Here is a 55,974-nt window from a genome sequence, read left to right on the forward strand (position 1 = left end):
CGACCGGGACGTCACCTGACCGGGCATGGGTGGACATCTCCATGGTCGCGTACCCGTCCGTCACCCTGTTCGTCGATCTGAGCGAGGGAGCCGGCGTCGTCTACGAAACCCATGGTCGGCACGAGCACGGCAGTGTCGTCGTCGGGCTTCTGCCCGGCGACCTCCGGGCGACTGGCCGGGGAGTCGGCGAGCTGGCTGGAGCCTCGGCCCCGAGGTCGCCTACGCCTGGCGGCGGACGCTCACCAGCCGGGGGCAGGTGCGGGTCGACGGCCTGGCAGACGAGGTCGGCTGGAGCCGCAAGCGCCTGTGGTCCCGTTTTGGGTCCCAGCTCGGCATGACACCCAGACGCGCCGCCCGGTTGGTGCGCTTCGACCATGCCTCCCACCTGCTCGCGGCGGGTCACGCCGCCGCCCGCGTTGCCGTCGAGAGCGGCTACGTCGACCAATCCCACCTGCACCGGGAGGTTGCGACGTTCGCCGGGCTCACGCCCACGGCCCTGGCCGCTGCGCCGTGGCTCGCGGTCGACGACGTCGCGTGGCGCGGAAGGTTCGCTGGTCGTGGCCACATCTCGAGAACTTCCGGCTGAGCCAGCGCGATCGTGAGGTGCCAAGCCGTGGCCAGGCCGATATCGACGCCTGGCGCGCCAACGGACGGAACAAACCGTAGCGAGACGAGCACGCACGCAACAGACGAAGAAGATCACAGCCGAGCCGGAGAACACCGGGTCGGGACTGCGTGCCTGCCAGATCACGCCGGCGCCCACGGCGTACGCGGCGCGATCCCGCCAGAGCTCCCTGCCCGACCGGTCCAGCACATAGAACGCCCGTGCCCGGTTGTCAGCCACCACGACGCCCTCCGCGGACACCGCCACGATCTCCGTGATCTGCGCCCCCTGGGACTGCCCCCGCGAACGGCGGCGCACCGCCACGACCGTAACCCTCGCGGCGCCGCGAGGGTTACGGCGCGGTTGCGGGTCGGACCGCCAGGGCGAACCCGTCACCGTCCCGCTCCACCATGCCGCCGGTGGGCGGGGCGAAGTGGCTGCCCAGCAGCAGGGTGCCGGTGCCGGCCAGCGACGAGAGCAGCCGCCGCCGGGTCGCGACCGCCTGGCGGGGATCGACGTCCACGCAGCTCGTGATGTCCGGGTGGCGGAGTTGTACGGGATGGTGGACGCAGTCGCCCGTGATCAGGGCCGTGCCCGCCTGGACGGCGACGTGGCCGGGGGTGTGGCCGGGTGTGGGGACGAGCCGCACACCGGGGGCCGTCTCGACGCCGCCGGCGGGCACGTCCACGAGGTCGAGCAGGCCGGCGTCCCGGACGGGGTGGACCGAGTCGCGGAACATCGCCCGCCTGGGCTCGTCCATGTCCGCCGACGCCCAGTGGTCCCACTCGGTGCGCGAGGTCACGTACCGGGCGTTGGGGAAGGTGGGGGTGCCGTCGGGGAGGGTGTTCCAGCCGACGTGGTCGGTGTGCAGGTGCGTGAGGATCACCAGGTCGATGTCCTCGGGGGTGTAACCGGCGGCGGCGAGGCGGCTCAGGTACGGGGTGTCCAGGTTGTCCCAGGCGGGGTTGGCGCGGCGCTTGCCGTTGCCGATGCCGGTGTCCACCAGGACCCGCAGGCCGGCGGTGGTGAAGACGAAGCTGTGGCTGGACAGGCGCAGCCCGCCGGCGTCGTCGGCGAAGGCGGGGCGCAACCCCGGGGTGGCGGCCACCACGTCAGGAGTGGCCTCAGGCAGCAGCCAGGGGCCGGTCTGCGGGGGCAGCTCGATCTCGTCCACGCGGTGGATGGTCAGCTCGCCCGCCGTCCAGGAGGTCATCGGAGTTTCCCTTCTAAAGCTAAAAGTTTGCGTTAGCGCACACTACCTCCCTATAGTCCATTAACGCGAAATCTTAGCTTTAGGAGTCCGCTGATGACCGACCGACTCACCGCCCAGGAGGCCGCCCGCTGGGCGGACCGCGCCGGGCTGCCGCTGGAGGAGGAGCGCCACGCCGTCGTGGCCGCCACCGCCGACCACATCGCCGCCGTCGTGAGCACGCTGCGCGAGCTGGAGCTCGGCGAGACCGCTCCTGGCGCGTGGCCCGCGGGATGGGAGGCCGCCGATGTCACCCTTTGAGCTGACCCTCGCCGAAGCGGCTGCCGCCATCGGCCGCCGCGAGCTGTCCCCGGTGGAGCTGACCGGCTCCGTGCTGGCCCGGATGGAGGCCGTCGAAGGGCCGCTCCAGGCGTACGCGGCCGTGCTCGCCGAGTCCGCCCGCGCCTCCGCCGCCGAGGCCGAGCGCGAGATCGCCGCCGGCCGGTACCGAGGGCCGCTGCACGGCATCCCGTTCGGGCTGAAGGACCTCATCGACGTGGCCGGCCTGCCGACCGGGGCCGGCTCCCGGGCCAGGGACGGCCACCTCGCCACCGCCGACAGCGGCGTGGCGGCCCGGCTGGCGCGGGCCGGGGCGATCCTGGTGGGCAAGACGCACACGCACGAGTTCGCGTACGGGCTGACGACGCCCCAGACGCGCAACGCCTGGGACGGCGGCCGGATCGCGGGCGGGTCGAGCGGCGGCTCGGCGGTGGCCGTGGCGGCCGGGACCGCGCTGTTCGCGCTGGGCACGGACACGGGAGGCTCCATCCGCGTGCCCGCCGCGCTCAACGGGGTCGTGGGGCTCAAGCCGACGTACGGGCTGGTCTCGCGGCACGGCGTGGTGCCCCTCTCGTGGTCGCTCGACCACGTCGGGCCGATCACCAGGACCGTGGCGGACGCCGCGCTCGTGCTGCCCGCGCTGGCCGGGCACGACCCCAGGGACCCGGCGAGCCGGCCCGCCGCCGCGTTCCGGCCGGCGCCGGGCGGGGACCTGCGGGGTCTGCGCGTGGGGGTGCCGGTCAACCACTACTTCGAGCACGTCGCCCCCGCCGTCGAAGGCGCCGTACGGGCGGCCGTCGGCCGGCTGGCGGATCTCGGGGCCGAGCCGGTCGAGGTGGAGATCCCCTACGCGCGCTATGTCCAGGCCACCCAATGGGGGCTGATGGTGCCCGAGGCCACGGCCTACCATGAGCCGACCCTGCGCACGACGCCCGACCGGTACGCCCCCGACGTGCGCGTGCTCCTGGAAGCCGGCGCGCTGATCCCGGCCGCCGACCACGTGCGGGCCCGGCGGGCGCGCACGCTCATGCGGCAGGCGTGGGCGAGCCTGTTCGAGCGGGTGGACCTGATCGCGGCGCCCGCGGTCCCGATGACCGCCGTCCCGGCCGGGCAGGAGAGCGTGGCCTGGCCCGACGGGACCGTGGAGGCCGTCTCCGACGCCTACGTACGCCTCAGCGCGCCCGCGAACATCACCGGCGTGCCCGCGCTGACCCTCCCCGTCGGCCATGACGAGTCCGGCCTGCCCATCGGCATGCAGCTCATCGGCCGGGCGCTGGCCGAGGCCACGGTGCTGCGGGCCGGGTCGGCGTACGAGTCGGCGTACGGGCGGGCCGGCCTGCCGGCGCCGGCCGCGGCTTGACGCGACTCACCGGCATCGGGACTCATCTAGCATCACTGGCATGAGTCGTAAGACCATGGCCCGCCCGGGAGGACGCAGCGCGCGGGTGCAGGAGGCGGTGCACGCCGCGGTGCGGGAGCTGGAGGCCGAGCAGGGCCGGGCGGCGCTGACCATCCCGGCCATCGCGGCCAGGGCCGGGGTCACGCCCTCGACCGTCTATCGCCGCTGGGGGGATCTGCAGGAGCTGCTGTCGGACGTGGCGGTCGAGCGCCTGCGCCCCGAGGCGCCGCCGGCCGACCACGGCGCCCTGGAAGCCGACCTCACGGCCTGGGCGGAGCACTTCCTCGACGAGATGTCCTCGCCGCCGGGCCGCGCCTACATCCGGGACGCGCTGCTCGGCGATCCGGACGGCACGAACGCGGGGCAGTGCTCCGCCTACGCCGCCGGCCAGGTCGAGATCATCCTCGACCGGGCGCGGCGGCGCGCGGAGCCCGCCCCGGAGGTGGAGACGGTGCTGGACCGCGTGGTAGCGCCGATCATGTACCGGATCCTGTTCCGCCCGGAGGGGCTGCACCCCGGCTACCCCGGCGAGCTGGTGCGCACGGCCCTGGCCACCCGCTGACGCCCGGCGGCGCCCGGCGGCGCCCGCCGCGCGGCTCAGCGGGAGAGCACGGCCACCACGCTCGTGTACGTGCTCACCGGCGCGACCACCACCCACATCGTCACCCACGACGCCTGGTTCGAAAGCGTCGCCGCTCCCGTCCACCTGGTCATCATGGGGATTCTCGCGCCAGCCAACTGGCCCGCCGACTGGCGGGACGTCCTGCGGCCCCCCGCTGCCTTGGAAGGGCTGCAGCGTGGCTTCCGGGGGATCTTCCAGCTCTTCAGTTGGGCGTTCGCGCGCTCACCGGGGCCGCGGAGTCGGGCGTGGGAGCGGTTGGCCTGCTTCTGGGAGGCGGGTTTGTTCTTGCCTTTGTACGGGGTGCGGACCGGGCCTTCGGCTCCCTGGTAGGCCTTGCCGTCCAGGGTGATGATCCCGGCCTGCTCGAAATGCGCGCAGGATGCCCCAGATGCGGGCGGCGCTCAGGTCATGGGTCTTGCCCGGCAGTGCCCCCGAGGTCCACAGGATCGTTCCGTCTGGTGCGGCGATGACCTGGATGTTCATGCCGTGCACGCGATGCTTGCCGGAGAAGTACGGCCGGTCGGCGGCGATCCGGTCGATGGGGATCAGGGTGCCGTCCAGCACCAGGTAGTGCAGGCCGTCGCGCTTGGCTCTGCGCAGTGCCTGGCCGAGCTTGGGCGAGCGCCGCGATGGACCATAGGCGCCGCGACTACCTGTTCAGCTGTCGGCTTCCTTGAGGATCGGCCCGGACGCGGGCATCGGCCGACGCGGTCCGCCGCGCGGTTTCGGGACCGTGAATTGGGGGCGCGGTCCCGCCGCTGGGGTCACCGCTTATCAGCGAGGCGGCCATCCGCAGCAGGTCCGGCCGGCAAGGCGCGCCGCTGGAGCGCGGATGCGCGACGGTGAAGCCGAGACCGAAGGTCAACCGCTCTCTGCGTCGGCCTTCGCGTGGTGAGCGGCGAGGCCCACGGCCGGAAGGATGGCCTGGTCGACGATGTCGGCCAGGTCCGCGTCGCTGGGAGGCGTGCCGTCCAGCAGGCGCTTGGTGACCAGTGCCTCGCCGATGTCGGCGACCACGGGGGTGAGCAACGCGGCGGGGAAGTGTCCGCGATGGGCGTAGTGGTGCAGCACCGTGCTGGTGAACGTGCCTCCCCGCCGGGAGAAGACGTTCTCGAAGAGCGCTTCGGAGACCTGCCCGGCCCCCAGGGGATCGGTGAGGATGGCCGCGACCGCTCGGCCTGCCGGGCTGAGCATCCAGGCGCGCATGAGCTGGAGCGATCGGATCAGGTCGCCGCGCAGGTCGTCGGCTCCTGGGGTGGGTTCCTCGACCGGATGCGCGTGGTAGAGCGCGTCCAGTAGCACCTCGATCGGGTCTGACCAGCGACGGTACAGCGTGGTACGGGCGGTTGCCGCCCGCCTGCCGATGCCTTCCATGGTCAGCCGGCCGACGCCGACCTCGAGTACCTCTTCCAGCACTGCGGCGTGGATGGCGTTGGCCACTTCTTCGGCACTGCGCCGCGTCCGGCCGCTGTGATCTCCCAATCGGCGCCCCTTGATCGACCCCAGGGCCCATCTTACTTGTGGAGGAGGCGGGCGCACCGCGACCGGGCCGGGGTCACCCGGCCGCGGTGGAAGCGGTCAGAACGAGATGACGGCCGTGGCGAAAGCGTCCATGACGACAGGTTCACCGGGTCGCGCCGGCGAGCTCACCGGTTCTCCTGGCCCGCTGCTGACGCCCGTCTGCTCCACCTGGCCGAGATGCGCCTCATCGGCGGTGATCGCGATGGTGATGGGGTCGGCCGTCTTGTTCACGAGCAGGAGTTTGCGATCACCGTCCGCCGTGACGAAACCCTGAGCATGGATGCGGCTGTCGGGATAGCCGAACATCTGGGTAGCCGTGGTGACGAGCGAGTCGCCGGGCGCGAAGTGGCGCAGCAGCAGCTGGAGAGCCCGGTACCGGGCGTTGGGCGCGCCGCTTTCCCAGTCGACGAGCGTCGTGCCGGGAATCATGCCCGGATAGTCCATGAACTCCGCGATGCCGACGAGATCCACTCCGAGTTCGACGAGCCGAGCCCACAGGTAGGACTGCATCGACGCGCTGAGCGCCCAGTACTCCTCCGGGATCGTGGGGGCCGGGTTCATCAGGTCCGGCGGGTATGACCCCAGTTCGTTGATGAAGGTCCGGGTCCCGGGTGCGAGCCGGCGGCGGATGGCGTCGATGTGGCGTACCTGGTCGAGGAACGCCTCGGCCTGGGCGAAGAAGAGCCCGCGCCAGTGCTCGAAGGGTGCGTTGCCGTGTTCGGAGATCGGGTTCACGATCTCAGGGGAGGCGTAGAAGTGGTAGGAGAACGCGTCCAGGGGGATGCCGTCGGCGTGGTTGGCCGCGTTCAGGAAGTGCCAGAAGTATTCCGGCTCGCGGGCGACCGGGCTCAGGGACAACCCGATGAACTTCATCTCCGGGTCGAGAGGACGCAGCCGCTCCACGATGGCGTCGTAGAGCCGCGTGTACAGCTCGGGCGGGATGCGGTGCCCCATGTCGGGCTCGCACAGCACCTCCCAGTACGCGAAGCGGTAGCGGTGGCCCGATTCGTGCCACCGGCCGAGTTCGTCGGTGAAACCGCCCGCGATGTACCAGCTCGCGATCCGGTAGAAGTAGTCGGCGACCTCCCGCAACGTGGGGTCGCGCAGTTCGGTGCCCTGCTCGTAGTCCCAGTGGGTCTCATGGGGATCCTCCGCGACCGGTACCGGCTCGGGAGTGACGAACATCCAGGCGGGGATCGTGGCGAAGTTCGCCACGACCGGCCGGCCCTGGGCCGCGTCCATGAAGTCCTCCACGAACGGGTCGAGCAGCTGGAAGTTCCACGACGTCTCATCGGCGGTGGGCGGAGTCAGGGCGGGCACCGCCAACCGGGGGTGGGAGTACCAGGGCAGGAAGCGCGCGAGGTCGGCGTTGAGATCGCGGAGCGCGTCGAACGCCTTGTCATGGATCTGCGAACCACGGCGCAACGGCGGGGCGGTCCACATGTGCGTGGTCAACGTCGTATGGGACACACCGGTCCTGGCGTTCCAGTCAAGGCGCACCTCGGTGGGCGGTGGCTCCGGAAGTTCGATGGTCATGGGTCTCTCCTTGTGTTCGCTGCGCGGCGGGGCGTACCTCCTGGCCCACTCACGCAAGCTACGCTACTGTAGCTATACGCTCGTAGCTACACATTCGTAGCTAAATCTGGTTTCCAGCGGACTCCTCCGGTCGGACCCGCACGACCGGAGCAACCAGACACCCCCTCTGCGGATTACGCCTGAGCAGCCAAGGAGGGTCTCTTTGATGTGAGAGGTCAACCATGTCCATCGCTCCACCGGCCCCCGTTCACAAGGCCACTCCCCTCACCCGGCGGGCGCTCGCCCCCGACCTCGCGCGTGGGCTGATGCTGCTGCTCATCGCGTTGGCGCATGCGCACATGTACCTGTCCGGCCACGAGGCGGGCTTCCGCGGCTATGCCTTGGACGGCACCGCTGTCGACAAGCTGGTCGCCGGGGCGCAGATTCTCCTCGTGGACGGGCGAGCGCTGCCCATGTTCGCAGCCCTGTTCGGCTACGGCCTGGTCCAGCTCACCAACCGGCAACTCGCCACAGGCAGAAGCTGGCCGCAGGTGCGCACCGTACTGCGTCGCCGGAGTCTGTGGCTGCTGGCATTCGGGTTCTGCCACGCGCTGCTGCTGTTCTTCGGTGACATCCTCGGGGCATATGGGCTGGTCGGGCTCGTGCTCGTCGGCTTCATCCGGCGCGAAGACCGGGCCGTGCTACGGGCCGCGGCGGTTGGATCGGCGCTGCATGTCGTGGTGCTGTTCGGTTTCGGGCTGCTCACCATCTCCGCACCCAAGGGCGACACGCCCGCCGCCATGGCGGATCCGATCGAGGCGATCGTGATGCGGCTCATCGGATGGTCCGGAATGACGCCCACCTACTTCGCCGCCAGCGTGGTGCCGGCCTTCCTGTTCGGAGTCTGGGCGGCCCGGCGCCGCGTACTGGAGGACCCGCTGTCGAACCGGGACCTGCCCTCCCGCGTCGCCGTCGTGGGTACGATGCTGGCCGTCGTCGGCGCGGTTCCGCTGATGCTGATCGACACACGGATCTGGACGCCGTCGGATCTGGTGTCCGTATCCGCGTACGCGCTGCACAGCGTGACCGGCATCGCCGGCGGCCTCGCGTACGCGGCGATCATCGGACTCATCGTCGGCCGGGAGCGGCGCGGCTATCCCGGCCCGCTCGTCAGGGCCCTCGCGGCCTGCGGCCAGTGGTCGCTGACCTGCTACCTGCTCCAGTCGGTGATCTTCGTCGCGGTGTTCGCCCCCTACGCGGGAGGGCTCGGCACGCGCGTCGGCGACGCCGCGGCGTCCGGCATCGCCGTGGTGACCTGGCTGGCCACCGTGGCGCTCGCCGCGCTGCTGGCTTCGGGCGGGCGAAGGGGACCGGCCGAGGCCGCACTGCGACAGCTGACGTACAGGCGAAACTGACCCACGCGAAGGATCCGCGAGCGTTCCTGGACAGGAAATGAGGCCTGTACCGCTTCAAAGTCGCTGCACAGGGCTTCACCTGCGGATCGACCTGCGACGGTGGGATGGGCACGACCGGTGCTTGTGCCTCTTCCATCTCCTGTACTTGATCGCGCTCCGGGTGTTCGGCTGGTCAGGCCAGGTACGCCGCGAGCCAGGCGCCGCCGCCTGGCCCACCAGCGCTGAACGTATCCGAACCGGACCAGCCCGCCCGCGGACGAGAGAAAATCCGGGACCTGGTGGTGCGCCTGGCCGGGGAAACCCCGGCATGTGGATAACGCCGGGCGCATGGTGGACTTGTCCGACTCGCTGCCAGGTCAACAGCTACGGCCCGGGGCTGAGGAACACCGGAACCGGATCGTGCGCAAAGTGTTTGTCCTGGTGATTCCTGGTTTGACCGGTCAGTGATCGTGGCCAGAACCACGAACGGTTCGTGCGATCCAAGGATCAAGCACGGTAAGCACCCGGAACAACGAACCTCGAAAGATCATCTCCAGTGGGAGTAAACGGAGCAGCCAGGCATGGAACTACGTGACATCGAGATCTTCCTGACCCTGGCCGAGGAACTGCACTTCGGCCGCACCGCCACCCGGCTGTGCCTGTCACCCGCCCGCGTCACCCAGGCGATCCAGAAGCAGGAACGGCAGATCGGCGCCCCGCTGTTCGAGCGCACCAACCGCAGCGTACGGCTGACGCCGGTCGGACAGCAGCTCCGCGACGACCTGCGGCCTCTCTACGCCGGGCTCAAGGACAGCATGGAGCGCGCCCGGCTCGCCGGCCAGGGCATCACCGCCACCCTGCGCATCGGCATGCTCCCCGCCAACGCCTACGACCTGCGCCCCTACTGGGACGTCTTCCGCCTCCGCCACCCGCAGTGGAAGCTGCGCGTCCAAAAATCCCAGTTCAGCGACGCCTTCACCACGCTGCGCCGCGGAGACATCGACATCCTGATCGCCTGGCTGCCCATCGACGAACCCGACCTCACCGTGGGACCAGTCCTGTTCGCCGAACCCCGGGTACTGGCCATCGCCACCGACCACGAGCTCACCCAGCGCACGTCGATCTCCCTGGAGATCGCCGCCGACTTCCAGCACCCACACTCCGACACCCAGCCCGACTACTGGTACGACGCCTACATCCCACGCGCAACCCGCCGCGGCCGCACCATCGAGCGCGGCGCCCTGGTGCAAAACACCGAAGAGGCCATCACCCTCGCCGGCATGGCCGAGATCGTCGTACTCTTCCCCGCCCACATGACCCGCTACTGGATACGACCGGACATCACCTACCTACCGGTCACCGACATGGGGCCCCTGCCGTACGCGATGGTGTGGCGCAGCGACACGGACAACGAGCCCATCCGCGCCCTGGCCGAGGTCGTCCACGACCTCGGCCCCCTCACGCTGCAAAGCTGATCGCCCGACAACACGGTGAACCCGAAACGCCTCGCCGCACCGGACGTCATCAGACTCAGCGCCGCCTTGAAGAGTTGCAGCCCATTGCAGCAGATCGACGGCAGAGGGGGCCGGCGAGGCGGGCGCCCCCTGGGCTACTTCCTCGTGGGCACAGTACGCCGCCTGCGAGTTCGGCATCAGCCGGGCACAGGCCTACCGGCTGATCGACATCGCCGCCACCGCCGGGAAGCTGCTGGAGGTGGCCACCACCATGGCCGGCACGTCTCCTGCGGCCGACACCCTGGGCCTGTCCAGACGAGCGTTGCGCGATGTCCGCGGCCGGCTGGACCAGGTCGCGGCGGTGCTGGCACGCCTCATCGGCCAGGCCCGCGCTGCCGGCGAGCTGACGGGGGACGACGTCGCCGAGCTCCTCCGCCGGGCCGTGGCCGAGGTGCGTGCCATGCCTCCGGATCCGCCACCGCTGTTACCGGCGGCGCCGGGTGAGTCCGCCTCCGTTCATGAAGGGTGGAGGATGGTCGAGGAGCTGTATGCGGGTGCGGCCGAGCGTAGATGAACCGGGCGAGCGGGTCGCCGAGCGCCCACATGGCGTTCAGCCGGGTCACGGTGCGCCGGTAGGCGTCCTCTTCGAGGCGGGTGAGCACCACGTCGTCGGTGGGGCCGGCGGCGGCCAGGCGCTCGCGGAGCATGACGGTGTCGCCGGTGTCGGCCAGGTCCAGCAGCCCGGCCAGCTGGGCGGCGCGCTTGACCAGTTCGCCGGCGGGCAGGTCGGCGCGGCCGTCCTCCAGGCCGTCGCGTACGGCCTGGCTCGCGTGCGGGTCGCCGAGCACCCGGGCGGCCGCGGCAAGAATGTCGACGTCGGCCTGGTCGACCTCGGCGATGCGCAGCGGCGCGAACTCGTAGCGGCCGTTGCCGGCCAGCAGGCGGCCGGTGGCGCCGGCCTTGATGGCGAGGTCGCCCTGCGTGGGCGCGATCGCCTCCCCCAGCCGCCGCAGGGCCTCCAGCGCGGCGCGGCCGGCCTCGCGCTCAGGGGCTTCTTCAGAGCCAGGAGGACCGAGGAGCGTTGGCCAGCGAAGACCTGGCGCTCGCTCGGGGAAGCCCCTCGACCCCTGTGGGCCAGTTGGCGGCACGTGAGAAGTCAACGCCGCCGCCGGAGAACTTCGGGCGGGTGAACGAGACCGTGCCGCCGGAGAATAGTGCGCCACCGAACCAGACCGTGCCGCCGGAGAACCCCGCGTCATGGAACTGCGGTAAGAAGGCCGATTCGAGCGCCGCCCAGCGACGGACCGGCCGAGATGCCGAGCCAGCGCATCGACTCCAGGGCGGCGGCGCGGAAGACAACCATCGGTCGGGTCACCCGGGCCACGCGGGACATGGTTGGGTCTGCCGTTGCACCACTCGACCTGGCCGGACGGCGAGGTCGGGGCGGGGGTGGCATGCTGAGGCCTATTCCCTAACGATCTTCAGGGAGTGCGAAAGCCCACCTCTGAGGAGCGCGTTAAGAGTCTCTCCTATTGTTAGATGCCGATCGAACTCTTAGGGAGTTGAACATGCGTGCTGTGCGGATCGACCGCTTTGGCGACCCTGACGTCCTAACCATTGCTGAGGTGCCAGCACCTGGCCTGTTGGAGGGCGAGGTGCTGGTACGCGTCGTTGCCTCTGCCATCAATCCCGTTGATGACAAGACCCGTCAGGGGGCCATCGGGGAGGGAACGCCACCACTGCCGATGACCTTGGGCTGGGAACTGGCGGGCATCGTCGTCGACAACCCGACCAGTGGACTGCCCGTGGGTGAACGGGTCTTCGGGATGTCTCACCAGCTTGGAACCGGACGAGGAACCTGGGCCGATCTCGTGGCCATGCCCGCCGGCTCGCTTGCCGCCGCCCCCTCGAGGATCAGTCTGGTGGAGGCGGCGACACTGCCGTTGCCTGGGCTCACCGCCTCGCAGACGCTGGACTGGCTGAACATCCGCGCAGGAGAACGCCTTTTGGTGGCAGGAGCGGTCGGCGCGGTAGGAGGCCTTGCCGTACAACTGGCCCGAGCGCGCGGCGCCCGGGTAGACGCGCTGGTTTCCAGACCAGCCCAGATCGAGGTAGCCAAGGAGTTGGGGGCCGAATGGGCCACCACGGAGCGCGCCACGCTCCCCGTAGCCGCCTATGACGCCGTCTTCGACACCTTCGGCGCCTTTGTCACCGAAGCCGTGGCCGATGAAGGCCGCTACGCCTCCATCGCCACGCAAGCCGGACCCGTGCCGGATCTGTCCCACCGAGCGGTCCGCACCACGGTCAACCAGGTGCGCGAGGACGGCGCAGGGCTCGCCGAACTGGCCAAGATTGTAGATGCGGGCCAGGTCAAGGTACGAGTTGACTCCGAATACAGCCTGGAAAACGTGCAAGAAGCGCACGAGCACTTCCTACGGGGCCAGATGACAGGAAAGATCGCCCTCATTCTCTGAAAGCCAGCCGGACGACCCAGAGCAACCGAACCGTTACAAGATCCCGGCGAGCGCTGACTCCGCCCACGTCATTGTCTGGAGAGCTGCCGGTTGACGCGGGCGAGGAGATCGTCGATCGGCTCGCAGGCGGTGCATCGCCACAGGCGCACGGTGCCGTCGCCGTGCGCGGTCAGCAGGAGTCTTCCGTCGCCGGGGAAGCCGGAGAACTGGATGCTTTCCACGGTGGCGGCGAAGCCTCCCACGGTAATGGGAGGGGCGGCCGCGTCGGTACGCCAGATGCGGACAGTCCCATCGTGGCCGGTCCCCGCCACCCATCGCCCGTCCGGGCTGAAGGCGACGGACCAGACCATGCTCTGGTGGCCGCGTAGCACCAGGGGTTCTCCCTGGCCTGAGGTGGGCCAGATCCTGACGGTGCCGTCAGTGCCCGCGCTGGCCAGGCGCCGCCCGTCCGGACTGAAGGCGACCGCCCACACGAGGCCCTGGTGGCCGCGCAGGACCAGGGGCGGCAGGTCGCGGTGAGGGTCCCAGATCCGTACGGTGCCGTCCTGCCCGCCGGTCGCGACCTGGCGGCCGTCCGGGCTGAAGGCGGCATAGCGGATCTGGTTGGAGTCGGCCCACCGGATCAGCGGGGACTTGGCACCGGTGACGTCCCAGACACGCAGCGTGCCGTCATGGCCGGCGCTGGCCAGCCACCGGCCGTCCGGGCTGAACGCGGCGATCCACGCCGGGCCCTTGTGGCCCCGCAGCACCACGGGCTTCGCCCCACCGTCGGCGTCGGTGACCTGAATGGTGCCATCTCTCCCGGTGCTGGCCACGCGGCGCCCGTCTGGGCTCACCGCCAGGCCCGCGACCTCTGCCTCGTGCCGGGTCAGCACGCGTCGCCTGCCGGTGGGCCGGTCCCAGCTCAGTACGGTGCCGTCCACATCCCCGCTGAACACCCGCCGGCCGTCGAGGGCGGACACCGCGACCCACGCCGCCCCCTTGTGGCCGCGCAACACCGATGCCTGGCCCATGCCTCGCGGGTCCCAGATCCGGAGGGTGCCGTCGTCGCCCGCGGTCACCAGCCTGGTTCCGTCGGCGCTGAACGCCGCGCCCCACACGACCCGGTCGTGTCCGCGCAGGACGAGCGGATCCCCGGCTCCCGTGGGCGACCAGACACGGATCGTGGAGTCGTCGCTCGTGGTGGCCAGCCAGTGCCCGTCGTGGCTGAAGGCCACCCCCTCGACCGAGCCTTGATGCCCGTGCAGCACGACGGGTGGCGCGTCTCCGGTGGTCTGCCACACGCGGGCCGTGCCATCGATGCTCACGCTGGCGAGCAGTCGCCCGTCCGGGCTGAACGCCACGGTCTTGATCGCCGCCGTGTGTCCGCGCAGGACCCGGGGTTCGCCGCGTCCCTTCAGGGGCCACAGGCGTATGGTCGCGTCGTGGCCGGCGCTGGCCAGCGTCCGTCCGTCCAGGCTGAACGCCACGGTCGTGCTCTCCCCCTTGTGGCCGCGCAGGACCTGTGGGGTGCCGGTGCCGTCGGTGTCCCAGAGGCGAATCGTGCCGTCCTTACCGGCGCTGGCCAGACGTCGCCCGTCGGGACTGAACGCCACGTTCCACACCGCACCGTCGTGCCCGGTGAGGGCGATGCGCTGGGTATCGCCGGACAGATCCCAGATCCGGATCGTCGCATCGGTCCCCGGGACTGCCAGACGCCGCCCGTCCGGGCTGAATTTCGGACTTAACGCCTCTCCGCGATGCCCGCGCAGCACGATCGGCGGCTCGGGGGACACCCTGCCCGAGAGCCACGGCCACACGCGGACGAGGCCGTCGGCCGAACTGGCGGCCAGGCTAGTGCCGTCCGGGCTGAACGCCACCCCCAACGCTCGTCCCAGCCCAGGGACTGTCGCCAGGAGGTGATCTTCGACGATGCCCTGCCGCAGAACCGACTCGGCTTCGACCGTCGGCCACAGCCCGTACGCCCGTCTCGCCAGAGCCAGCCCGCGCCCGGGGTTCAACTCCAGTTCGGCGCGTGCCTCGGCCGCGAGCTGGCGAGAGAGCGCCACGTCGCGCTGCTCGCGGGCTTCACCGGCCTGGAACACGGCGACAGCGGCCAGCACGCTGACCACAACGGTCGTAGCCACGAGCACGGTCAGTGCCAGGCGGGCGCGCCGGCGTCGGCCCGCGGACTCGGCCGCCTCGCGACGATGGCCCGCGTCGAGGAAATCGCGTTCGAGGTTATTGAGCGCTTCCGCCGGGTGGTCGTGCCAGTGCGACAGGCGCTTGCCGCGATACAGGAACGCCTCGTCCCGGCCGTGCTGGTCCCAGTCGGTGGCGGCCTCGGCCAGGCGCCGGTGGGCGTGCAAGCGCTCGCGATCCTCCTCCAGCCAGCCACGTAATCGGGGCCAGCCCCGGATCAACGCCTCGTGCGCGATGGTCACGGTGTTCTCCTCGGCCACGACCAGCCGCGCGGCGATCAACGTGTCCAGCACTTTGGCAGTTCGCCGGCCCTGCCTGCTCGCTTCGAGTTCGGCGCGGGACGCACGCCTGCGGGTGTCCTCGGTCCCGTCCCCCGGCATGGTCAGCCTAAGGAAGACTCCCTTGGCGATGTCTTGTTCAGCCGCGTCGAGCTCGTCGTGGACGCGCTCGGCGGTCTGCGAGACCGCGCCGCGCAGCCCTCCCGCCGAGCGGAACGCGGCCGTGGTGAGCGACGCTCCCGTACGGTGCCGCCAGGTCTCCAGTAGGGCGTGCGAGACCAACGACAGCGCACCCGTCTGTCCACGTGCTTCGTCCACGACCAGATCCACCAGCTCCGCATCGGCCTTCACCCCCGCCTGCCGGGCCGGTCCGCTGATGGCGGCGCGCAGTTCGTCCTCCTCCATCGGCCCGATCAACACCTGGTTGTCCTGCAATGCCGACACAAGGGCGGGGTAGCGGGCGCAATGCCCGTAGAAGTCGGCGCGCACACCGAGCACGACCCGCACCTGCGGTTCGCGAGCGGCGGCCAAGAGCGCCGCCACGAAGCCGCCGCGCTCTCGCTCGTCATGACAGAGGGTGAACGTCTCCTCGAACTGATCAACGACGATCGCCAGGCGGGTTCCGTCTGCTGCGCCGCTCAGCGTCTGGGCGCACAGCGTGCGGATGGCCTCCGGTGAGGCGGCGAGCTCCTCATGGAACGGGCCGGCCGCGATGCCTTGCGCGTTGGCCAGGTGGATGGACAGCTGCCGGAGCGGCCGCTCGCCGGGGGTGAGCAGAACAGCCAGCCATGCGCTGCCGTTCCCCTCTGCTTCGGCTCCCGCGAGAGCCGGCAACAGGCCCGCCCGCAGCACTGATGACTTCCCGGCTCCCGAGGGGCCGAACAACGCAAGGAAAGACGAGCCGGCCAGGCGTTCGCGTAGGTGTCGTATCAGCCGTTCGCGCCCGAAGAACAGGGCCGCATCCTCCGGCCCGAACGGGGCCAACCCCAGATAAGGGGCGGTGCTTTCTTCGGGGACGGAATCGTCCGGAGCGAGTGCGCGGATCAAGGCATGCCATCGACCTTCCCACTCGTCGCGATCGCCGTCGCACGCCTCCACGTACGCGAGTGTGACCGCCAGACTCGGGACGACCACTCCACCGGCCGCCTCCGACAGGGCCGTAACCGAGAAATGCGCACGCCTCGAAAGCTGCCGATAGCTGGGCCCACCGGCCTTGACTCTCAGTTGCCTGAGCTCGAACGCGAACCGATGAAGTGGATCGTTCTCCGGATCCAGCACACGTTCAGGACGTCCCATCGCTCTCATCCCCAGTGACAGTGAAAGGTCAACGTCATCACAAACTGTGATCAAGAAATCGCGTGCCGCAAGACAAGCTTGACCAGCATGCTGACGCCTGTGCTGCGGCTCGTCAAATGATGAAAACCTGCGCGGTTCTGGACAACCCTCAGGATTGTTCCCGCCCCAGGTCACACCCCTCGGCCGGGCTGCTGGTTGTTTGTCAAGCAGGTCCATCCTCGCTGGACAACCAAGGGGTCCGCTACAACAGAAATCGAAGCCAGAGCAGCGGGCCAGAACCACTACGGATCCGGCTGATCCTCGGGGCTCGAAGCTTCACAACAGGGGCATGCCAGTGCAAGACCTCAACGGGCGAACGCCGGATGGGTGAAGACCACCACGCCCGCGGTGCTCGATGTGATCAGGCACCAGACCCGGAATCCAAGAAGGGGAAGTGGATCAATGCGTATTCGTCACGCTCTGACCGTCATGGCGTTGGGAACCATGGTCGTCGGCGGTCTGGCCGCACCAGCTGCTGTAGCTCCTCCGCAGGCTTTGGCAGCGTCGTCAGGAGCTCAAGCCTGCGGGTCGCGAGTGACCTACCACTACTTCGCGTCCGACGGCAGCCCGGCACAAAAGTCGTACAACTGCCCGCAATACTACTCGCTCAATTCCGATGGAATCGGGGTCCAGCCCCTTGCCTGGTCGGGATACGTCCATTTCAAAGGCGGCGGCAGAACATACTTCTGCGACTTTGTATGGAAGGGTCTCGGCGGCGTTCGCGTCTCCGGTATCACGCTGTCCGCAACGCGTATACCCGAGTGCGGCGGCTGATCAGAGTTCTCGGAGTCCTTGGATCCGCGTTGCCCGCCCGGCAAAATCAACCCCGCCGGGCGGGTTTACGCTGCTAACGCGATGACTGGAGTTGCCGCAAAAGATGAGGCAGCATGAACCGCCCCGATGCTCCTCTGTGCTGGTAGGTCGTTGTTCGTTGTCTTCTGGCTGGTTAGGGCCTTGAACAGTTCGCGGGCGATGTAGCGTTTGAGACAGCGGATGATCTCTTTCTTGGACTTGCCTTCGGTGGTGCGGCGGGTGACGTACGCGCGGGTGCGCGGGCACCAGGCCATGCGGGCGAGTGCGATGAGATAGAGGGCACGGTTGGCTTGCCTTTACCTTTCGTAGTGCCGGGGCCACGGCGTGGACTGGTGGGAGCCCGAGCCTGGCGCAGCCGATGGCGATGATGCGGTGGCTGGTGGACAAGCCGACGGTTATGGCGGGGTTATGTGGGTGGTCGCATGATCGTGAAGTCACTGGGCCCCCGGGTCTCATCGCTGACCACGAAGGATCGCATGAAGACCCACATCTTGCTCGCAGCCGTTTCATCCTTGATCATCAGCCTGCTTCCGGAAGACGTCGCTAGTGACGCTGCTCCCTCGCAGACGATCATCTGGGCGCCGTGCCCCGAGGACACGACCGCCGAATGCGGCACGCTGAAGGTGCCCATCGACTGGGACACCCCCGGCGGCGCTACCGTCGGCCTGGCGGTGGCCCGGCGCAAGGCCGCCATCCCGGCTGCCCGGGTCGGCTCTCTGGTCGTCAACCCCGGCGGGCCGGGCGGCTCCGGTGTCGACTTCGTGGTGCACGGCAGCAGTTACTTCAGCGCCGAGCTTCGCGGCCGTTTCGACATCGTCGGGTTCGACCCGCGCGGGGTAGGACGCAGCCACCCCGTGATGTGCTCTGCGACACTGGTGCGGCAACGTCCACACCCGCTCATCAAGAACCAGGCGGACATGGACGCCTGGATGTCGTTCAACCAGCGGCTGCGACAGGACTGCCGAGCACGCACCGGATCGCTGTACGACCATGTGAGCTCGCTGGACGTCGCGCGTGACGTGGAGGCTCTCCGTGCGGCGCTGGGCGACGACCAGCTCACCTACTACGGCGTCTCGCACGGCACCCTGATCGGCCAGGCATACGCCGAGCGCTTCCCCCACAAGGTCAGGGCGATCGCGCTCGACTCGAACTTCGACCACAGCGTGAACACCGCGAGCTACTTGAACACCGCGGCCACGCACGCGGCGGGGGCGTTCGACCAGTTCGTCACCTGGTGTGAGGCAACGGCGTCGTGCGCGCTGAACGGCAAGGACATCCGGGCGTTCTGGAAGGGGCTTCTTGAGCGGGCCGACCGCGGGGAACTGCACGAGCCGGGCACGCCGGACGTACCCATGGACGCCTACACGCTGGTGGACACAGCGTTCGCCGGACTCTACAACCCCAACTGGGCGGAACTCGCCCAGATGCTGGTGGCCATCGACACCGGCAGCCCGAACCCGGCGATGAGCGCCGCGAAGGACGAGGAGGTGAGGGTCAGTACGCCGGTGTTCTGCCAGGATTTCCACCTGCCGGTCGCCGACTACCCGACATACGCCTCGCTCCTGCGCCGGCAGGCGCCGCAGGCCAGGGACATGAGGTACAGCCCGCCCGCGCTGGGCCGGATCGCCGGCTGCCTGGGCCAGCCCACGCCCATTCCCAACCCGCAGCACCGCCTGCGGGTGGACGCCACCCCGCCCATCCTGCTGGCCTCCTCGCTGAACGACCCCGCCACCGGCTACCAGTGGACGCTCAGCACGGCCGAGCAGATCGGTGCCGAGGCCCGCGTGCTCACCTACGAAGGCTCGGGGCACAGCGTGTACGGCCGGAGCGAGTGCACCGTCGGCGCGATCGACCGGTACCTGATCTCGCAGTCGGTCCCGGCCGACGGGGTCCGCTGCCCGGAGGTGCGGCCCTCGATCACGCCCCGATGAGCGGCCGCCGGCTGAGCTCATGAGCGTCTGCTGTGTCTGTCTTATAGAGAGCATCGGCAGTTCGGCACGGCGGCCCCGGTTGGCCTACTCGCCTTCATGGCTCACTGGCCTTCAAGCGGCTGACCAACTCGAGTGCTTGAGAACCCCAGATGACATCGGGAGCCCTGCAGCTCTCCAGTGAGGAGCTCCAGGCCGATGCCGGCGGCGCGTAGCTGCTGCCAGCCAGGGTGGCCAGGTCGAGGCCCGCGGCCGAGCCCGCATGTGCTCGTACACCACGAGTGTGACCGCCGCCCCCTCCGCGCGCAGTTCCGGGCCAGCGGGACGGTCTTGTCGAGTTCGGGACGGGTGGTGACGCGGGCGTAGTCGATCCGTACGTGCCCGGCAGGCTCGGCACCGGCCGTGGCCGGCGGGGCAGCTGGGCACAAGCCGTGCCCGGCATGCGGAGGGTAACCTGAGCAGCAGCCGAACGGCCAGTCACGTTCCCTTCACCTTCTTCAGCCGGGTGGTACTTCACTGTCCTCTGCACAGTCGCCTGAAAGCCCAGGACAGCCGTGCAGACGACTTCGCAAACTGACAGCGGTCCTGCGGACGCCGCCCGGCCGCACTCACCGGTTGTCCGGGCGGGATGCCAGAGGCTCTCGGACGGGCCGAAGAACCCGGACCGTGAGGTTCTCGAACGTGCCGATGGAGTCAGTCGGCGTGGCGCTTGATGACGATGTGGTTGCCGATGTCGAGGTCATGGGTGGGTGGATGGGCCGACCGTCACGCGGGTGAACTCAGCGGTAGCGGGCGATCATGGGGCCGAAGTTCCTGCCATAGGCGAGGCCGACCGCGTAGACCGTCCTCGTGCCGGGCACCGCGCTCACCGCGGAGACGTCGACCTCGCGCCTGCGGTTCGGCCCCGCCATCGGCGGTAGCTCGGTCCGGCTGCCGTCGGGTGCGACCCGGATGGTCCCGCTCAAGCCGCCTTCGTCGGCGTCCCAGTCGACCAGGATGATCCCGTTCGCGCCGTCGGAGCCGGACGCGCTGACCTCGGCCGAGCCCGGCACCCGCGACCACGTCTTGCCGTCCCAGTGCATGGTGATCGTGCTGCTCCTGCTGCCGTCCTCGTAGTCGAACACCGTGCGGGTGCCGATCGCCCACACGTTGCCGGGACCGTGGGTGACGACCTGGGTGAGCCTGATCGAGGGGATGCTGCCGTCCGGACGGCCCTGGCTGTTGATTTCCTCGCTCGGCGTGCGGTCCTCGGGCGCGGGGACCAGCTGCCATGACCGGCCGTCCCAGCGCATGGTGGCCGCCTGAGAGTCGGAGCCGCCCTGCGCGGCCGGACGGCCGGTGCTGCCGACCGCCCACACCTGGTCGGGTGCCGCGGCCGACACCGACGCCGCCCAGGCGGGCAGGCGCATGACCGTCCAGGCTCGCCCGTCCCAGTGCGCGGCGTGATCGCCGGCCACCAGCCACACGTCGTCGGGCGCGAGGGCGGTGGCGTCGGCCCGCTCGCCCGGGTCGAGATTCAGGTCCGGCAGCCGGACACCGCTCCAGCGCTCGCCGTCCCAGTGGTGCGCGGTCAGGGCGGCGGTGGGGGCGAAGATCCAGGCGTCGCGCGGCCCGGTCGTCACCAGCGCGGGAAACCTCTCGTCGTCTTTGGAGTCCCACGTCACCTCGGGTGCGGGGTGCTCGCGCCAACGCCGGCCGTCGAAGTGCAGGAGCAGCAGCCGGCCGGTGCCTTCGTGCGGGCTGCCGAGCGCCCACACGTCGCGCGGACCGCTGGCTGCGACCGCTTTCAGCCGGGTTCCGCGCTGGTCGCCGACGTGCTCGAGCTGCCAGCCCCGGCCCCGGGCCGTACGGACTGGAGAGGGTTTGGGGGTTGCCGCGGTGACGCTCGGGGAGGCGGCGGTCGGCGCGGGCGCACCTCGGGACGGCGGCGCGGCGGCGCACCCCGCGCCCAGGACGGCAGCCGCGCATAACGCGGCCAGGCGCTTGGCACTCAACGCACGAGAGGCTTGAGACGGGCGGTGACCTTGTTCAGTGGCTCCCCACGACGCCGGCGTGGTGGCCCCTGCGACGATCTTCAGGTCTGACACCTTGCAACCCCTCCATGTCCATGGCATGTGCGATCTCCGGCAGTGCATGGAGCGTCACCCGCGAGGACCTGCCCAAGAGCGTCGCGCGCCCTGGAGGCGCGTGCCCGCATCCGCTGGCTGCGCGCCGTGGAGGCGCATCTGTTGCCCTGGGGCCGGTGCATCGCGCTGATCCGGTACTGTGCCGGCGCTCGCATCAGCGAGGTCGTCCGCCTGGACGTCGGCGACGTCCAGATGTCGGCCTGCGAGGGCCGCCTGGGCCTGTACGGCAAGGACGGCAAGCTCCGCGAGGTGCACATCCACCCCAAGCTCCGCACCGAGTTGCAGCTCTACCTGGATGAACGCCCCACTTGGCCCCAGGCCGGAGACAACCGGGCCCTGTTCCTCAAGGCCAAGGGCGGACGGCTGACCGCCCGGGCCGCCGGCGGCATCATCGCCGAGATCGCCCAGACGGCCGGGCCGGACGATCCCACCACCGCGCACGTCCTGCGCCACACACTCGCCACCACGCTGGTCCGCGGCCAGACCAACCTGGTCCTGGTCGCCGAGATCCTCTGCCACGCCCGCGTGGAGACCACCCGCTGGTACAGCTTGCCATCCGGCAAAGACAAGGAAGACGCCCTCAAACTGATCACGGTTGACCGCTGACTGCATTTCAGCCTCCGGAACGGGTGTCAAGATCAGCTCATGGCCGGTTTACCGTATCTCGGCCGGACCCGGCGCATCGGCCGGCGCCAGGATGACCGCTTTGCTTGCCGCGAACGGCTCCAGCCGCCCGCCGTACCTTCACCACATCGAGACCCGGAACTGCCTCCCCCATCATGATCCCTATCAGCCCCGCTGAACCCTGCGAGTGGCGAATGGCCAACGCGCCGGATCAGCCCTTCTGAGAAGTCAGAAGCGCAGCAGGTGGCCGGTCAGGTCGTACAGGCGGTGGGCGGCGGCTGGGTCGAGCGAGGGCAGCGACGGTCGCCGACGCCGAGTACGGCGTGCCCGCCGGCGCTCCCTACGACCGGATCATCGTCACCGTGGAAGCCCCGGAGCAGGTCGGCCCCGGTGACGCGGGCGGGCACGGCCACACGACAGGGCCAAGCAGGAGCGGCCGTCCAGCCAGGACAGGAACTCCGCATCGGTGCCGTCGACCAGCCGGTCGTGGGTGAAGTCGGCCTGCCCGGTTGCCATCCGGACAACCCCGACTCCCGATCAACTTCTTCCGGCTCGACGAACGCCTCCGCGACCTCGGCATGCGGCCGGTGAGGAAGGAGAGCACGCCGAAGGGCTGCCGGGTCGCTCCTGGCCGCGTGGCCACCGGACTCGATGCCCTTGGCAGTGACGTGCCCTCGGGGCGGCGCGGCCCTGCCCCGCGGCGATCAGCCAGGGCGCGGAAGACTCAGGCCCAGATCCACGAGCATGCGCGCGTGTTCGGCCCGACCGGGTGGTTGAAGAAGATCAGGTGATAGTACAGCGGAGCGATCACCGCCGGCCCGGCAGTGGCAGCGGCTGGATGCCGAGCTCAAGCGTGGGCCGCTGGCCTGGGGCTATGTCGAGGATCAGTGCTGGACGCTGGGCCGGGTCAAGACGCTGATCGGGCTGCTGTTCCACATCGGCTACACCATCGAGGGGGTTGCGCTCGACCTTCTCCTGCACGCTCACCGGCCGGTCCACCTGGTGGCCCACCGAGGGCTGAGCGTTCGCTACGTCACGCGATCACCTGGTACCCGAACTGCACGAGCAGCCCGCTGGCGCCGGAGCTGCCGAGGACGCGTACCTGGAGGCGCTTGGCGGCCGAGGTGCCGTCCACCACGTACGGCGCGGTGAGGGTCGTGGTCTGGAAGGTGGTGGTGGCGGCCATCGCCGGTCCTCCGGCGCTGTCGCCGTCGACATCCAGGCGCACCTGGCAGGCCCCCGCGCCGAGCTTTCTGGCGATCCGGACGATGCGGAGCCGCTGGCCGTCGGCGTAAAGCAGGTTGGACAGGTCGTGCAGGCCGTCGGTGACGGCGCCGTCGATGCGCGCAGTCAGCCAGCCGTCGATCTGCTGGACGCCCTTGTTGCCGGTGGCGCGGGTCTGCGCGGTCTGCGCGCCGGTCAGGGCGTACGCGCCGGCGTGGTTGCCGTTGAGGTCGTTGCCGCTGATGAGCACGTCGGGTGAGGCGCTGACAATGCCGTAGTCCTGCCGGTTGACGCCGTCACCGACGAAGCCGCCGATGGCGTTGCCGGTGACCACCACGCGGGTGGCCTGCGCGCGGATGTTGATGCCGGCGCCGTGCCGGTAGACCTGGCCGCTGCCCGGGTATGTGCCGGGTCCGGCGCCCTTGAGGTCGAAGGCCGTCTCGCTGACCACCTGGATCGTCCACGCGCCGGCCAAGCCGGTGATCCCGGTGACGGTGACGCGGTCGTCGCTCTCCCAGCCGTGCGGGGTGGAGGTGGTGACGCGGACGCCGCCAGAGCCGTTTCCGGCCACGGCGCTGATCTGCCGGGCGAAGTCGGGGTGCGCCATCCGGCCGTTGTTGCCGATCAGGCAGCCGCTCACGGTGGTCCGGGCGGAGGCGACGTCGATGCCGTTGCGGCCCGCGCCGCGGATGACGCAGCCGGTGAAGGTGACTCCGCCGACGAATTCGGGGCCGACCCGGACGTTGTCGAGTTCACCGTCGGCGGAGATGTAGGTGTTGGCGAACTGGGCCTGTGCCCCCGCTTCCAGCAGGACGGGCACGCCGTGGCCGTTCTCGAAGCCACCGCCCTCGAAGTAGACGAATTTCGGCAGCGCTTTGGTGCCGGTGGTATTGCGCATCCAGAGCCCGTGCCGCCCGAACAGGATGGCGGTCGCGATGAACTTGATCGATCCGCCGAGCCCGTCGATGACCACGTTGTCGGTGACCTTGTTGCCGCTGCCGGCGGCGATGCCGCACTGCACGAACTCGACCGGGTCGGCGCGCTGGTCGTCGGCGACGCCGTTGAGCAGGATGACCTGGTCGCCGGTGAAGGTGTTCCAGACGCAGTTCTGGAACCTGACCGTGTTGCAGGCCCGCAACACGAGCCCGTTGTGGCCGTCGCGGAAGCGGGCGTTGGTGAAGGCCAGCATGTAGTTGCCGTCCTCCTTGGCCGCCCCCGCCCGCTCGGTGCGGATCATTGCGCCGCCGGTCAGGTTGAGGCCGCGGATCTGCAGGTTGCGGAAGCCGCCGCCGTGCACGCCGGTCAGCAGGAAGCCGTCGGCGGTCCCGGTCTCGAGCAGGATCTGGGTGCCTTGGTCCAGGCTGTCGGTGTGGCCGGCGCCGTCGAAGGTGATGGGCACGCGCTTGACCGAGATCGTCTTCTTGAGGAGCACCTTGCCGGGGCCGAGCTCGATGGTGCCGCCGGTGGGCAGGGCGTTGACAGCGTTCTGCAGGCGCTGGGTGTCGTCGTCGGTTCCGGTGCCGCGCCAGCCGTACCAGGCGAGATCCACGGTTGTGGCGACGGGCCGCTTCCACCGGCCGGTGGCCACGCCGGCGACGGCGAAGACGGTGCCGGCGTCGTCGGGCTCGGTGCTCGTTTCGTCCCAGTACAGGTCGCCGCCGCCGCGGCCAGGGGTGGCCGTCACGCCGGGTTCGGCCTGGTAGTAACCGAGCAGGTAGATTTGCTCCCCCGGCTGGCCGGGGGTCTTGCGCAGGTCCGTGACACCGGCGATCTGCCGGACCTCGCGCTTGGCCGCCTGCGCGGGGGTGGCGCTCAGCGCCATGGCGGCCGCGCCGCCCGCGCCTAACGCGGACAGGATCCGACGGCGGTCTTCGTTGATCTTCATGTGTCAGCCTTTCACCGCGCCGATGAGGATGCCCTTGGCAAAGTGTTTCTGGAGGAACGGGTAGACGATCGCGATGGGGACCAGGCTCAGCACCAGGATCGCCATCTGCATGGACTGGGGAGGGGGTAGGAAGCTGCCCGACAGGTCCGCCGCGTCGACGCTGAGCGCGCTGTTGTCGACCACGTACGTGCGCAGGACCAGTTGCAGTGGCCACTTCTCGGTGTCGTTGAGGTAGAGCATGGCGTTGAAGAACGCGTTCCAGTACGCGACCGCGCTGAAGAGTCCGACGACGGCGATGACCGCCTTCGACAGCGGCAGCACGACCCGGAGCAGGATGCGCAGCTCGCCGGCGCCGTCGATGCGGGCGGCGTCGATCAGCTCACCCGGGATCTCCTGGAAGAAGGCTCGCATGATGATGATCTGGAACCCGCCGGCCAGCCCGGGCAGGATGAGCGACCAGTAGGAGTCCAGCAATCCGAGCTGCTTGATCGTCAGATACATCGGGATCATGCCGGGCGCGAACAGCAGCGTGAACAGCACGGTCAGCAGGATCGGGCGGTGCAGCAGCGAGCCCGGCCGGCTCAGCGAGTACGCCAGCAGCGTGATGCACGTCAGCGACAGCAGCGTCCCGACGACCGTGACGCCGACGGACACCAGCAGCGCCCGGGTGACGACCCCGCCGGCCAGGATGGCCCGGTAGGCGTCGAGGTTGGGCCGCTCCGGCCACAGGACGTAGCCGCCGGTGGCGGTGACCTGCGCCTGGTCGGCCAGGCTGGTGGACAGGACCGCGAGGAACGGCAGGATCACCAGGGCGCAGCAGGCGGCCACGACCACGCCCTTGAGGGTACGAACGATCATTTGGTGTAGAGCCCTCTCTCGCCCAGCAGGTGCGCGACCTTGTTGGCGCCGAGCACGAGCACCAGCCCGACCAGGCCCTTGACCAGGCCGACCGCGGCGGCCACGCCCCAGCTGCCGCCGACGACACCGTAGGTGTAGACGTAGGTGTCCAGCACCTCCGACACCTCGGTGCCGACCATGCCCTGCTGCAGGATGATCTGCTCAAACCCGACGGTGAGCACGTCGCCGAGCTTGAGGATGAGCATCAGCACGATCACCCCGCGGATGCCGGGCAGGGTCACGTGCCAGAGCTGGCGGGTCTTGGAGGCGCCGTCCATGGCGCTGGCCTCGTACAGCTCGGGATCGACGCGGGAGAGCGCGGCCAGGAAGATGATGGTGCCCCAGCCGGCGTCCTTCCAGATCACCTGCGAGGTGATCAGGGCCAGGAACAGGTCGGGGTTGCCCAGGAGCGGCAGCGTGGCCAGGTCGTGCCCGCGCAGGAACGTGTTCAGCAGGCCCGCGTTGCCCAGCATGTGCTGGAAGATCGCGACGACGACCACCCAGGACATGAAGTGCGGCAGGTAGAGGATCGACTGGGCCAGCCGCTTGAGACGCGCCCCGGCCAGGGAGTTGAGCAGCAGCGCCAGCGCGATCGGCACGGGGAAGACGAAGACGATCTGCACGAGTGAGATGACGATCGTGTTGACCAGTGCGTTGAGGAAGGCCGGGTCACCGTTGAAGATCACCCGGAAGTTCTCGAAGCCGGCCCACGGCGCCTCCCAGATGCCCAGGAAGGGCTGGTAGTCCTTGAAGGCGATCACGTTGCCGAGCATCGGCACGTAGTGGAACAGCAGGATCACCAGCAGGCCCGGGACGCCGAGCAGGAGCAGCAGTCCGTCCCTGCGCAGCCGGGAGGCCTTCGGGGTGGCGCGCCGCGGCGGGGCGGCCGGGCGGGCCGGCGGGGATTTCACGTCGAGCGCCATCGCTCAGTCGCCCTTGGCCAGCGCGGTCTCGTAGTCGCGGCGGATCTGGTCGCCGCCCTGGGCGCGCCACTGCTTGACGACCTCGTCCCAGTGGCTGACGGGCTTGCGGCCGGAGACGATGTCCAGCTCGGCCTGGTCGATGATCTTGGTGAGGGTGCCGTTCTTGTTGACGGCGGTCTCGGAGTAGAGGGCGGCGGCCGGGTTGCGCACGATCGTGGGCACGACCCGCTCCTGGTAGGCGCGTTGTGCGTCCACCCGTTCGCGGGGGCGGGGGCCGAGCACGTGGGGGGCGTCGGCGATGTACTCCAGGGGGAGTTTGACCTCGGCCTTGCCGAGGCTGGTCGGCTCGGGCGTGCCGTCCTTCATCGTGTAGTGGGTGCCCTCGACGCCGAACTTGCGGAACATGTACTCGCTGGTGCCGAGCGGCGCGCTCAGCCAGTCGCAGATGCGCAGCAGCTTGGCCAGCCGGTCGCGGCCGGCCTTCTTGAACGCGGTGATGGCGAAGCTCGCCTGCCCCGCGCGGGCCGGGCCCGGCGAGACCACCGCGCCGACGTCCACCTTGTAGGTGTCGGCGAGGATGTCCCAGGCGGCGTAGCCGTCGGAGTTGAGCGCGATGGTGCCGTTGCCGAACAGCTCGCGCAGGTTGAGGCTGCCGCCGATGGCGTCGGGGTGGAACAGGCCGGCCTTGACCATCTCGGCGGTCTTGGCGATGGCCTCCTTGCGGCCCTCGGCCTCGTGCTCGGAGGTGAATCGGCCGCCCTGCTCGAGCCAGGTGTTTGGGACACCGAGCATCGTGCCGACGAACGTGATGACGCCCTTGGCGCTGCCGAAGGCCCACCGGTTCTTGGCCGGGTCGGTCAGGCCCTTGGCCAGGGCGAGGAAGTCGTCGTAGCTCTTGGCCTCGCCGCTCAGGCCGCGTTCGGCGATGAGGTCGGAGCGGGCGAACATGATCGTGCCGACGATGGCGCGCGGGATGGGGATGGCGTAGACGCCGCCCTGGTAGGCGGTGGCCAGCCAGGAGTCGCGCGGGATGCCGGCGAGGAACGGGTAGGTCTTGACGGCATCGCCGGAGACCAGGTCGCTGAGGTCGGCGCACAGGCGGGTGAGGATCTGCGAGCGGCCGGCCAGGGTGGCCGACAGCATGAGGATGTCGGGCAGGTCGCCGCTGGCGATGACGGTGGACAGCTTGCTCACATAGGCGGAGGCGGGCACGCCGGGCGCCATGGTGATGTTCAGCGTGGCGCCGAGCCGGGTGTTCAGCTCCTGCCAGAACCGGTTGGCGTCCGGGCCGGGTGGCACCGGGTTGAACATGTTGGTCAGCACCTTGACCTCGCCCAGCCCTTCGCCGGGCTTGTCGGTGAAGGCGGTGACGGGTTCGGCGGGGTAGGAGTAGTAGGCGGCCAGCACGCCCTCGGCGGTGGCCGGCAGGTCGGGTTTGACGAGGCCGGACGGGACGTACGCGGGCATGACCGCCTTGCGGGTCCCGGCCTGCGGGCTCGCCTGGGGTGAGGACGGGCCGCACGCCGTCAGCAGGCCGCCCGAGGCGGCCAGCAGAGCGGTGCTCCCGGTGAGCTGGAGGAAGTGGCGCCTGCTGTGACGCGCGTCAGACATGGCCTTTCCTTTCCTGGAGGAGTCCTAGAGGAGCTTGAGGGTGGTGACGGCCCAGGGGCCGAGGCGGACGGGTCCGTCGAGCTCGCCGAGCTCCGTCTCGTCGGCGCGGCACAGGACGATCCGGCCGGGGTGGCGCAGGCGTACCTCGCCGCCCTGGCCCGACAGGTCCTGGAGCCGGACGAGCAGTCCGGTGCGGTCGCGCGGCTCTGCGACGGTCGCGGCGGCCCAGCCGGGCAGGCCGAGGTCGAGCAGGCTCGCGGCGGGGGCGTCGAGCGGGCGGGGCTCGGTGTCGAACTTGTCGAGCCTGGTCACCTCCGACACCATGGGCGCGGCGCGGACCTCACGGCCCAGCCGGCCGGCGGCCACCGGGTCGAAGGCGGGCAGGGGACGGAAGGCGTAGCGGAGGGTCAGCGTGCCGTCCTGCTCGGGTGGGGTGTTGGTGGGCCAGTAGTTGTTCATGACCCACGAGTAGAGTGCGCCGCTCGCGGGGGCGAAGCGTTCGGGCCAGGCGCCGCGGACGATGTCCCCGGCGGTGAACAGCGGCGCGTCGGCCGAGCTCCACGCCACGGCGCCGGACGGGGAGGCGACGACGACACCGTGCTGGGTGGTGAACCACTCCTGGCAGGCGCCGGGGGCGTGGCCGGCGGCCGGGTCGATCCAGCCCTGCTGGCGGTCGTAGCGGAAGCGGGGCTCCTCGTGCGCGAACGGGAAGGCGACGTAGACCGATTCCTTGGCGGGTTCTCGCTCTTTCTCCAGGCGCACCAGCACGTCCACGCGGTCGTCGGCGTCCCTGAGCAGGATGTCCACCTCGACGTGCGGCAGGCTGGGCGCGCTGCCCACCGCCCGCACGCGCCAGCCGTCGTACGTGCGGCGCAGCCCGACGGGGCGCATGGCCGCCGGGAAGACCTCCGGCTCAGGCGGGTCGGCGTGCGGGAGGCGGCCGTCCAGGGAGGTGCGGGGTGCGGGCGGGTGGTGGTGCGGCTCGCCGCTGTGCCCGGTCACGACACGGGTGGAGGGGCCGTTGCGGACGTAGAGGACCTGGCCGAGGGGCCCGTCGAGCAGCGGGCGGCCGGTGGGCCGGTGGGTGAGGGCGAGCAGCGCGCCGGTCTCGGGGTCGAGCCCGGCCTCCCACCGAGGGGTGAGCAGGCGCGGCGGCACCGGCTGCCAGTCCCCGTCGTGAGAGCGCCGGGTGGCGCGGCGGCCGTCCTCCTCGCCCGGCGCGAGCGCGGCCGGGTCGGGCAGCGGGATCGTGCGGTAGCCGAAGGCGGGCACGTCGGCCACCGTCAGCCGGTAGCGGCGCAGGCCGGCGCAGTCGGACAGCACCTCGGCGGGCAACGGGGGCGGCGCGGTGGACTCGTACTCTACCTCCACGTCTCGCGTCCAGCTCAGCGGGTTGTGTACGAGCAGCGCCGGGCCCTGCGTGGTGACCAGCTCGCCGAGTTGGCTCAGCGCCCGGCGGCCCTCGTCCACGGCGGTGCGCAGGGCGGTGTGCACCTGGTGGCGCTTCCAGCCGAGCTGGTCGCCGACCTGCTCGCCGTGGGGGTGGGCGAGCGCGTGCGACCAGGTCCAGGTGTGCTCGGCGCCGAACAGCGCGCCCTCCCAGGCGGCGTCCAGCGCCGCCCGGTGGGGGCGGTAGGCCGGCTCGGCCCGCGCGACCAGGGCGGCCAGTCCCTCGGTGGCGGGCAGCGCGCTCTGCGCCCGACGGTGCTCGGCGACCACGGTGGCGCCGGTGCCGACGCCGTCCTCCCAGTAGCTGCCGCCGTCACCGCGCCACACCGGCAGCCGGTCGGCCAGGGGACGGACCGCGTCCAGGTAGTCGGCCATCGTGGAGACGATGATGCGGGGGTAGGCGTAGACGGCGTTCCAGCGGGCGGCGAAGCCGGCGTCGCCGTCGGCGAGGTCCTCGTTGTCGGCGTGGGTGCCGATGATCGCCAGGTCGTGCGGCAGGTAGCCGGGGCGTTCGTAGCGGGTCAGCAGGCGGCACAGGGAGTGGGCGCCGCCCTCGACGGTCTGCGGGTCGCCCACCATGAACCGCAACTGCGAGTAGGTGTCGGAGAAGTGCGTGAGCACGCGTGAGCCGTCCACGCCCTCCCACATGACGGGGCTGAGCAGGTGCTGCAGGTCGCTGTCGGCGTTGCCGCCGCGATGGTGGTTCTCGATGCCGACGAAGCCGCCGATGCCGAGCGCGGCCAGGATCGACGGCACGGCCGCGCTGTAGGAGGGCACGTCGGTGAGGTTGGCGTACGTGATGGGCACGCCGTGCTCGTCGCGCAGCCGCGCCGCCAGGTAGGCCGCCCGGTAGATCTCCTCCAGCGAGGCCACCCCCGACAGGAAGAGGCTGTGGAAGGCGTTGACCGCGATGCGGCCGTCGCGCAGCGCCTGGAGCACGCGCCCGGCGCTCTTGTCCGAGCGCGTGGCCAGGTACTGGGCCAGCACCAGCGAGCCGTCCACGGAGAAGGCGAAGCCGGGGTCGCGGTCCAGGGCGGCCACAGCGCGGTCGAGGTTGCGGCTGTGCAACTCCAGCACCTTGCCCTGGGTGTCGGTGTAGCCGACGTCGAGGTGCACGTGCGGGATGAGGTGCAGCGTCCACTTGCGGGCGGGCGTGAGGGTGAACGTCACGGGGTCGCCGCCATCAACCGTCACCTCGGCCGGGCCGCGCGCCTCGGGGACGGGGAAGCGTACGCGGGCCTGGCCGAAGTCTCGTCCGGGCAGGTCGAAGGCGTGGGTACGGCCGGCGAGGCGGACCTGCGCGCGGCGGGCGGGCAGCGGCACGGTGAGCTCGGCCAGCTCCCGGCCGTCGTGCAGGTAGAGCGGCGTGACGCGCAGCACGGGCCCGGGCAGCGGCGCGATCGCGGGTTCGAGGGTGATGGAGCGCCAGGTGATGCCGCTGCCGAAGTGGTGCCCGAACTGCTCGCGGTGCCGGGCCGGCCCCGGCCCGGGGATCGTGACGGGGCCGGTGGCGGCCTCGTGGTCCAGCGTCGTGGTGATGGCCAGGACGTGCTCTCCGGGCGGGAGCATCGAGCCGGGGATCGGCACGTCCAGCCGGACCTCGCCGGCGATGGGGCCGTGCCGGTAGACCTCGGCGCGGTCCTCGCGCCGCACCTCGGGGTGGACCAGCCCACGATGCGCGCCGTCGATCTCGAGCTCCAGGTCGGGGCAGGGGCCGTGCCCGGCCGTGAACTCCAGCCGCAGCGACCACCGCTCGCGGGACTCCCCCACGTGCAGCGGCAGCTCGATCCGGTGCGGCCGCCGGCCGGCAGCGGCGTCGAGCGGGCCCGGCTGGAACGGCGGGTCAGGAATCATGGCGCCGGCTCCAGATCGGGCAGGGAGAGCACGCTGCCGTGCTCTTCTAGGGCGGCGGCCAGGTCGGGGTAGCGGTAGTCCTGCACGGCCCGCCCGGTGCGCAGGGACTGGGCGGCCAGCTCGCCGGCGGCCTCACCGAGCATGCCGTAGTTCGGCTCCATGCGGGCCGACAGGCAGGCGACGTGGCTGGCGGAGAAGCAGACGGGCACGGCCACGTTCTCGATCCCGCCGCGGGCGGGGAACAGGCACTCGGCGGGGACCTGGTAGAGGTCGGCAGGCTCGTTGTACTCGGTGCCGCTGGGCGGCCCCTCCCCCGCGATCGTGTGCTCCCCCTCCGGGTAGAGCTGGACGATGTGGCAGTCGATGCCGTACTTCCAGCAGCACACCGGGGTCGCCTTGGTGTTGCCGGGGATGCGCAGGTCGTGCTGGGTGAGGACGTACTGGCCGATCATGCGGCGGCCCTCACGGACGTACAGGGCGTGCGGGAAGCCGGCACCGTACGGGCTGTCGGCGAACTCGTCGGCCGGCAGCCCGAACGCCCGTGTGTCGGCGCGGAACGACTCCGGCAGCGACGGGTCGTTGGCCAGCCAGTAGAGCATGCCTTGGTGCCAGCGCACGTGTTCGGCGATGACTTCCTCACGCCGGGCCCAGGTGCCGTCCGGGTAGTCCCACGACGCGCCCGGCAGGTCGAAGCCGATGAACAAGGCCTGGTTGGTCTGGTATTTGTCGCCGGGCGGCAGCAGGGCCGTGTGCGTGACGATGTCCGACAGGCCGGTGATGCCGCGGCGGCTGATGAGCTGGCCCAGCAGGCCGTACAGGGCCGGGTCGTACCCCTCGGGCCTGGGGAAGGGCAGCCGGTCGTCGGCCTTGGACAACACGCCGCGGAAGTTGTACGCCTGGGTCTTGGCGTCGCCCTCGCCGGGCGGCTCGGCCGGGGGCGGGCCCACCGGGTAGCCGGCGTTGGGCGAGAACTCGCTGCGGCGCAGCGCCCGGTGGGGCAGCACGCCGGCGAACGGCTCGTCGTAGCGGGAACGCGGTTCCCGCCCGTACGTGTACGGTACGCCGGCGGCGGCCATGAGGTCGCCCTCGTAGGAGGCGTCGATGAAGAAGCGGGCCCGTCGGCCGAGCACCGCCTGGATGCGGCGGCCCCGCGTCTCGACGTCGGCGGGGCCGTGGATGCGGGTGCCGGTCACCACCTGCGCGCCTGCCTCGGCGAGCAGTCGCCGGGCGACCCGCTCGGCGGCCTTGGGCTCGAAGCGGTAGCGGGGCTCCGCGGCGCCGTACTCGTGGCCGATGCCGCGGAAGAAGCGGTCGCGGGTGAGCCCGGCCAGGGCCTCGATGACGTTCGGCGGGTCGCTCTTGACCAGTCCGCCGGCGACGATGCCCCCTACGTGCCCGGTCGGTTCCAGGATCAGGCTGCTCAGGCCGCGCAGGCGCAGCCGGAGCGCGGCCATGATGCCGGCTAGCGTCGCGCCGTAGATGAGAACGTCGTGCTGCTCCGTCGACGGCCTCATGCGCGCCGCTCGGGCAGGACGTAGGTGGGGGTGGCGTGCTTGCGGGCCTGGGAGGGGCGCATGACGGCGATCTCTTCCGGCCAGGCCACGGGGACGCCGAGGGTGCCGGTGAGCAGCCGCTGCAGGTCCTCGGTCAGGGGCGTGGAGTCGGCCACGGCGTGCGGCTCGGTGCCGCGGCTCAGGCAGAGCGCCGACAGCGCGCCGACGGCCTCGCCGATGCTCCACTCCACCGGGTGCAGCCGGTAGCTGCCGTTGGTGATGTGGGTGGTGCCGATGTTCTTGTTGGCCGGCAGCAGGTTGCGCATCCGGACCGGGACGAGCGCGCCCAGCGGGAGCTGGAAGGGGTAGACCTCCAGGTTGACGTAGTTGATGCCGGCCGTGCTCGGGTGCAGGTCGATGTTGTAGTGGCCGACGCCCACCGAGTCGGCGAACCGCTCGGCCCCCGCACCCTCGGGGCGGTCCACGACCGCGATGTGCTGCTCCAGCACCGTGAACCGGGCCTTGATGCGGCGCGACTCGCGGATATAGGCGGCCTTCGCCATCCCGTCGGCCGTGCCGGTCAGGTCGGGACGCAGCCGCAGGCCCGGATAGCCGTGCCCACCGTCGCGCCGCGGCGCCTCGGTCTGCATCCAGTGCAGGTACGACAGCGACAGCTCCTTGCATCGCTGCAGCGCCTTCTCCCGGTCGGCACCGGGGCCGAGCAGCGGTGCCTCCCAATAGTCGATGTTGGGCCAGTTCACCAGCGTGATGTCGGTGTCGATGAGCCCGCGGTCGAACTGGGTGCGGGCCCGGATGCGGCGAAAGTGCCACAAGTCGGCCAGGCTCACGGCGTCCATGTCGCCTTCGAAGATGCGGTTGACCCGGCCCTTCATGGTATGGATGTCGATCTTCTCCCAGGACAGCTGCGGGCCCGGCCAGAAGGGGTCGACGTGGGTCTTCCAGTGGTCGTAGGAGGCGGGCTTGTCGATGACGTGCTCCTCGCCGGGCCGGTACTCCAGCGGGAAGCACCAGGTGATCGCCTGCTGGTCCATGGGGTCGGCCACCGGGGCGGCGTACGGCTCGCCGGTCTCGTCCTGAGACTCGGCGCCGATGACGTGCTCGGTGCCGGTGAGCTCCAGCAGATCGCCCAGCTCGGTGGCGTCGGCGACCAGCGGGGCGGTGACCGTGGTCAGCTCGCCGGTTCGGGTGCCGCGCAGCGTCACGGAGGTCACCCGGTCACCTTCGGTATCGGCGCCGACGGGGACGGTGTCGAGCAGGACGGTGATCCGGCCCGCGGAGACGTACGGCATGAGCATCTCCTCCAGGGCCGCCAGCGCCACCCGCGGCTCGACGCAGAGCTTGCTCACGTTTCCCAGGCCGGGGTTGAGCACCTCCTGGGCCGCCACCTCAGGCAGGAGCGGGTAGTTGCGCCGGTAGTAGTCGCGGATGCGGTTGCGCAACTCCCGGTAGCCGGCGGACACATGCGGCGTCTCGATCCACGGATGCTCGTCCGACGGCACGGCCTGCGCAGTGAGCTGACCGCCCAGCCAGTCCGTCTCCTCGGTCAGCAGCACTCGATGGCCAAGGCGGGCAGCCGTCAGCGCGGCCGCCACTCCCCCGAGCCCGCCACCCACCACCAACAGGTCAACCTTCAGTTCACTCATTGCTAATTTGCTAGCTTTCTCTGTGCCAGGTCGTCAGGTTTCGCACATGTTAAGCCGGGGCCAAATCCAGATGTCAATAGCTAATAGATATGCAAATATCAGCACTGGACAGACTCTCTATTACTGATGCAGAATCGGGGGCATGTCGCGATCAAGGGGGAGAGGGCCCAGCCAGGCGGACATCGCACGGGAGGCGGGCGTGTCGCAGTCGACCGTCTCGATGGTGCTGACCGGCTCGGGCGACCTCGGCCGCATCTCGGCCGAGACACAGCGCAAAGTACTCAGGGCCGCCCGGCAGCTCAAATACGTCTCGGCGAGCCAGCAACGCGCGACGGCCGGCCCGCGACAGGCGCCTCTGCTGCTCGGCGTGCACACCTTCGAGCCGATCTTCCCCACCAGCGCCAGGGACTACTACTTCGAATTCCTGCAGGGCATCGAGGAACAGGCGGGGATCGAGGGCTGCAACCTCGTCCTGTTCACCGCGGCCCCGAACGAGGACGGCGTGCGCCGCCTCTACAGCGGCTCCATGAACGGGCTGCGCCAGGCCAACGGCAGCCTGCTGCTCGGCCACCACACCCACCGCGAGGACCTGGCCCGGCTTGCCGCCGATCGGCACCCGTTCGTCTACATCGGCCACCGCGAGGTCCCTGGCACGGAGATCTCCTACGTCGGCGGCGACTACCGGGCCGCCACCGGCCGAATCGTGGACGACCTCGTCGGTCTGGGCCACCGCACCTTCGCCTACCTCGGCGAGGCCAAGCGCGACGAGCCGCAGACCGACCGGTGGGAGGGCTTCCGCGCGGCCCTGGAGCGTTTCGGCCTGCCCGTCCCCGAACCGCTCTTCGCCCGCCCCGACGATCTGACCGCCCAATGGCTGGATCAGGCCGTGCGCGACGGCGCCACCGCCGTCCTCGTCGAGGCGGTCAGCCTGGTCCGGGTGCTGGCCGCCATGGCGAGGCTGCGCAGCATCGACATCCCGGCCGACCTGTCGCTGGTGCTGCTGGTGGACGACCCCGGAGGCGAGTCGGGCCTCGATCCGCTCGCCACGCTGTGCATCCCCCGCAACGCCATGGGCCGCCGCGCGGTCAGCCTCCTGACCTCGCAGATCACCGATCCGGTCGGCGACTACGAGCGGCAGATCCTGCTACCGTGCACTCACACGTTCGACGGCACCGTCGCCCCTCCGCGTGAAACGGCTTGACGTCACTGCGTACGGCCGAGCCACCTCCGCCAACTTCAACGGGGGCGAGGAACCGGCGGACAGCCGTTGGCGCTGAGAAGGATCAAGACGCTGCGCCCGCCGATAATTCCATCCACGCAGGTCAGGTGGCATGTGAGTATTCATGAAGGACGCCACTGAGCCGGTCTCGCGTTCAGGTCGATGATTCGCCCGGGATTAGCGATCTGGCCCGGAACGGGACGCAGTGGGGCTGGTTGGTCCAGGGCTTGGTGGGCTCGGTGGCGAAGGAGCACCTGATCATCATGCCGCACGTTTTCTTCTCCTGATGGTCGGAACTCACGCACGCCGCTCGAAGGCCTACACGGCAATGACCTGGGTGAATGTAATTATCGGCAGGTGCACAGCCGCTGAAACCCTTCAGCGCGAGCATCAACACGTCCAGCCGAGATAACGGAAGTTCCGACCATGGTACGAACATGATCCACCGTTAGCCGCTTTTGCTCGCATCTCGGCTCTACCCCACCGTTGAGCCCCTTTCGTCCTGCGCCGAGGCGTGCGGAGCGTCCTTGGCGCGGCAGGACCGGCCGGTGAGCATGTTGGTGCCGGCGTCGGTGATGACCGAGTCGAGCCGGTTGCGCGTGTCGGTCAGGTCAGCGATCTGCTTGTCGATGTGGTCGCGCTGGGCAGCCAGCCGGACAAGCAACTCGGGCGTGGCGCGACCGTCGACGACGCACGGGATGAGCTCGACGATGGTCTTGCTGGACAGGCCCGCGTGGTACAGCTGCTGAATCAGCCGGACCCTGTCCACCGCGCCGTCGGGGTAGTAGCGCTGACCGCTGGAGCTTCGTTCGGCGGCGAGCATGCCCTGCTGCTCGTAGTACCGCAGGGACCGGACGCTGACGCCCGTCCTGGCGGCGAGCTCCCCGATGCGCATCCGATCCCCTCCGTGAGGTGCGGCACACACCCTTGCCTCTGACATCGATGTCAGGTTTTAGCGTACCCGGCGTGGGACTGATCGTCTCCATCCCACTCCGGCCGCGAACCGCCACGAACTGGCCACCGAACAGAAACCAAGGAAGGAATCACCTATGACCCCTTCAGAAACCGCGACCGGCATCACCAGCGGCCTCGCCGCCGCCCCAATCGTCTCGGTCAAGCCGATCGTGCTGCCCGCCCCCGAGCGCGGCGAGGACCTGCACGTGCGCGTGTCCGCGCCGGTCACCGGACGCGACCTGCCGATCATCGTGTTCGCGCACGGCTTCGGCTCGAACCTGGACGGCTACGCGCCCCTCACCGACTACTGGGCCGCCCACGGCTTCGCCGTGATCCAGGCCACCCACCTGGACTCCAGGAGAGTGAAGATCGCCCCGGACGACCTCCGCAAGCCCCGGACGTGGCGGATTCGCGTCTCCGACATGAAGCGCATCCTCGACGACCTCGACGTGCTGGAAGCCGCCGTCCCCGGTCTGGCCGGACGCTTGGACCGCGGCCGCATCGCCGCGGCCGGGCACTCCTTCGGCGGCCACACCGCCGCAATCCTGCTGGGCCTGCGTGTCACCGACCCACAGACCGGGGCCGCCGAAGACCTATCCGATCCACGGGTCACGGCGGGCGTCCTGCTGGCCACGGCCGGGCGGGGCGGTGATCACCTGACCCCGTACGCCGCCGAGAACCTCCCCTGGCTGCGGGAGGTGGACTTCTCCCACCTCACGGCGCCGGCCCTGGTAGTCGCCGGCGACAAGGATCACCTCCCGGTGACCACCCGGGGACCGGAATGGACCGCCGAGCCCTACACCTTCAGTCCCGGCGACAAGAGCCTGCTCACCGTCTTCGGCGGGGAGCACCTCCTTGGCGGCATTTCCGGCTACGACGCTGCCGAGACCACCGACGAGAACCCGGAACGCGTCGCCCTCGTCCAGCAGGTCACCCTCGCCTACCTGCGCCACGTCCTCGGCATCGACAGCTCCACCTGGACCGCCGCGCAAGCGGCCCTCACCGACACCCCCCACTCGATGGGACGACTCGAATCCAAGTGAGGCCCCGTAAGGGTCGGCGCGCCAGAGGCGAAGCGGCCGAGATCATCGGGCATCCCCGTCCCGGCGCGCCGGACGGTGCGGCGGCCGGCCGGGGAGATGTTGTGCAGTTCGTCGACCAGGACCAGTCCGCAGCGGCTGTCGGCAGATGGCGCCAACCGCGTGCCGGTTGAGCAGCACCAGACGTCGCCCTCAGGTCAGTGTGGCGGACGGCGGAGGTGGCCACCACCAGCAACCGCGCAAGGTGGTCACCAGGGCACTGTCATTTAGGGCGATGTCTCATCAGCTTGACCGAACGCCATTCAAAGTGACAGTGCCAATCCGAGCACGCTTCGGGAGAGGCCTGGATGGTTGCGGGATGCGGCATCGCCGCACTCATCTCGCTGATCTACGGCAGGTGGCGGCCGACGACAGGGGGTGTCGGCGTGGATCCATGGCGCCGCCTCGCTCTCCTGCTGCAGCCCCCGATGACGTGGACCGTCCCCGCACCCACCCGGGATGAACCGGGAGAACAGCGCGATGTAGTGGCTCGGCATGGTGGTGACGAGCCTCTGCTTGAACCGGCCGGAACCTGCCCGGGCGCGCCGCGAGAGCTGCGTGGCGCCCTGGATGAACCGGGTGCTCGCGTGGTCTCGGGCGGGCGAGCCGTGAGCCCTGATGACGCCGCCAGGGCATCGGGCCCGGCGACCCGTGGCAGGTCGCCGGGCCGGTAACCGGTGGTCAGCTCGGAATGGCGCTGCCCTCGCAACCTTTGGCGATCCGGCTTGTCTCGAAGTAGCGCACCACGTCGGCGGCGCACTTGGGCACCCGGGTGGTCGACACGTGCACGTCGTCGGCGACCGTATAGACGGTGCCGCCGATGGCGCGCCGTGTCTGCAGCGTCCAGTCGTAGGCGGACATGAACTCGTGCAGGTGCCCCGCCAGCACCAGTGACCCGCTGCTCCGCTTCAACGTGGCCTGCTGCACCGGCAGCGGCCAGCCGGGACACATGACAGGCAGTCCCCAGGACCGGCCGGTCGCCGGATGGCGCTTCACGAGCTGCTGGTAGTCACGCCAGGCGGTGTCGAAACCGGCCCGGCTACTGTCCTCGTTGCACGCGACGGCCAAGTTCATGGTCCTGTTCAGTGTCTCAGGCGCGCCGGGCACGGGCGTCCCCATCATCGGTGCGCCGAGCAGCTCCTTGACAGCGGGCGGGGCGGTGCTGCCCGTGGCCGTCCGCAGTTCGGCCAGCGCCTTGCCCGCGCGCACCCACTCGGTCGAGTTGCGCCTGGCCAGGTCGGCGACGGCCGAGCCGTCGATGGGCCGCTGCACGTCGGTGTAGGCCTTGGGGCTCCTGTCGTACGCGCGGGCCAGCTTCGCCACCTCCTCGCGCACCTTCCGTGCGGTGGCACCGAGATCGTAGGTCCCGTCGCGGCGGGCCAGCCAGGCGGCCATGCGCCCGAAGTTGCGCTCGGCCGCCTCCGCGCTGCCCCTGGCATGCTCGTCAATGCGGGTCCACGGCGGCGCCACGCTGTCCAAGAAGGCCCGTCCGGTGTGCCCAGGGAACAGGCTGCGATACACCATGCCCAGATAGGTGCCCCAGGAGAAGCCGAGCAGGTTGAGTTTGCTCTCACCCAGCGCGGTCCGTACCAGGTCCAGGTCCTTGGCCACGCTCTCGGTGGTGAGCTGTCCGAGGAAGGCGGGGTCAGAGCGTCCGCACTTCTGGTTGGCGACGACCTGGGCGTCGTATATCTTCCTGGCCGCCTCCTCGGTCAGCGGGCCGGGCTCCTGCGGGCCTATCGGCGAGAAGGTGCAGGCGACCTTGGTGCTGTTCCCGACCCCGCGCGGATCAAAGCCGATGATGTCGTATCGCTTGTTGAGCCCCGCCATCTCCTCGTTCCTGAGCGCGGCCCGCAGGACCGGGTCCAGGTATCCGCTGTTGCCCGGCCCGCCCGGCAGGACGGCAATGGCGCCGAGCCGGTGGGCCTCGTCCGTGGCGGCCAGCCGGCTCACCGCGATGTCGATCTTCCGGCCGCCAGGGTCACGATGGTTCAGCGGGACGCTGACCGTCCCGCACTCCAGACGCTTCATCAAGGAGCGGAACGCCGCGACCTTGCCCTCCGCCACGCCCAAACTGCGGATCACCTCATCGGAGTAGGCCGGGCAAGATTTCCACTGCGCGGAAGACACACCGAAGCTCGGGCTGGGATTCGCGATGACGCTCGCGCTCGCGGCGACGGAAGCGGTGGCGCCCGCCGCGGAAGGATGCGCCACCGACCCCGCCAGCGCCAGGGCCAGTGCTGTCAGTGAAGTTCGGTACGTCATGCGGATCAGTAGTAGAGCAGCGGTTGTTTCCTTGCCGTTTCCATGAGGATGGTCGCCCGCCCTACGCAGATCTCAAGATCCACGCCGAACTGCCAGGTTCGATGGGTCTAGACAATCGCTGTTCCTGCGGCTGACCGGCATATTGTTACTTAGGCCGCCGTCTAATTAACGGAGCCGAGCAGCATTCAATGTGCCAGTACACCGGTTGAATTCGTAGGCTCGGTCATGGATTTGGCGGGGTGTAGAGGGTGAGCCCGGTCTGGGTCAGACATCCGTTGAGCAGGTGAGGCCGGTACTGGGTCTTCTTCAGCTTGCGTTTGACGCAGCCCATGGTTGCGTCCCGGCGCCCCCACCAGCGCAGACCGGCTGTTCTGCCACCCCTACGGGCGCGGCAAGCACCAGCACGAGATGATCCCGGGCTGGCCGTACTCGGTGATCGCCGCGCTGGAGACCGGCCGCACCTCCTGGACCGCGGTGCTGGACGCCATCCGACTGCGCCCGGACGACGATGAGGCCACTGTCACCGCCACCCAGGTACGTCACCTGGTCATCCGGTTGATCGGCGCCGGGCATCGGCACGAGGGCGACCCCGCCATCCCCATCGTCTTCGACGCCGGCTACGACGCCGCCCGCCTGGCCTTCCTGCTGGCCGATCTGCCTGTCGAAGTGCTCGGACGACTGCGCAGCGACCGTGTGCTCCTCCGAGCGGCGCCCTCGCGTGGCCCGCGCCGCCGACGCGCATGCCTCCGAAGAGGGGCTCGGAGTCGGGCAACACCTCGTGCTCCAGATGCTCGACGCCGTCGGCCCCTGCCCCCAGCAGACGCTCGGCGAAGAACTCCGGATCGACCGCAGCGTCATGGTCGGCGTCTGCGACGACCTGGAGCAGGCGGGCCACGTCCGTCGGGAACGCAACCCCGGCGACCGGCGATCCTACGCCGTCACCATCACCGAGCCAGGCCGCCGGCGGCTCGCCGAGGCCCAAGCCTCGATCCCGGCCTTCCTCGAGGACACCTTCCACGCCCTCACCCCCGACGAGCGCGGCCAGTTGAGCGCGATCCTCGCCAAACTCCTGCAGGCCGGAACAGCTCGTTGTGGCCGAGGCGAGCGGCCTTCGCATACCCATGTGCGCGCAGGAGTTCGCGCAGTTCCTCCGCGCTCGTGTCCGTGCGTTCGCGCTGTTTGACCTCGACCAGCACGGCACGCGGCCGCAGGGTGCGAAGCGAGCGGCTCATGCCGGTGAGCACGGCGGCCTCGGCGCCCTCCACGTCGATCTTGACGACGTCGAGGCGGCTCAGCCCCGTCTCCTCGGCCCAGGCGTCGAAGGTGCGCACCGGGACCTGCTCGACCAGTGCCGCATCGCCGTACTGGGACCGCACTCCCGCGTCGGCGGCGTCGTAGCGCGCGTCGCCGTACAGGCCCGCCGTTCCGGGGCGGGCGCCCAGCGCGGTCTGCACGACCTCGACCCGCAGGCGGTTACGGTGGGCGGCGGCGCGGAGCTTGGTGGCGGAGTCCGAGGCGGGTTCGAAAGCGACCACCCGGCCGTCCGAGCGACGCAGGATACGGGCGGCGGCGAGTGCGTGTACGCCGATGTGCGCCCCGACATCGACCACGACGTCCCCAGCCTGGAGTTCCCGGCGGAGGAACCGCAGGACATCGGGCTCGTAGCGTCCGGTGTAGTACAGGATGGCCTGGAGGTTGTCGCGCAGGTCCAGCTCCAGCCTCAGCCCGTTCCTGCGGACGCGGACCGTCGCGGCCCACCGCGGCGGGATCTTGCCTAGGCCGGGATTCTCGCCCGCCAGCCTGGGTGAGATCCGGTACGCGGCCTTCCCATAGCCGGATTCGCGCATCGCCTGTGTACCGGCGAGAAGCCGGGCGGCCCTCCTGGCCGCACTTGGCGGCAACCGCCGCAGCAGCCTCCAGACGCCGTGGAGTATCCGGCCATCACGCATGGCGACCATACCGTCATCACATCAGCCCGGAGGCGAATCGGCACGCAGTCCGCCGCCGAAGAGTTGCACGCGCAATGAGGTGAGGCGTCGCCAGCAGACGAGTGCGCAGGCCAGCTCGAGGAAGGCCTCGTGGATGTCGGCGCGGACCTCCCGGGCGGATGCGCAGGCGTCGAAAGGCATGCAGCAGAGCGAACATCTGCTCCTCGACAACGAGGACATGGCCCTCATCAAGGGGCATCGCGGCCGGCACATCAGATGCGGCTTCGCTCTCCAACTCGTGACCGTTCGTTACCTGGGATGCTTCTGGCTGATCCGCTGGAGGTGCCGAACGAGGTCCTGGACGTCGTCGCCGCCCAGTTGGGGATCGAGGATCGATCCAGCGTCAAGCGTTACACCGAGCGGGACAAGACGCGGCTGGAACATACCTGGGAGATCGCCCAGGCGTTCGGGCACGCCGGGCCGCGACGTGGTGCTCCTCGCGCCGGGCGACAACCCTCGGGGGTAAGATCAGCCGGATCAATTGATCTCATACAGGTCAGCGCCGTGGTGGTCGGTGGGTGCGCTGACGTGTCCGTCATGCCACGGACACGTCCGTTCCCGGCCGGGTGGCGGATCGTGGTCCGGGGCATGACCCGACCCACAGGAGAAACACGTGTCCGACCACCCATCCACCCGCTCCGTCGACGCGATCGTCGTGGGCGCCGGCCTGGCGGGCCTGACCTGCGCCCGTGACCTGCACCGCCATGGCCTGGACGTCGTCGTGCTGGAAGCCCGCAACCGCGTCGGCGGGCGCGCTACCAGGGCACCATCCCGCGCCTGAGCCCGCTCGCCCTGCTGGACGCCGCCCAGGCGCAAACCCGGTTCGAACGGCTCGCCCGCAGAATCGACACCGAGGCGCCCTGGCGCAGCCCCGACGCCGAGGCTCTGGACGGCCAGGCTCTCGAAACCTGGATCCGCCGCACCACGTGGACCCGGGCCGGGCGGCGGCTGTTCACCATGGTCTGCCAGGGCGGTCTGGTCCTGCCGGCCCGGTGAGCTGTCCCTGCTGCACGCGCTGTTCTACGCCCGCTCCGCCGGAAGCCTGCAACGCGTGATCGCTGTGAAGGGTGGCACGCAACAGGACCGCCTCGACGGCGGCGCGCACGAACTGGCCGTCCGCCTCGCGCGCCGGCTCGGCGACCGCATCCACCTGGGCACCCCGGTCGATCACATTGTCCAGGATGTGCACGGCGTCGAGGTCACCGCCGGCGAGCTGGCGGGCGGCGCACGTCGTGGTGGCCATCCCGTCCACACTGTCCGGCCGCATCACCTACGAGCCGGCCCTGCCAACGGCCCGCGACGGCCTGACCCAGCGGCTGCCCATGGGCAGCGTGATCAAGTGGGTGGCCGTCTACCCCTGGCCGTTCTGGCGCTCGTCCGCGCTCAGCGGCCAGGCCACCAGCCTGCGCGGGCCCCTCAGCGCAGTCTTCGACAGTAGCCCGCGCTCGGGTGAACCGGGCGTCCTGCTCGGCTTCGTCGAAGGAGGCGAGGCCCGTACCATGACCGCCCGCCCGGCACACCAGCGCCGAGCGGCGGTCGTCGATCAGCTGACCCGGCTGTTCGGCCCACCGGCCGCCGCCCCGCCGAGCAGGACTGGGGCGCCGAGCCGCACACGCGCGGCGCCTACTCCGCGGTCTTCCCGCCCGGCACCTGGACCCAGTACGGCCACGGGCTCCGCTCCCCCGTGGGCCGCATCCACTGGGCCGGGTCCGAGACGGCAACCGGCTGGTACGGCTACATCGAGGGCGCCATCGGGTCGGGTGAAGCGGCGGCGACCGCGGTCATCATCTCTGATCAACCGGCAGGCGTGAGGGGTGGGAGCCGATGTGCGAGCTCCCACCCCTCACGCTCCGGTGACGAGAATGACCTTGCTCATGGTGTTTCCCTTTCAGATGCCGTGATCGGCACCTGGTGTGTGCGGTGGTGCGTTCCGGCCGGTTTCCCCACCTCGACATCGAGGGTGTGCCCGGCCCCGAGCACGTACCCTGGATCGACCCCGGCCCATCCGGCCTGGCGAACGGCCCGGTGTCAGCGGCTTCACCGATCAGAAATCCTCCGCCACGCCGTCAGTTCTGTTGGCCCTCTCGCACCGGTGGAAGGATTGATGACCATGACCGACGCCAGACTGCTGGGCGCCGACGAGACCACGTTCATCGCGGCGGCCCGCTCAGGCGACACGGCGCGGTTCGCGCTCATCACGGAGCGCCACCGGCGTGAGCTGCAGGTGCACTGCTACCGGATGCTCGCCAACTACGAGGACGCCCAAGACATGACGCAGGAGACGTTCCTGCGGGCGTGGAACAAGCGGGAGTCGTTCAAGGGCCACGCTGCGCTGCGGACCTGGCTGTACCGGATCGCGACGAACGCCTGCCTCGACTTCCTGGAGAAGCGCAACGACCGCACACCCGTGCCTGCCGGGCTGCCGGGCGGGGGCTCGGAAGTGCACTACCTGCAGCCCTACCCGGACCGGATGCTCCCGGAGGACCCGCAGGAATCGGTGGTGGCGCGGGAGACGATCGAGCTGGCGTTCATCGTCGCCGTGCAGCATCTGCCGCCGCGACAGCGGGCGGTGTTCATCTTGCGCGACGTCCTCGGCTGGCCGGCGTCGAAGGTCGCCAGCGCCCTCGAGCTGACCGTCGCGTCGGTGACCAGCGCGCTGCAGCGGGCGCGCGTGACGATGCGCGAGCAGCTGCCCGACCGCCGCCTCGACTGGCGGAGCCCCGCCACGCAGGAGCTGTCGGATGACGAGCGCAGCGTGGTGAAGTCGTACATGGACGCCCATGAGCGCAACGACCTCGACGGGCTGATGGCCCTGCTGCGCGACGACCTGCGTTTCACGATGCTGCCCGATCCTGGCGCCTTGGTCGTCACGGCCGAGGACGCGGTGGACGGCTGGGTCTCCAGTGGGCTCTTCCGGCGCGGCTACGACGACTGGCGCTGCATCGCCACGACGGTCAACCGCATGCCTGCCGCCGCGCTGTACCTCCGCGGCCCCGGCGACCCGGAATACCGTTTGTTCACCATCGCGGTCCTGCACATCGTCGACGGGAAGATCACCGAGCTCACCGGATTCGACGCCACCGACAAACCATGGCTGAGCCTGCCCGCGACGCTGTGATCGGACAAGCCCGCATCGTCGACGAGTCCAGCGCACGGGCAGGCGTCACCGTTGGCTTCATCTGCAGCGAGTCGGTCAACAGCTCACTCGAAACGCTCGCCGAGGGTCACGGTGAGCACGCCAGGAAGAATTTCGGCCTGGCGTGACGAGCCGAGCATGTGGCCCGTGCTCGTCGCCTCCTCTCGTATCGGGTCATCATCACGCCGCCGGGAAAGGTCCGCGTCTCGACCAGGGGTCCTCGGCCTTGAGCCGGGTGATCTCGGCGACCGCGTCGCCGGTGATCAGGCGGGTGTTCCAGTCGACCTTGTCGATCGGCGATGAGTCCGGTCCGTCCCCTCCGCTCCAGCCGAGGTCGTCGCCGGGCGCGGCGATGTAGCCGTCCAGGGTCATGTTCATGCCGAAGATCAGTGTCCGCATCGTGCCAGCCCCCTGCGAGTCGATCTCACTCGTACAGACGGTGGCGGCGCGGCAACCTCATCGGTGCGCGATCTGCGTCCGCAGAGCGCTGCCGACTGTGCCGCGGCGCCCGCCATCACCGAGACCGGATCGCCCGCGACAGGGTGGCCTTGCCGACGCCTGCCTCGCGGGCGATGCAGGCCATGGAGACGCCGAGGCCGTGGCTGGCGAACAGGCGGCGGGCGGCGGCCACGATGCGTTCGCGGTTGCGTTCGGCGTCGGCGCGCAGCCCCGGTCCGGGCTGCGCGCCGGAAGGCTCGCGAGCGTCGGCGGGAAGATCCATGCCGTCCACTCCACCCAAGTGGAACAACCTACCCATTTCTGTTGCTACGCTGGGCAGCACAAAACGGGTAACCCGTTCCACTTCGAAGGGTGCAGCTTGTGCCACGATCATGGCCGACACCGATGCGCAGCCCCTGACCGCCCAGCCGCCGCCGGCGCGCCGCGCGTCCCGGTCACCGGCGCCTATCCGCTGGAGCGGGCCCCGGAGGCGTTCGCCTCGTTCGGCGCGGGCGCGCTCGGCAAGCTCGCCGTCACCTGCTCCTGATAATCCCGTCCCTCCCCTCCACGGAAGTGATCTGATCGTGCCCTCCATCGCCATCGTCGGCGCCGGCCCCGGCATGGGCCTGGCCATCGCCCGCACCTTCGGCAGCCGCGGCTTCGACGTCGCCCTCATCGCCCGCACCAAGGACAAGCTGGAGACCCTGGTCGGCCAGCTCGAAGCAGACGGCGTCAACGCCGCCGCGTTCCCCGCCGACGTGCTGGACCGCCCCGCCCTGGCCGCCGCCCTCGACGCGGCGGCCGACCGCTTCGGCGGCATCGACGTGCTGGAGTACTCCCCGGCGCCGCACTCTCCGGTGCCCGGCCTCACCATGGCCGTCCCCAGCGAGGTCACGGTGGACAATCTGCAGCCGCAGATCGAGTACAACGTCTACGGCGCGCTGACTGCCGCCCGCGCGGTGCTGCCCGCCATGCGGCAGGCCGGCGCCGGGACGCTGCTGTTCACCACCGGCGGCGGCTCGGTGCACCCGATCCCGATGCTCGGCAACGTCAACGCCGCCGCCGCGGCGCTGCGCAACTGGGTGCTCAACCTGCACAACGAGCTGGCCGGCAGCGGCGTGTACGCCGCGCACGTGGCGATCGGCACCTGGATCGGTGAGGGCGGCCCCGAAGGCATCCCCGCGGCCACGCCCGAGCAGATCGCCCCTCTGTACTGGGAGTTGTACGAGCGCCGCGACCAGCCCGAGCTCGTCTTCAACGGCTGAGGCGGCCGACCGCACCCCGCCAGGCGGGAGCACCGCGCGCCGGGCTCCCTCTCACCCCCTACCGTCAAGGAGATTCCGCGATGAACGTCGTCCTGTGGATCGTGCAGGCCGTGCTGGCCGCCATGTTCGGCATGGCCGGAGTGATGAAGTCCACCCAGCCCAAGGACAAGCTCGTCCCCCGGCTGCCGTGGGTGGAGGACTTCTCCGCCGGCACCGTCCGCCTCATCGGCATCGCCGAGTTCGCTGCCGCGCTCGGGCTGATCCTGCCCGCGGCCACCGGTATCGCCCCGATCCTGACCCCGCTGGCCGCGACCGGCCTGGCCGTGGTGATGGTCCTGGCCGCGCTCACCCACGCCCGCCGCAAGGAGCCCGCCGCGATCGCCTTCAACGCGGTCCTGTTCCTGCTGGCCGCGTTCGTCGCCTGGGGCCGCTTCGGCCCCTACAGCTTCTGACCCCGCTCTGCTTCTGCCGCGAGGAGCCACCCATCTGATGCGTGTCACCGTCTTCGGCGCGACCGGCGGCATCGGCCGCCTGCTCGTCCAGCAGCTCCTGGACGCCGGCCACCAGGTCACCGCGCTGGTCCGCAGCCCGGCCAAGCTCACCCTCACCCACCCGAACCTGAACGTCATCGCCGGGCAGCTCTCCGATACCGCCGCCGTCCGGCAGTCCGTCCAGGGCACGGACGCGGTGATCAGCGCGCTCGGCCCCTCCCTGAAACGCTCAGCCACGGGCACTGGAAGAGCATCCACCGCACTGCCCACCAAATCCTCACCCCGATGCCCAACTGACAGTCCACACGGCGGAGCTCCGCCCAACGCGGGCGCTTCCCGCCGTCGTGCGCACCACCGGTTCGATCGGGACTCCGAAGGGACACCATCATGAAGAAGCTCAGCGGCAAGACCGCTCTCGTCGCCGGCTCCAGCCGGGGCATCGGCCGCGCTGTGGCAGCCGGCCTGGCCCGCGAGGGAGCCCTGGTCGCCGTGCACCACGCGCGCAGCAAGCAGGCCGCTCAGGAGACCGCCGACGTGGTGGTCTTCCTCGCCACCGATCAAGCGCGCTGGATCACCGGGACGTTCGTCGACGCCACCGGCGGTAGCCTCCTCGGCTTGGCAGGCCTGTCCCGCTCGCACGGTGAATCGGGGTCAACACCCTGCTGGCGGGCTCCTACGGCGCGGCGGTCGTGCTGACCAGCGCAGACGCCTGACCCGCCGCCACGATCCGAGCCAACCATCACCACGGCGCCCACCTCATCGGCATCGCCCTGGGCCGCCGCCTGTTCAAGGCCCGACCGCTCAGCGAGTGCGGCCTGGATGGCCATGAACATCGCCGGAGGCCTGGCCGCGCTCCTCGCCACCCGCTGGCTCTGGCCCGATCCGAAGCCCCGGCAGCCCCAGCAGCCCCGGTAGCCGCCGGACGGCCGTGGCCGTCCTACGCGGCGGCCAGTCTCTCCAGCTCCGGGAGCGCGGGCAGCTCGAACTCCACGCCCGCGGGCACCTTGCCCGCCCGGTCGTCCTCCTGCTGGCCCGCCCAGTGCCGCAGCGCCTCCAACGGCGTCAGGCCGTTCGCCTTCGCCCAGCGCAGGCGCTGGATCCAGCCGATGGAGGAGTTGACGGCGTCGTCGCCGCCGTCCTCCCGGCGGAGGTATCCGGCCGCGTCGTCGGTGACGGCGGCCCACAGGTAGCCGACGACGGTCTCGCGCAGGACGACAGGGACATAACGGACGGCGGAGGATGTCGTCCTCGGATAGCTCTCCGGCATCCGCACAGTCTGGAACTGGGGGTCGTCCTTCAAAGACACCGCTGTCTCCCCTTCGTCACTCCGACCCCTCGGGCAGGATCCAGCCGAACACGTGCCACCTGCCGTTCTTCCTCTGCACGTCCTCCACGTACCATGACCGACCGCTGCCCAGCAGCAGCTCCCGCTCCTTCGGATGCTCACTGATCGGGCCCAGGTAGAGGGCGGGGGTGTTCTCGGGCACCCGCAGATGCAGGATGACCTCCTTTCGCCAGTACGGGTCCCTGCCGATGCTCGTCGACAGGAAGGCCGGGTCCCGCTGCACGGTGCCCGGCAGCTCCTCCACAGGCACGGTGAAGAGCTCGCGGGTCAGGTCCACGGCCCGGAACACGTCGATCGTCTCAGGTACCGGCTGCCGGCTCAGTGCCTGGTTCATGGCCTCGATGCGCTCCTGCATGAAGGATCGCGACGACGCGGGGGTCGCGTCCCCATCCGATCGGAGGTGGCCGTTGATCTCGCGATATCCGTCTCCGGAGTAGTGCTTGACGCTCAGTCTCTCCATCTGGGTCATGTTGTCGACCACGGGACCCCACACCCCCTCCCCGAACGTGATGCCGACCAGGCGGGCGCCGAAGGGCGCGTCCAGCGGCACGTGCGGAGCGGGCGCGGTGTAGAGCAGACCCGAGCCGGAGCGCTGGATGGTGCCGTCGGAGAACGTCTTCACCCCGTCCGCCGTGAGGCCGGCGAACGGCGGGGTCTCCGGCTTCGGCGCCGCGCCGAAATCCACCGGCGGCGCGATCCGGGAGGCCGTCTGCGCGTCGGGGGCATGGTGCACCGGGTTGGGGGTCGCGTCCGGGCCGGGCCCGGAAGGCGGCTGGGAGTCCTGGTGGAACAGCGACAGCAGGTCGGGCAGGACCTTTGCCAGGGCGGGATGCAACTGCTGATCGTTCGCCATGTTGACGATCTCGTCGAGGGTGAACCACTTCGCGGCGCTCGTCTCGAAGCTGTCCGGCTTCGGGTCGAACATCTCCCCCTTGGCGACCAGGTTGGTGTACGTCCAGCCGTTCGCGACCTCCACCGGCAGCTCGCCGCTGAGCTTGAGCTTGTTCAGGTAGGTCTGGTCGACGCCGAGCTCTTCGCTGATCTCGCGCGCCGCGCCCTGCACGGGGGTCTCCAGGCTGTCGAGCGCGCCGCCGGGAAGCTGCCACTTGCCGGCGTTCGAGACGTACTCGCTCTGCTGCATCAGCAGATAGCGAGGGTGCCCCTCGTTGTCGAGGGCCTCGATGAGGACGCCCGCGGCGCCGTACTTGCCCCAGAGGCCGGACGCCACGTAACCGTCGCCCGACTTGCCGGGGTTGGCGAGAATCTGGAACGGGCTCTGCGATTCGCCGAAGAAGGGCTTCACGCCGGGCAGCGGCGCCCCTTGGTAGGCCCCGCCGGACGGCGCCTGGTGTGCCGCCGTGAACGGCGCAGCCTGCGCGCCGAGCGAGGACGGCCCCAGGCCCTCCGGTTTCGCGCTCGCGGAGAGCCCTCCCTCGCCCGCCGCCGGTCTGTTGATCAACGAGTCGACGCTGCGGTCGAGACCGGCGGGGCTGAGATCCTGCTTGACTCCGAGGCCCGCAGCCGTGGTCGTGTGACCGTCGGGCCGCGCCGGCGGGTCCGGTGGCAGGTGGTTGACCACGGGCTGCGGCCCGGCCCCGGCGTCCTTGACCGGCGCCCCCGAGTGGACCGGGTTCGTCACGGCCGCGGACGGGCCCGCGTACTGGGTGGAGTGACCGGGGGACGCGGAGGACTGGGTGGTGAATTCGGGTGGCAACGACGAGTGATGAGCGCCGCTGGAGTAGCTGGAGTAGCTGGAGCTGCCGACGTAGCCGGGGTCGTCCACGTAGCCCGAGTAGGCGTGCCCGTTGCCGGTCGTGGCGGTCGAGACGTTCGGGGTGCCGGCGTCGTTCGGGGTGCCGGAGCCGTTGGGGGTGCCGGAGCCGTTGGCGTGGTGCGCGCCGGGCGCCCAGCTCGCCCAGTGGGCGTCGGCGCCGCCGAGCACGCCGGAGGTGAAGTTCTTGAGGAGCCTTTCCGGGTCGAAGGGCTCGTCACCGGCGATCTGGAGGGTCAGGTCGGTGCTTCCGGCGGCCAGTCCCGACCTGAACATGAGCCCGGCCATGGACCTGGCGGGCACGAGCCCGGTGAAGGCGGTCAGGAAGCCGCCCAGCAGGGCGCCGGTTCCGGCCGAGGCCATGATCTGGTCCCAGTCGAGGTGGTCGCGCCGGGACTGGGAGGCCTGCACGGCCAGGTCCATGCCGGCCAGCAGGCCGCCGAACAGACCGACGTTGATCATGAGCCGTTTGCCGAGCTGGGCGATGACCAGCCGGGTCAGCTGCACCCGGCTGCCGATGAGGGCCAAGGAGAGCCCGCCCCACGGGCCGACGGCCATGGCGAGCAGCCAGCCGATCTGGAAGATCAGGAACCAGACGGAGACCTCGATCATCCGTTTGGTGTACTCGACCTGGACGCCCAGGTCGTTGAGCTGGATCGCGCCTTCGACGAGCTTCCTGACGAGCCGCGCCAGAGTGGGGTCGGCCACGGTGTCGACGTAGTCGACGAACTCCCTCAGGGCGTCGCCGTCCCACTCCATCGTCCCGTCGTCGACGCCCAGGACGCTCGGCGTGCCGTAGAAGTCGCTCAGGGCTCGCGCGGCCTTGGCGCAGGCGTCGGCCAGCCGGAAGCAGCCGGCCTCGTCGCCTTCGGGCCAGTCCATCCCGACGGCGTAGCCCACGTACGGTTTGGCCCAGTCAGGGACCAGGAAGCCATCGAAGCCCACGAGCGCCTACCATTCCTCCGACAGCGACGGAGGGGCCACGCCCGGCTGTGCTCCCTCGTCCGGCGTGCCCGGCCACTCCTCGCTCCCGACGTACGGTTCGCCCCACGGGTCCTCGGCGTCCTCGTAGGTCCGCGCGTTGTCCTGCAGCCCGTCACGCATGTACCTCAGCTCGTAGAGGTAGTCGTCGAAGGCGCGGTAGATGTCGTCCTCCAGCTTGGGCAGTCTCCGCTCGAGCTCGGCTCCGTACTGGTCGTCTCCGAGAGGATTGCCCTCGGTCAGGAAGGCCACGTTGACGAGGGAGTACTGTTCCTCCACGAGGTCGAGCCGGTCATCGGCGCGCGCGGACCCCTTCCGCAGGCTCTGCCAGGCGACCTGGTACCCGTTCTCCTTGCCGCTAGCCATGCGCGTCCCGGTCCGGGGAGGGCAGCTTCACCGGCTGCGGCAGGAACGACTCGAAACTTGCGCCCTCTCCATAGAGGTCCTCGAAGGGCAGGTCCTTCGGCATGAACGGTTGCATGAGCTCCTTGGTCCGCTCGGCCACCTCGCCGGTGGCGGCGCCGATCTGCTCCATGATCGCCCGTGACAGCTCCGACGGCGAGAGCCTGCGGTAGACCCGCGGGTCGAACTCGATGTTCCGCACCTGGCCGCGCGGGCCCACGGTCACGGTGACCATCCGGTCATCGGACTCCGCGGTCGCCGTCATCTCCGAGAACTTGCCGTAGGCCTCGCGCAACTGGGCAGCCTGACGGTTGTACTCCGCGGCCAGCTCTTCGACAGCCAGCCGGAACTCGTCGTTCAACAAGCCTGCCTTTCATTCTCACAGCACCGTTGTCACGGTGAAGAAATCTGGCATACCGCCAACTTCCGCGAGCTGAAAACTTATCACCAGCAAACGGGTGAGCGGTGGCAACGTGGAGCTGGTCCTCGCGCCGGGCATGACGATGGACGCCGACGACAACACACCGGAGACGTTGCGCATCCGCCTGGCAGGCCGGATGCGGCACGGCCAGCTTGACGTCCGCCGGCAGACGCCGCAGTAGTGACCCGCCACGGCCCTGGCGATGCGCCTATCTGCCGGCCCGTCCTGGACGGGTCACCAGCCAGCGGTCGATCTCGCTCGGCCAGTCGGTACGCAGGGCTTCCTCATGACTCATCCGGAAGCGCCCGGCACGGGCGCGGTGGCCCGTGGGCTGGTCCGCGTCCAGCTCCACCACGAACTCAGACGAACTCGGCACGAACGTCACCTCGACCTCGTGCACCACTCCGGTGTGATGGCCGGGGGGATAAAACTTGATCTTCTGGAGGAACGGCGGTCCGTGATGCGGGTCCTCTCCTCGGCTCGGCTGCAGGACTGCGGACTTGAAGGGGAAGCCGAGTCGGGCGAACGCCTGTAGTACCCGTGACTGTGAAGGCGCCGGTTTGACGGCGACCAGGTCGAGATCGCTCCTGCCCACGATCGTGGCCATCGCGACTTCGGTTCGCACGCCCAGTGCCATGCCTGCCAGATGCCGGCCGCCGATCTCGCTGATGGGAGTCCCCCAGGGGATCGCGGCCTGAAAGGCGATCGCCTTCTCCTCGCCCGGCCGGAGGACGGCAGGGCCGGAGACCTGGGCCTGCGAGAACTCCTCGACCGTGCGTTGACCGCCGACTTCGTACGCCGCGTACGGCGAGGTGACGAGGCCGAGGCAGATCCGGTCGATCGAGGCGCCGGCGTCCCCGCCCTTCAGGCGCACTTCGCCGGACAGTACACCACCGGGCTGCGTTCGCGGTGTGGCCAGGACCGTGGTGACGGAGGGGGCGCTCGCCCCGTCGGCATCGGACAGCCGCATGAAGCTCACAGTGATCTCCCGCCTTGCAGGAATCGAGCACTCGCCCCTCTGAACGACCCGGCGACGGGCTGGGTTCCAATGGTCATGATGTCCTGTCCTTCCAGCTCGGACGGCTCTCTCTTGTTCACCTGGGAGTGACCACCATGAACTGCGGGGCCGGCACCGGCCACCTCTTTCAGGACCCGCGGCCCAGCGCGGCGATCGGCCGTAGGCAGCGGATCCGGGTACCTCACCTGCCGCCCCCGCCTCTGACTCATCCGACGTGGACGTGCGGGCGGCGTTCCAGCTCAGGCTCGGCCTGACGCAGCACCTCCCGGGTCAGCGGCGGTACGTCACCGCCCCCGAAGACGAGGTAACGCAGCATGGCCACGACCGGGTTGCCCTCCGTCCAGTGGAAGTAGATGTGCGGCACCGAGCCGGTACGGTCGCGCAGGTGCAGCAGGAGCGCGGCCAGGGTGTTCGGTACGGCGGAGCTCTCGATGGTGAGGATCTTGTGTGCGTACCGTTCCTCGCCCCTGACGTGCAGCTCGGTCTCGAACTCGGAGGCGTCCGGCACCGTGACCTCGACGAACAGCACGGGCTCGGAGCTGCGCAGCCGGTGGTTGAGCCAGGTCTCGCGCAGCTTGTCGGTGTATTCGGCCTGGTCGCGGGAGTGCGGCTCGTTGGCGATCACGTGTACGTCGCCGCACAGGTCGTTGACGAACCGTTCGGCCAGCGGGTCGAGGTGCACCTCGGTGACGCGCAGTTCGGTGGATCGGGTGGCGCGGGAGATCAGCGAGGTGACGATGATGGCGGCGATGAAGAACGAGGCGATCTTCACGCCGTCCGGCCGCTCGATCACGTTGTCGACCAGCGTGTACGTCAGCACCGCCGTGATCGGGGCGAACCCCGCCGTGGCCGGGCGCTGGCGTTTCCGGTACGCCGACAGGGTCACCGCGACGGCGGCCGACAGCATGAGCACGAGCACACCGGTGGCGTACGCGCCGCCCTGGGCCTCCACGTCGGCGCCGAAGATGATCGTGATGGCGAACGCGATCACGGTGAACACCAGCACCAGCGGCCGGACCGCGCCCGTCCATTCCGGCGCCATCCCGTAGCGGGGCAGGTAGCGCGGCACCAGGTTGATCAGTCCTGCCATCGCCGAGGCCCCGGCGAACCACAGGATCGCGATGGTGGACACGTCGTAGGCGGTGCCGAACCAGTCGCCCAGATAGTCGTGCGCCAGGTACGCCAGCGCCCGCCCGCTCGCCTTGCCGCCCTCCTCGAACTCGTGGTGCGGGATGAGCACGGTGGTGACGAAGCTGGAACAGATGAGGAACACGCTCATGATCAGCGCGGCGGTGGTGAGCAGCCGCCGGGTGCCCCTGACCCGTTCCGGGATGTCGCCCTTGACCACGGGCATCACCGCCACGCCGGTCTCGAAGCCGGACATGCCCAGCGCCAGCTTCGGCATGACCAGCAGTGACAGCCCGATCATCGCCAGCGGGCTGGAGAAGTCCAGGCTCAAGGCCCGCTGCCAGTCCACCACGACCTGTGGCGCCTCGATCACGTGCACGATCGCGGTGACCACGACCACGGCGTTCAGCCCGAGATAGACGAACACCAGCAGCACCGCGATGCCGATCGCCTCGGTGAAGCCCAGCAGGAACACCCCGCCGAGCGCCGCCAGCAGCACCAGCGTCACCAGCACCCGCTGCCCGTGCAGGAAGTCCGGCACGAACGGGTTCTCCAGGACGTGCGCGGTCGCGTCGGCCGCCGACAGCGTCATGGTGATCACGAAGTCGGTGGCCGCGAAGCCGAGCAGCGCCAGCACGAAGAACTTGCCCCACCACTGCGGGGCCAGCTTCTCCAGCATCGCGATCGAGCCCTGCCCGTACGGGCTCTCGGCGGCCACCCGCCGGTAGACCGGCAACGCGCCGAGCAGCGTCAGCGCCACCAGGAACAGCGTGGCCAGCGGCGAGAGCAGCCCGGCCGCGAGCGCGGCGATGCCGGGCTGGTAGCCGAGGGTGGAGAAGTAGTCAACGCCGGTCAGGCACATCACCCGCCACCACGGGTGCTTGACGTGGGGACCGTGCTCGATCTGCTTGCGGTCGGTCTGCAGCCCCTGCAACAACCAGGAACGCAGCGTTCCTTCCGTGGGAGCCGGCCGTTTCGCCAGCACCATGACGGTCACCCTTCCACCAAGACCCCGTAAAGACGCATCGCACACTACCTAGGACAAAAGGGCTGGTGATGGGGTTGAGGCGTCAAGAAAACGTATAAATCGGAGACTGGTCAGTACCGCCGAAGCGGGGCTGCCGGACATCGGCCAGGCGGCCCACCCGCCGGAAGCCGCGCGAGCTCACGGCTGGCGCTCGGCGTTCCGATCGGACTGGTTTCGCTGCCACTGCTCCATGACTTGGCGGAGGGTCTCGCTCACGAGGAGCAGGAACTCGGCGGCGACGCCGAAGCGG

General features: G+C 70.0%; 48 protein-coding genes and 5 pseudogenes (1 of these 53 running past the window's edge). 24 read left to right on the forward strand and 29 right to left on the reverse strand.

The window, feature by feature from the left end; translation table 11 throughout:
* Positions 1-256: 256 nt before the first annotated feature.
* Positions 257-586, forward strand: coding sequence for a helix-turn-helix domain-containing protein (locus ACBJ32_RS48120; protein ID WP_375132600.1), 330 nt, complete (start codon positions 257-259; stop codon positions 584-586).
* A gap of 370 nt (positions 587-956) precedes the next feature.
* Here the strand turns inward: ACBJ32_RS48120 and ACBJ32_RS48125 are convergent, their stop codons facing one another.
* Positions 957-1,817 (reverse strand): MBL fold metallo-hydrolase, encoded by an 861-nt coding sequence (locus ACBJ32_RS48125; RefSeq protein WP_375132601.1) that lies wholly within the window; start codon positions 1,815-1,817, stop codon positions 957-959.
* A 93-nt stretch (positions 1,818-1,910) separates the two neighbouring features.
* On the opposite strand from ACBJ32_RS48125, the gene ACBJ32_RS48130 reads away from it, so the two are divergent.
* Genes ACBJ32_RS48130 through ACBJ32_RS48140 form a run of 3 tightly spaced genes read left to right on the forward strand, consistent with a single transcriptional unit; the run spans position 1,911 to position 4,093 of the window.
* Complete coding sequence (locus tag ACBJ32_RS48130; RefSeq protein WP_043621569.1) at positions 1,911-2,114, forward strand: hypothetical protein; 204 nt, start codon at positions 1,911-1,913, stop codon at positions 2,112-2,114.
* Positions 2,101-3,492: an amidase gene (locus ACBJ32_RS48135; protein ID WP_375132602.1), complete on the forward strand. Its 1,392-nt coding sequence runs from the start codon at positions 2,101-2,103 to the stop codon at positions 3,490-3,492. Before ACBJ32_RS48130 ends, ACBJ32_RS48135 begins: the two co-directional genes overlap by 14 nt.
* Before the next feature lie 40 nt (positions 3,493-3,532).
* Positions 3,533-4,093, forward strand: coding sequence for a TetR/AcrR family transcriptional regulator (locus tag ACBJ32_RS48140; RefSeq protein WP_375132603.1), 561 nt, complete (start codon positions 3,533-3,535; stop codon positions 4,091-4,093).
* Positions 4,094-4,308: 215 nt separating this feature from the next.
* Here the strand turns inward: ACBJ32_RS48140 and ACBJ32_RS48145 are convergent.
* The 3 genes and pseudogenes from ACBJ32_RS48145 to ACBJ32_RS48155 all read right to left on the reverse strand — a co-directional run.
* Positions 4,309-4,783, reverse strand: a pseudogene (locus tag ACBJ32_RS48145) (transposase family protein); the annotation flags it as partial.
* A gap of 231 nt (positions 4,784-5,014) precedes the next feature.
* Positions 5,015-5,635 (reverse strand): TetR/AcrR family transcriptional regulator C-terminal ligand-binding domain-containing protein, encoded by a 621-nt coding sequence (locus ACBJ32_RS48150; protein ID WP_375132604.1) that lies wholly within the window; start codon positions 5,633-5,635, stop codon positions 5,015-5,017.
* A 96-nt stretch (positions 5,636-5,731) separates the two neighbouring features.
* Positions 5,732-7,210: a hypothetical protein gene (locus tag ACBJ32_RS48155; RefSeq protein ID WP_375132605.1), complete on the reverse strand. Its 1,479-nt coding sequence runs from the start codon at positions 7,208-7,210 to the stop codon at positions 5,732-5,734.
* Between the two features lie 305 nt (positions 7,211-7,515).
* Here ACBJ32_RS48155 and ACBJ32_RS48160 point away from each other — a divergent pair, with 305 nt between their 5' ends.
* Positions 7,516-8,604 carry a DUF418 domain-containing protein gene (locus ACBJ32_RS48160; protein WP_375132606.1) on the forward strand — a complete coding sequence of 363 codons (1,089 nt, stop codon included), beginning with the start codon at positions 7,516-7,518 and terminating at the stop codon, positions 8,602-8,604.
* Positions 8,605-9,164: 560 nt separating this feature from the next.
* Positions 9,165-10,058 carry a LysR family transcriptional regulator gene (locus ACBJ32_RS48165; RefSeq protein ID WP_375132607.1) on the forward strand — a complete coding sequence of 298 codons (894 nt, stop codon included), beginning with the start codon at positions 9,165-9,167 and terminating at the stop codon, positions 10,056-10,058.
* Positions 10,059-10,411: 353 nt separating this feature from the next.
* On the opposite strand, the gene ACBJ32_RS48170 is transcribed toward ACBJ32_RS48165, so the two are convergent.
* Positions 10,412-11,185: a hypothetical protein gene (locus ACBJ32_RS48170; protein ID WP_375132608.1), complete on the reverse strand. Its 774-nt coding sequence runs from the start codon at positions 11,183-11,185 to the stop codon at positions 10,412-10,414.
* Between the two features lie 420 nt (positions 11,186-11,605).
* On the opposite strand from ACBJ32_RS48170, the gene ACBJ32_RS48175 reads away from it, so the two are divergent.
* Positions 11,606-12,511, forward strand: coding sequence for an NADP-dependent oxidoreductase (locus ACBJ32_RS48175; RefSeq protein ID WP_375132609.1), 906 nt, complete (start codon positions 11,606-11,608; stop codon positions 12,509-12,511).
* A gap of 68 nt (positions 12,512-12,579) precedes the next feature.
* Here ACBJ32_RS48175 and ACBJ32_RS48180 read toward each other — a convergent pair whose 3' ends face one another.
* A complete protein-coding gene (locus ACBJ32_RS48180) occupies positions 12,580-16,248 on the reverse strand; it encodes a hypothetical protein (RefSeq protein ID WP_375132610.1) in 3,669 nt (1,222 codons plus the stop codon).
* A gap of 384 nt (positions 16,249-16,632) precedes the next feature.
* Between ACBJ32_RS48180 and ACBJ32_RS48185 the strand changes: the two genes are divergently transcribed.
* Positions 16,633-17,079: a hypothetical protein gene (locus ACBJ32_RS48185; protein WP_375132611.1), complete on the forward strand. Its 447-nt coding sequence runs from the start codon at positions 16,633-16,635 to the stop codon at positions 17,077-17,079.
* Positions 17,080-17,144: 65 nt separating this feature from the next.
* On the opposite strand, the pseudogene ACBJ32_RS48190 reads toward ACBJ32_RS48185, so the two are convergent.
* Positions 17,145-17,414 (reverse strand): annotated as a pseudogene (locus ACBJ32_RS48190) (hypothetical protein); the annotation flags it as partial.
* Between the two features lie 375 nt (positions 17,415-17,789).
* Here ACBJ32_RS48190 and ACBJ32_RS48195 point away from each other — a divergent pair.
* Positions 17,790-19,049 (forward strand): alpha/beta hydrolase, encoded by a 1,260-nt coding sequence (locus ACBJ32_RS48195; RefSeq protein ID WP_375132770.1) that lies wholly within the window; start codon positions 17,790-17,792, stop codon positions 19,047-19,049.
* A gap of 776 nt (positions 19,050-19,825) precedes the next feature.
* On the opposite strand, the gene ACBJ32_RS48200 is transcribed toward ACBJ32_RS48195, so the two are convergent.
* Positions 19,826-21,040 carry a hypothetical protein gene (locus tag ACBJ32_RS48200; RefSeq protein ID WP_375132612.1) on the reverse strand — a complete coding sequence of 405 codons (1,215 nt, stop codon included), beginning with the start codon at positions 21,038-21,040 and terminating at the stop codon, positions 19,826-19,828.
* Between the two features lie 219 nt (positions 21,041-21,259).
* On the opposite strand from ACBJ32_RS48200, the gene ACBJ32_RS48205 reads away from it, so the two are divergent.
* Entirely contained in the window at positions 21,260-21,778 is a 519-nt protein-coding gene (locus tag ACBJ32_RS48205; RefSeq protein WP_375132613.1) for a tyrosine-type recombinase/integrase, read from the forward strand.
* 825 nt (positions 21,779-22,603) lie between these two features.
* Here the strand turns inward: ACBJ32_RS48205 and ACBJ32_RS48210 are convergent.
* From ACBJ32_RS48210 to ACBJ32_RS48245, 8 genes are read right to left on the reverse strand one after another with little or no spacing between them, the layout of a single operon-like run.
* Positions 22,604-22,783 carry a hypothetical protein gene (locus tag ACBJ32_RS48210; RefSeq protein ID WP_375132614.1) on the reverse strand — a complete coding sequence of 60 codons (180 nt, stop codon included), beginning with the start codon at positions 22,781-22,783 and terminating at the stop codon, positions 22,604-22,606.
* Between the two features lie 46 nt (positions 22,784-22,829).
* A complete protein-coding gene (locus ACBJ32_RS48215) occupies positions 22,830-24,905 on the reverse strand; it encodes a hypothetical protein (protein WP_375132615.1) in 2,076 nt (691 codons plus the stop codon).
* A 3-nt stretch (positions 24,906-24,908) separates the two neighbouring features.
* Positions 24,909-25,763, reverse strand: a complete 855-nt coding sequence (locus tag ACBJ32_RS48220; protein ID WP_375132616.1) for a carbohydrate ABC transporter permease — start codon at positions 25,761-25,763, stop codon at positions 24,909-24,911.
* Positions 25,760-26,725 carry an ABC transporter permease gene (locus ACBJ32_RS48225; RefSeq protein WP_375132617.1) on the reverse strand — a complete coding sequence of 322 codons (966 nt, stop codon included), beginning with the start codon at positions 26,723-26,725 and terminating at the stop codon, positions 25,760-25,762. The genes ACBJ32_RS48220 and ACBJ32_RS48225 overlap by 4 nt, the downstream gene beginning before the upstream one ends.
* Before the next feature lie 3 nt (positions 26,726-26,728).
* Complete coding sequence (locus ACBJ32_RS48230) at positions 26,729-28,336, reverse strand: extracellular solute-binding protein (RefSeq protein WP_375132618.1); 1,608 nt, start codon at positions 28,334-28,336, stop codon at positions 26,729-26,731.
* Between the two features lie 24 nt (positions 28,337-28,360).
* On the reverse strand, positions 28,361-31,639 hold the full coding sequence (locus tag ACBJ32_RS48235; protein ID WP_375132619.1) for a hypothetical protein: 3,279 nt from the start codon (positions 31,637-31,639) through the stop codon (positions 28,361-28,363).
* Entirely contained in the window at positions 31,636-33,153 is a 1,518-nt protein-coding gene (locus tag ACBJ32_RS48240) for an FAD-dependent oxidoreductase (protein ID WP_375132620.1), read from the reverse strand. The genes ACBJ32_RS48235 and ACBJ32_RS48240 overlap by 4 nt, the downstream gene beginning before the upstream one ends.
* Positions 33,150-34,796: an FAD-dependent oxidoreductase gene (locus ACBJ32_RS48245; protein ID WP_375132621.1), complete on the reverse strand. Its 1,647-nt coding sequence runs from the start codon at positions 34,794-34,796 to the stop codon at positions 33,150-33,152. Before ACBJ32_RS48245 ends, ACBJ32_RS48240 begins: the two co-directional genes overlap by 4 nt.
* A gap of 142 nt (positions 34,797-34,938) precedes the next feature.
* Between ACBJ32_RS48245 and ACBJ32_RS48250 the strand changes: the two genes are divergently transcribed.
* On the forward strand, positions 34,939-35,997 hold the full coding sequence (locus tag ACBJ32_RS48250) for a LacI family DNA-binding transcriptional regulator (protein ID WP_375132622.1): 1,059 nt from the start codon (positions 34,939-34,941) through the stop codon (positions 35,995-35,997).
* A 493-nt stretch (positions 35,998-36,490) separates the two neighbouring features.
* Here ACBJ32_RS48250 and ACBJ32_RS48255 read toward each other — a convergent pair whose 3' ends face one another.
* Complete coding sequence (locus ACBJ32_RS48255) at positions 36,491-36,910, reverse strand: MerR family transcriptional regulator (RefSeq protein WP_375132623.1); 420 nt, start codon at positions 36,908-36,910, stop codon at positions 36,491-36,493.
* A gap of 154 nt (positions 36,911-37,064) precedes the next feature.
* Between ACBJ32_RS48255 and ACBJ32_RS48260 the strand changes: the two genes are divergently transcribed.
* Positions 37,065-38,012 carry an alpha/beta hydrolase family protein gene (locus tag ACBJ32_RS48260; RefSeq protein WP_375132624.1) on the forward strand — a complete coding sequence of 316 codons (948 nt, stop codon included), beginning with the start codon at positions 37,065-37,067 and terminating at the stop codon, positions 38,010-38,012.
* Between the two features lie 717 nt (positions 38,013-38,729).
* On the opposite strand, the gene ACBJ32_RS48265 is transcribed toward ACBJ32_RS48260, so the two are convergent.
* Entirely contained in the window at positions 38,730-40,313 is a 1,584-nt protein-coding gene (locus ACBJ32_RS48265) for an alpha/beta fold hydrolase (protein ID WP_375132625.1), read from the reverse strand.
* 787 nt (positions 40,314-41,100) lie between these two features.
* Between ACBJ32_RS48265 and ACBJ32_RS48270 the strand changes: the two are divergent.
* Positions 41,101-41,184, forward strand: a pseudogene (locus ACBJ32_RS48270) (MarR family transcriptional regulator); the annotation flags it as partial.
* A gap of 151 nt (positions 41,185-41,335) precedes the next feature.
* On the opposite strand, the gene ACBJ32_RS48275 reads toward ACBJ32_RS48270, so the two are convergent.
* Positions 41,336-42,160 carry an FkbM family methyltransferase gene (locus ACBJ32_RS48275; protein WP_375132626.1) on the reverse strand — a complete coding sequence of 275 codons (825 nt, stop codon included), beginning with the start codon at positions 42,158-42,160 and terminating at the stop codon, positions 41,336-41,338.
* A 123-nt stretch (positions 42,161-42,283) separates the two neighbouring features.
* Positions 42,284-42,442 carry a hypothetical protein gene (locus ACBJ32_RS48280; protein ID WP_375132778.1) on the reverse strand — a complete coding sequence of 53 codons (159 nt, stop codon included), beginning with the start codon at positions 42,440-42,442 and terminating at the stop codon, positions 42,284-42,286.
* 37 nt (positions 42,443-42,479) lie between these two features.
* Between ACBJ32_RS48280 and ACBJ32_RS48285 the strand changes: the two are divergent.
* The 5 genes and pseudogenes from ACBJ32_RS48285 (at position 42,480) to ACBJ32_RS48305 (ending at position 45,565) form a co-directional block, all read left to right on the forward strand.
* Positions 42,480-42,994, forward strand: a pseudogene (locus ACBJ32_RS48285) (DUF4158 domain-containing protein).
* Positions 42,915-43,082 carry an FAD-dependent oxidoreductase gene (locus ACBJ32_RS48290; RefSeq protein ID WP_375132627.1) on the forward strand — a complete coding sequence of 56 codons (168 nt, stop codon included), beginning with the start codon at positions 42,915-42,917 and terminating at the stop codon, positions 43,080-43,082. Before ACBJ32_RS48285 ends, ACBJ32_RS48290 begins: the two are co-directional and overlap by 80 nt.
* Positions 43,083-43,361: 279 nt before the next feature.
* A pseudogene (locus ACBJ32_RS48295) lies at positions 43,362-44,027 on the forward strand (flavin monoamine oxidase family protein); the annotation flags it as partial.
* 384 nt (positions 44,028-44,411) lie between these two features.
* Positions 44,412-45,419, forward strand: a complete 1,008-nt coding sequence (locus tag ACBJ32_RS48300; protein ID WP_375132771.1) for an RNA polymerase subunit sigma-70 — start codon at positions 44,412-44,414, stop codon at positions 45,417-45,419.
* Positions 45,392-45,565: a hypothetical protein gene (locus ACBJ32_RS48305; protein WP_375132628.1), complete on the forward strand. Its 174-nt coding sequence runs from the start codon at positions 45,392-45,394 to the stop codon at positions 45,563-45,565. The genes ACBJ32_RS48300 and ACBJ32_RS48305 overlap by 28 nt, the downstream gene beginning before the upstream one ends.
* A gap of 52 nt (positions 45,566-45,617) precedes the next feature.
* Here the strand turns inward: ACBJ32_RS48305 and ACBJ32_RS48310 are convergent, their stop codons facing one another.
* Positions 45,618-45,836, reverse strand: coding sequence for a hypothetical protein (locus ACBJ32_RS48310; RefSeq protein WP_375132629.1), 219 nt, complete (start codon positions 45,834-45,836; stop codon positions 45,618-45,620).
* Between the two features lie 115 nt (positions 45,837-45,951).
* Complete coding sequence (locus ACBJ32_RS48315) at positions 45,952-46,158, reverse strand: helix-turn-helix domain-containing protein (RefSeq protein WP_375132630.1); 207 nt, start codon at positions 46,156-46,158, stop codon at positions 45,952-45,954.
* A gap of 96 nt (positions 46,159-46,254) precedes the next feature.
* On the opposite strand from ACBJ32_RS48315, the gene ACBJ32_RS48320 reads away from it, so the two are divergent.
* From ACBJ32_RS48320 to ACBJ32_RS48340, 5 genes are all read left to right on the forward strand, one after another.
* Positions 46,255-46,422 (forward strand): hypothetical protein, encoded by a 168-nt coding sequence (locus tag ACBJ32_RS48320; protein WP_375132631.1) that lies wholly within the window; start codon positions 46,255-46,257, stop codon positions 46,420-46,422.
* 37 nt (positions 46,423-46,459) lie between these two features.
* The gene (locus ACBJ32_RS48325) at positions 46,460-47,140 is read left to right on the forward strand and encodes an SDR family NAD(P)-dependent oxidoreductase (RefSeq protein WP_375132632.1); all 681 of its coding nucleotides are present in this window, start codon (positions 46,460-46,462) and stop codon (positions 47,138-47,140) included.
* An 80-nt stretch (positions 47,141-47,220) separates the two neighbouring features.
* Positions 47,221-47,592 (forward strand): DoxX family protein, encoded by a 372-nt coding sequence (locus ACBJ32_RS48330; protein ID WP_375132633.1) that lies wholly within the window; start codon positions 47,221-47,223, stop codon positions 47,590-47,592.
* 37 nt (positions 47,593-47,629) lie between these two features.
* Complete coding sequence (locus ACBJ32_RS48335; RefSeq protein ID WP_375132634.1) at positions 47,630-48,022, forward strand: NAD(P)-dependent oxidoreductase; 393 nt, start codon at positions 47,630-47,632, stop codon at positions 48,020-48,022.
* Positions 48,019-48,327, forward strand: a complete 309-nt coding sequence (locus ACBJ32_RS48340) for an SDR family NAD(P)-dependent oxidoreductase (protein ID WP_375132635.1) — start codon at positions 48,019-48,021, stop codon at positions 48,325-48,327. The genes ACBJ32_RS48335 and ACBJ32_RS48340 overlap by 4 nt, the downstream gene beginning before the upstream one ends.
* Before the next feature lie 241 nt (positions 48,328-48,568).
* Here ACBJ32_RS48340 and ACBJ32_RS48345 read toward each other — a convergent pair whose 3' ends face one another.
* Genes ACBJ32_RS48345 through ACBJ32_RS48360 form a run of 4 tightly spaced genes read right to left on the reverse strand, consistent with a single transcriptional unit; the run spans position 48,569 to position 52,491 of the window.
* The gene (locus tag ACBJ32_RS48345) at positions 48,569-48,937 is read right to left on the reverse strand and encodes a hypothetical protein (RefSeq protein ID WP_375132636.1); all 369 of its coding nucleotides are present in this window, start codon (positions 48,935-48,937) and stop codon (positions 48,569-48,571) included.
* A 16-nt stretch (positions 48,938-48,953) separates the two neighbouring features.
* The gene (locus ACBJ32_RS48350; protein WP_375132637.1) at positions 48,954-51,692 is read right to left on the reverse strand and encodes an ADP-ribosyltransferase; all 2,739 of its coding nucleotides are present in this window, start codon (positions 51,690-51,692) and stop codon (positions 48,954-48,956) included.
* 6 nt (positions 51,693-51,698) lie between these two features.
* Positions 51,699-52,094, reverse strand: a complete 396-nt coding sequence (locus tag ACBJ32_RS48355) for a hypothetical protein (protein ID WP_375132638.1) — start codon at positions 52,092-52,094, stop codon at positions 51,699-51,701.
* Positions 52,087-52,491 carry a YbaB/EbfC family nucleoid-associated protein gene (locus ACBJ32_RS48360; RefSeq protein ID WP_375132639.1) on the reverse strand — a complete coding sequence of 135 codons (405 nt, stop codon included), beginning with the start codon at positions 52,489-52,491 and terminating at the stop codon, positions 52,087-52,089. Before ACBJ32_RS48360 ends, ACBJ32_RS48355 begins: the two co-directional genes overlap by 8 nt.
* A gap of 97 nt (positions 52,492-52,588) precedes the next feature.
* Between ACBJ32_RS48360 and ACBJ32_RS48365 the strand changes: the two genes are divergently transcribed.
* Positions 52,589-52,732, forward strand: coding sequence for a hypothetical protein (locus ACBJ32_RS48365; protein ID WP_375132640.1), 144 nt, complete (start codon positions 52,589-52,591; stop codon positions 52,730-52,732).
* A gap of 27 nt (positions 52,733-52,759) precedes the next feature.
* Here the strand turns inward: ACBJ32_RS48365 and ACBJ32_RS48370 are convergent, their stop codons facing one another.
* The 3 genes from ACBJ32_RS48370 to ACBJ32_RS48380 all read right to left on the reverse strand — a co-directional run.
* Positions 52,760-53,521 carry a sporulation protein gene (locus ACBJ32_RS48370; RefSeq protein ID WP_375132641.1) on the reverse strand — a complete coding sequence of 254 codons (762 nt, stop codon included), beginning with the start codon at positions 53,519-53,521 and terminating at the stop codon, positions 52,760-52,762.
* Between the two features lie 253 nt (positions 53,522-53,774).
* Positions 53,775-55,685, reverse strand: a complete 1,911-nt coding sequence (locus ACBJ32_RS48375) for an amino acid transporter (RefSeq protein WP_375132642.1) — start codon at positions 55,683-55,685, stop codon at positions 53,775-53,777.
* Between the two features lie 82 nt (positions 55,686-55,767).
* Positions 55,768-55,974 carry the 3' portion of a MarR family transcriptional regulator gene (locus ACBJ32_RS48380; protein WP_375132643.1) on the reverse strand. 192 nt of this gene lie beyond the right edge of the window, so the window shows 207 of its 399 coding nt (coding positions 193-399); its start codon lies off the right edge, out of view; it ends in the stop codon at positions 55,768-55,770.

The organism is Nonomuraea sp. GTA35 (genome assembly GCF_041950525.1).
Lineage (GTDB): Bacteria > Actinomycetota > Actinomycetes > Streptosporangiales > Streptosporangiaceae > Nonomuraea.

What these genes read in the sequence shown, in the direction of transcription:
- ACBJ32_RS48220 (WP_375132616.1), bottom strand. Translation starts at nt 25,763, where the DNA reads ATGATCGTTCGTACCCTCAAGGGCGTGGTCGTGGCCGCCTGCTGCGCC.
- ACBJ32_RS48130 (WP_043621569.1), top strand. Translation starts at nt 1,911, where the DNA reads ATGACCGACCGACTCACCGCCCAGGAGGCCGCCCGCTGGGCGGACCGC.
- ACBJ32_RS48260 (WP_375132624.1), top strand. Translation starts at nt 37,065, where the DNA reads ATGACCCCTTCAGAAACCGCGACCGGCATCACCAGCGGCCTCGCCGCC.
- ACBJ32_RS48375 (WP_375132642.1), bottom strand. Translation starts at nt 55,685, where the DNA reads ATGGTGCTGGCGAAACGGCCGGCTCCCACGGAAGGAACGCTGCGTTCC.
- ACBJ32_RS48125 (WP_375132601.1), bottom strand. Translation starts at nt 1,817, where the DNA reads ATGACCTCCTGGACGGCGGGCGAGCTGACCATCCACCGCGTGGACGAG.
- ACBJ32_RS48310 (WP_375132629.1), bottom strand. Translation starts at nt 45,836, where the DNA reads ATGCGGACACTGATCTTCGGCATGAACATGACCCTGGACGGCTACATC.
- ACBJ32_RS48245 (WP_375132621.1), bottom strand. Translation starts at nt 34,796, where the DNA reads ATGAGTGAACTGAAGGTTGACCTGTTGGTGGTGGGTGGCGGGCTCGGG.
- ACBJ32_RS48335 (WP_375132634.1), top strand. Translation starts at nt 47,630, where the DNA reads ATGCGTGTCACCGTCTTCGGCGCGACCGGCGGCATCGGCCGCCTGCTC.
- ACBJ32_RS48165 (WP_375132607.1), top strand. Translation starts at nt 9,165, where the DNA reads ATGGAACTACGTGACATCGAGATCTTCCTGACCCTGGCCGAGGAACTG.
- ACBJ32_RS48300 (WP_375132771.1), top strand. Translation starts at nt 44,412, where the DNA reads ATGACCGACGCCAGACTGCTGGGCGCCGACGAGACCACGTTCATCGCG.
- ACBJ32_RS48225 (WP_375132617.1), bottom strand. Translation starts at nt 26,725, where the DNA reads ATGGCGCTCGACGTGAAATCCCCGCCGGCCCGCCCGGCCGCCCCGCCG.
- ACBJ32_RS48255 (WP_375132623.1), bottom strand. Translation starts at nt 36,910, where the DNA reads ATGCGCATCGGGGAGCTCGCCGCCAGGACGGGCGTCAGCGTCCGGTCC.
- ACBJ32_RS48160 (WP_375132606.1), top strand. Translation starts at nt 7,516, where the DNA reads ATGCTGCTGCTCATCGCGTTGGCGCATGCGCACATGTACCTGTCCGGC.
- ACBJ32_RS48235 (WP_375132619.1), bottom strand. Translation starts at nt 31,639, where the DNA reads ATGATTCCTGACCCGCCGTTCCAGCCGGGCCCGCTCGACGCCGCTGCC.
- ACBJ32_RS48240 (WP_375132620.1), bottom strand. Translation starts at nt 33,153, where the DNA reads ATGAGGCCGTCGACGGAGCAGCACGACGTTCTCATCTACGGCGCGACG.
- ACBJ32_RS48370 (WP_375132641.1), bottom strand. Translation starts at nt 53,521, where the DNA reads ATGCGGCTGTCCGATGCCGACGGGGCGAGCGCCCCCTCCGTCACCACG.
- ACBJ32_RS48250 (WP_375132622.1), top strand. Translation starts at nt 34,939, where the DNA reads ATGTCGCGATCAAGGGGGAGAGGGCCCAGCCAGGCGGACATCGCACGG.
- ACBJ32_RS48275 (WP_375132626.1), bottom strand. Translation starts at nt 42,160, where the DNA reads ATGCGCGAATCCGGCTATGGGAAGGCCGCGTACCGGATCTCACCCAGG.
- ACBJ32_RS48305 (WP_375132628.1), top strand. Translation starts at nt 45,392, where the DNA reads ATGGCTGAGCCTGCCCGCGACGCTGTGATCGGACAAGCCCGCATCGTC.
- ACBJ32_RS48215 (WP_375132615.1), bottom strand. Translation starts at nt 24,905, where the DNA reads ATGAAGATCAACGAAGACCGCCGTCGGATCCTGTCCGCGTTAGGCGCG.
- ACBJ32_RS48315 (WP_375132630.1), bottom strand. Translation starts at nt 46,158, where the DNA reads ATGGATCTTCCCGCCGACGCTCGCGAGCCTTCCGGCGCGCAGCCCGGA.
- ACBJ32_RS48265 (WP_375132625.1), bottom strand. Translation starts at nt 40,313, where the DNA reads ATGACGTACCGAACTTCACTGACAGCACTGGCCCTGGCGCTGGCGGGG.
- ACBJ32_RS48140 (WP_375132603.1), top strand. Translation starts at nt 3,533, where the DNA reads ATGAGTCGTAAGACCATGGCCCGCCCGGGAGGACGCAGCGCGCGGGTG.
- ACBJ32_RS48230 (WP_375132618.1), bottom strand. Translation starts at nt 28,336, where the DNA reads ATGTCTGACGCGCGTCACAGCAGGCGCCACTTCCTCCAGCTCACCGGG.
- ACBJ32_RS48330 (WP_375132633.1), top strand. Translation starts at nt 47,221, where the DNA reads ATGAACGTCGTCCTGTGGATCGTGCAGGCCGTGCTGGCCGCCATGTTC.
- ACBJ32_RS48340 (WP_375132635.1), top strand. Translation starts at nt 48,019, where the DNA reads ATGAAGAAGCTCAGCGGCAAGACCGCTCTCGTCGCCGGCTCCAGCCGG.
- ACBJ32_RS48155 (WP_375132605.1), bottom strand. Translation starts at nt 7,210, where the DNA reads ATGACCATCGAACTTCCGGAGCCACCGCCCACCGAGGTGCGCCTTGAC.
- ACBJ32_RS48135 (WP_375132602.1), top strand. Translation starts at nt 2,101, where the DNA reads ATGTCACCCTTTGAGCTGACCCTCGCCGAAGCGGCTGCCGCCATCGGC.
- ACBJ32_RS48175 (WP_375132609.1), top strand. Translation starts at nt 11,606, where the DNA reads ATGCGTGCTGTGCGGATCGACCGCTTTGGCGACCCTGACGTCCTAACC.
- ACBJ32_RS48280 (WP_375132778.1), bottom strand. Translation starts at nt 42,442, where the DNA reads ATGCCTTTCGACGCCTGCGCATCCGCCCGGGAGGTCCGCGCCGACATC.
- ACBJ32_RS48355 (WP_375132638.1), bottom strand. Translation starts at nt 52,094, where the DNA reads ATGGCTAGCGGCAAGGAGAACGGGTACCAGGTCGCCTGGCAGAGCCTG.